At 70.7% G+C, this 57,671-nt stretch carries 48 protein-coding genes (2 of these 48 running past the window's edge); 20 read left to right on the plus strand and 28 right to left on the minus strand.

Features of this window, described 5'->3' with window-relative positions:
• The 4 genes in view from BM041_RS13850 to BM041_RS13865 are tightly spaced (at most 18 nt apart) and all read right to left on the minus strand, a layout consistent with a single transcriptional unit that may run on beyond the window.
• Positions 1-1,376 carry the beginning of a cellulose synthase subunit BcsC-related outer membrane protein gene (locus BM041_RS13850; RefSeq protein ID WP_092960383.1) on the minus strand. Its footprint begins 2,365 nt before the window's first position, so 1,376 of the gene's 3,741 nt are visible here — the first part of the coding sequence; the start codon lies at positions 1,374-1,376; its stop codon lies off the left edge, out of view.
• 4 nt (positions 1,377-1,380) lie between these two features.
• Positions 1,381-6,084: a UDP-forming cellulose synthase catalytic subunit gene (gene bcsA, locus BM041_RS13855; RefSeq protein WP_092960385.1), complete on the minus strand. Its 4,704-nt coding sequence runs from the start codon at positions 6,082-6,084 to the stop codon at positions 1,381-1,383.
• The gene (locus BM041_RS13860; RefSeq protein ID WP_092960387.1) at positions 6,081-6,911 is read right to left on the minus strand and encodes a cellulose synthase operon protein YhjQ/BcsQ; all 831 of its coding nucleotides are present in this window, start codon (positions 6,909-6,911) and stop codon (positions 6,081-6,083) included. The genes bcsA and BM041_RS13860 overlap by 4 nt, the downstream gene beginning before the upstream one ends.
• Positions 6,912-6,929: 18 nt before the next feature.
• Positions 6,930-7,529 (minus strand): hypothetical protein, encoded by a 600-nt coding sequence (locus BM041_RS13865; RefSeq protein ID WP_092960389.1) that lies wholly within the window; start codon positions 7,527-7,529, stop codon positions 6,930-6,932.
• 696 nt (positions 7,530-8,225) lie between these two features.
• Here BM041_RS13865 and BM041_RS13870 point away from each other — a divergent pair.
• Positions 8,226-9,212 (plus strand): FkbM family methyltransferase, encoded by a 987-nt coding sequence (locus BM041_RS13870; RefSeq protein WP_092960391.1) that lies wholly within the window; start codon positions 8,226-8,228, stop codon positions 9,210-9,212.
• Between the two features lie 283 nt (positions 9,213-9,495).
• On the plus strand, positions 9,496-10,509 hold the full coding sequence (locus tag BM041_RS13875; protein ID WP_092960393.1) for a lipid A deacylase LpxR family protein: 1,014 nt from the start codon (positions 9,496-9,498) through the stop codon (positions 10,507-10,509).
• A gap of 25 nt (positions 10,510-10,534) precedes the next feature.
• On the opposite strand, the gene BM041_RS13880 is transcribed toward BM041_RS13875, so the two are convergent.
• The 3 genes from BM041_RS13880 to BM041_RS13890 are packed head-to-tail and all read right to left on the minus strand — an operon-like array spanning position 10,535 to position 13,345.
• The gene (locus BM041_RS13880) at positions 10,535-12,037 is read right to left on the minus strand and encodes a lyase family protein (RefSeq protein ID WP_092960395.1); all 1,503 of its coding nucleotides are present in this window, start codon (positions 12,035-12,037) and stop codon (positions 10,535-10,537) included.
• Between the two features lie 57 nt (positions 12,038-12,094).
• Entirely contained in the window at positions 12,095-12,976 is an 882-nt protein-coding gene (locus BM041_RS13885; protein WP_092960397.1) for a LysR family transcriptional regulator, read from the minus strand.
• A gap of 21 nt (positions 12,977-12,997) precedes the next feature.
• Positions 12,998-13,345: a hypothetical protein gene (locus BM041_RS13890; RefSeq protein ID WP_092960399.1), complete on the minus strand. Its 348-nt coding sequence runs from the start codon at positions 13,343-13,345 to the stop codon at positions 12,998-13,000.
• Positions 13,346-13,516: 171 nt separating this feature from the next.
• Between BM041_RS13890 and BM041_RS13895 the strand changes: the two genes are divergently transcribed.
• The 9 genes from BM041_RS13895 to BM041_RS13935 all read left to right on the plus strand — a co-directional run bounded on the left by BM041_RS13895 (position 13,517) and on the right by BM041_RS13935 (position 23,277).
• Entirely contained in the window at positions 13,517-14,989 is a 1,473-nt protein-coding gene (locus tag BM041_RS13895) for an amidohydrolase family protein (RefSeq protein ID WP_092960401.1), read from the plus strand.
• A gap of 55 nt (positions 14,990-15,044) precedes the next feature.
• Positions 15,045-16,016 (plus strand): lytic murein transglycosylase, encoded by a 972-nt coding sequence (locus tag BM041_RS13900; protein WP_092960403.1) that lies wholly within the window; start codon positions 15,045-15,047, stop codon positions 16,014-16,016.
• 2 nt (positions 16,017-16,018) lie between these two features.
• Entirely contained in the window at positions 16,019-16,924 is a 906-nt protein-coding gene (locus BM041_RS13905; RefSeq protein ID WP_092960405.1) for a septal ring lytic transglycosylase RlpA family protein, read from the plus strand.
• Positions 16,925-16,956: 32 nt separating this feature from the next.
• Positions 16,957-18,171: a D-alanyl-D-alanine carboxypeptidase family protein gene (locus tag BM041_RS13910; protein WP_092960407.1), complete on the plus strand. Its 1,215-nt coding sequence runs from the start codon at positions 16,957-16,959 to the stop codon at positions 18,169-18,171.
• Positions 18,172-18,211: 40 nt separating this feature from the next.
• Positions 18,212-18,838, plus strand: a complete 627-nt coding sequence (tmk, locus tag BM041_RS13915) for a dTMP kinase (RefSeq protein WP_092960409.1) — start codon at positions 18,212-18,214, stop codon at positions 18,836-18,838.
• On the plus strand, positions 18,835-19,902 hold the full coding sequence (locus BM041_RS13920; RefSeq protein WP_245762079.1) for a DNA polymerase III subunit delta': 1,068 nt from the start codon (positions 18,835-18,837) through the stop codon (positions 19,900-19,902). The genes tmk and BM041_RS13920 overlap by 4 nt, the downstream gene beginning before the upstream one ends.
• A 17-nt stretch (positions 19,903-19,919) precedes the next feature.
• Entirely contained in the window at positions 19,920-21,545 is a 1,626-nt protein-coding gene (gene metG, locus BM041_RS13925; protein WP_175533923.1) for a methionine--tRNA ligase, read from the plus strand.
• A gap of 152 nt (positions 21,546-21,697) precedes the next feature.
• Positions 21,698-22,477: a TatD family hydrolase gene (locus BM041_RS13930; protein ID WP_245762080.1), complete on the plus strand. Its 780-nt coding sequence runs from the start codon at positions 21,698-21,700 to the stop codon at positions 22,475-22,477.
• Between the two features lie 2 nt (positions 22,478-22,479).
• Positions 22,480-23,277, plus strand: coding sequence for an MBL fold metallo-hydrolase (locus tag BM041_RS13935; protein ID WP_092960545.1), 798 nt, complete (start codon positions 22,480-22,482; stop codon positions 23,275-23,277).
• A gap of 199 nt (positions 23,278-23,476) precedes the next feature.
• Here BM041_RS13935 and BM041_RS13940 read toward each other — a convergent pair whose 3' ends face one another.
• Positions 23,477-24,493 (minus strand): TAXI family TRAP transporter solute-binding subunit, encoded by a 1,017-nt coding sequence (locus tag BM041_RS13940; RefSeq protein ID WP_092960413.1) that lies wholly within the window; start codon positions 24,491-24,493, stop codon positions 23,477-23,479.
• Positions 24,494-24,674: 181 nt separating this feature from the next.
• Between BM041_RS13940 and mazG the strand changes: the two genes are divergently transcribed.
• Positions 24,675-25,475, plus strand: a complete 801-nt coding sequence (mazG, locus tag BM041_RS13945; protein WP_092960415.1) for a nucleoside triphosphate pyrophosphohydrolase — start codon at positions 24,675-24,677, stop codon at positions 25,473-25,475.
• A gap of 144 nt (positions 25,476-25,619) precedes the next feature.
• Here mazG and BM041_RS13950 read toward each other — a convergent pair whose 3' ends face one another.
• The 14 genes from BM041_RS13950 to dusB form a co-directional block, all read right to left on the minus strand.
• Positions 25,620-26,543 carry a hypothetical protein gene (locus BM041_RS13950; RefSeq protein WP_092960417.1) on the minus strand — a complete coding sequence of 308 codons (924 nt, stop codon included), beginning with the start codon at positions 26,541-26,543 and terminating at the stop codon, positions 25,620-25,622.
• A gap of 183 nt (positions 26,544-26,726) precedes the next feature.
• Entirely contained in the window at positions 26,727-30,563 is a 3,837-nt protein-coding gene (locus BM041_RS13955; protein ID WP_092960419.1) for a calcium-binding protein, read from the minus strand.
• Positions 30,564-30,652: 89 nt separating this feature from the next.
• Positions 30,653-31,597, minus strand: a complete 945-nt coding sequence (locus tag BM041_RS13960; RefSeq protein ID WP_092960421.1) for a pirin family protein — start codon at positions 31,595-31,597, stop codon at positions 30,653-30,655.
• A gap of 57 nt (positions 31,598-31,654) precedes the next feature.
• Positions 31,655-32,188, minus strand: coding sequence for a transcription elongation factor GreB (gene greB / locus BM041_RS13965; protein WP_092960423.1), 534 nt, complete (start codon positions 32,186-32,188; stop codon positions 31,655-31,657).
• A gap of 1 nt (position 32,189) precedes the next feature.
• Positions 32,190-33,026: an inositol monophosphatase family protein gene (locus BM041_RS13970; protein WP_092960425.1), complete on the minus strand. Its 837-nt coding sequence runs from the start codon at positions 33,024-33,026 to the stop codon at positions 32,190-32,192.
• 4 nt (positions 33,027-33,030) lie between these two features.
• Complete coding sequence (gene hflX, locus BM041_RS13975) at positions 33,031-34,281, minus strand: GTPase HflX (RefSeq protein WP_245762090.1); 1,251 nt, start codon at positions 34,279-34,281, stop codon at positions 33,031-33,033.
• 82 nt (positions 34,282-34,363) lie between these two features.
• Positions 34,364-34,699, minus strand: a complete 336-nt coding sequence (gene hfq, locus BM041_RS13980) for an RNA chaperone Hfq (RefSeq protein WP_092960429.1) — start codon at positions 34,697-34,699, stop codon at positions 34,364-34,366.
• A 68-nt stretch (positions 34,700-34,767) separates the two neighbouring features.
• The gene (locus tag BM041_RS13985) at positions 34,768-35,436 is read right to left on the minus strand and encodes an HAD family hydrolase (protein ID WP_092960431.1); all 669 of its coding nucleotides are present in this window, start codon (positions 35,434-35,436) and stop codon (positions 34,768-34,770) included.
• Positions 35,433-36,305, minus strand: coding sequence for a D-amino-acid transaminase (locus BM041_RS13990; RefSeq protein WP_092960433.1), 873 nt, complete (start codon positions 36,303-36,305; stop codon positions 35,433-35,435). The genes BM041_RS13985 and BM041_RS13990 overlap by 4 nt, the downstream gene beginning before the upstream one ends.
• A 66-nt stretch (positions 36,306-36,371) precedes the next feature.
• Entirely contained in the window at positions 36,372-37,784 is a 1,413-nt protein-coding gene (gene ntrX / locus BM041_RS13995; RefSeq protein WP_092960435.1) for a nitrogen assimilation response regulator NtrX, read from the minus strand.
• Positions 37,774-40,032: a sensor histidine kinase NtrY-like gene (locus BM041_RS14000; protein WP_092960437.1), complete on the minus strand. Its 2,259-nt coding sequence runs from the start codon at positions 40,030-40,032 to the stop codon at positions 37,774-37,776. The genes ntrX and BM041_RS14000 overlap by 11 nt, the downstream gene beginning before the upstream one ends.
• Before the next feature lie 335 nt (positions 40,033-40,367).
• On the minus strand, positions 40,368-41,828 hold the full coding sequence (ntrC, locus tag BM041_RS14005; RefSeq protein ID WP_092960439.1) for a nitrogen regulation protein NR(I): 1,461 nt from the start codon (positions 41,826-41,828) through the stop codon (positions 40,368-40,370).
• 30 nt (positions 41,829-41,858) lie between these two features.
• On the minus strand, positions 41,859-42,989 hold the full coding sequence (locus BM041_RS14010; RefSeq protein WP_245762091.1) for a two-component system sensor histidine kinase NtrB: 1,131 nt from the start codon (positions 42,987-42,989) through the stop codon (positions 41,859-41,861).
• A gap of 38 nt (positions 42,990-43,027) precedes the next feature.
• Positions 43,028-44,101: a tRNA dihydrouridine synthase DusB gene (gene dusB / locus BM041_RS14015; RefSeq protein ID WP_408735406.1), complete on the minus strand. Its 1,074-nt coding sequence runs from the start codon at positions 44,099-44,101 to the stop codon at positions 43,028-43,030.
• 147 nt (positions 44,102-44,248) lie between these two features.
• Between dusB and BM041_RS14020 the strand changes: the two genes are divergently transcribed.
• Both BM041_RS14020 and BM041_RS14025 read left to right on the plus strand, forming a co-directional pair.
• Complete coding sequence (locus BM041_RS14020; protein WP_092960443.1) at positions 44,249-45,394, plus strand: bifunctional 2-C-methyl-D-erythritol 4-phosphate cytidylyltransferase/2-C-methyl-D-erythritol 2,4-cyclodiphosphate synthase; 1,146 nt, start codon at positions 44,249-44,251, stop codon at positions 45,392-45,394.
• Between the two features lie 360 nt (positions 45,395-45,754).
• Complete coding sequence (locus tag BM041_RS14025; protein ID WP_092960445.1) at positions 45,755-47,782, plus strand: methyl-accepting chemotaxis protein; 2,028 nt, start codon at positions 45,755-45,757, stop codon at positions 47,780-47,782.
• A 1-nt stretch (position 47,783) separates the two neighbouring features.
• Here the strand turns inward: BM041_RS14025 and BM041_RS14030 are convergent, their stop codons facing one another.
• Positions 47,784-48,950: an acetyl-CoA acetyltransferase gene (locus tag BM041_RS14030; RefSeq protein ID WP_092960447.1), complete on the minus strand. Its 1,167-nt coding sequence runs from the start codon at positions 48,948-48,950 to the stop codon at positions 47,784-47,786.
• 114 nt (positions 48,951-49,064) lie between these two features.
• Here BM041_RS14030 and BM041_RS30595 point away from each other — a divergent pair, with 114 nt between their 5' ends.
• The 3 genes from BM041_RS30595 to BM041_RS14040 are packed head-to-tail and all read left to right on the plus strand — an operon-like array spanning position 49,065 to position 50,962.
• The gene (locus BM041_RS30595) at positions 49,065-49,718 is read left to right on the plus strand and encodes a hypothetical protein (RefSeq protein ID WP_175533924.1); all 654 of its coding nucleotides are present in this window, start codon (positions 49,065-49,067) and stop codon (positions 49,716-49,718) included.
• A 22-nt stretch (positions 49,719-49,740) separates the two neighbouring features.
• On the plus strand, positions 49,741-50,337 hold the full coding sequence (locus tag BM041_RS14035; RefSeq protein WP_092960449.1) for a hypothetical protein: 597 nt from the start codon (positions 49,741-49,743) through the stop codon (positions 50,335-50,337).
• 28 nt (positions 50,338-50,365) lie between these two features.
• Complete coding sequence (locus BM041_RS14040; protein WP_092960451.1) at positions 50,366-50,962, plus strand: hypothetical protein; 597 nt, start codon at positions 50,366-50,368, stop codon at positions 50,960-50,962.
• Positions 50,963-50,973: 11 nt separating this feature from the next.
• On the opposite strand, the gene BM041_RS14045 is transcribed toward BM041_RS14040, so the two are convergent.
• Complete coding sequence (locus BM041_RS14045) at positions 50,974-51,774, minus strand: enoyl-CoA hydratase/isomerase family protein (RefSeq protein WP_139226057.1); 801 nt, start codon at positions 51,772-51,774, stop codon at positions 50,974-50,976.
• Positions 51,771-52,796 carry a succinylglutamate desuccinylase/aspartoacylase family protein gene (locus tag BM041_RS14050; RefSeq protein ID WP_092960455.1) on the minus strand — a complete coding sequence of 342 codons (1,026 nt, stop codon included), beginning with the start codon at positions 52,794-52,796 and terminating at the stop codon, positions 51,771-51,773. Before BM041_RS14050 ends, BM041_RS14045 begins: the two co-directional genes overlap by 4 nt.
• Positions 52,797-52,949: 153 nt before the next feature.
• Between BM041_RS14050 and BM041_RS14055 the strand changes: the two genes are divergently transcribed.
• The 3 genes from BM041_RS14055 to BM041_RS14065 all read left to right on the plus strand — a co-directional run bounded on the left by BM041_RS14055 (position 52,950) and on the right by BM041_RS14065 (position 55,091).
• The gene (locus BM041_RS14055) at positions 52,950-53,396 is read left to right on the plus strand and encodes a BPSL0067 family protein (protein ID WP_092960457.1); all 447 of its coding nucleotides are present in this window, start codon (positions 52,950-52,952) and stop codon (positions 53,394-53,396) included.
• A complete protein-coding gene (locus tag BM041_RS14060) occupies positions 53,377-53,730 on the plus strand; it encodes an STY0301 family protein (protein ID WP_092960459.1) in 354 nt (117 codons plus the stop codon). The genes BM041_RS14055 and BM041_RS14060 overlap by 20 nt, the downstream gene beginning before the upstream one ends.
• A gap of 92 nt (positions 53,731-53,822) precedes the next feature.
• Positions 53,823-55,091, plus strand: a complete 1,269-nt coding sequence (locus tag BM041_RS14065) for a DUF2254 domain-containing protein (RefSeq protein ID WP_139226058.1) — start codon at positions 53,823-53,825, stop codon at positions 55,089-55,091.
• A gap of 278 nt (positions 55,092-55,369) precedes the next feature.
• Here BM041_RS14065 and cysE read toward each other — a convergent pair whose 3' ends face one another.
• The 3 genes in view from cysE to BM041_RS14080 are tightly spaced (at most 11 nt apart) and all read right to left on the minus strand, a layout consistent with a single transcriptional unit that may run on beyond the window.
• Complete coding sequence (gene cysE / locus BM041_RS14070) at positions 55,370-56,029, minus strand: serine O-acetyltransferase (protein ID WP_092960463.1); 660 nt, start codon at positions 56,027-56,029, stop codon at positions 55,370-55,372.
• A 7-nt stretch (positions 56,030-56,036) separates the two neighbouring features.
• The gene (locus tag BM041_RS14075; protein WP_092960465.1) at positions 56,037-57,056 is read right to left on the minus strand and encodes a cysteine synthase A; all 1,020 of its coding nucleotides are present in this window, start codon (positions 57,054-57,056) and stop codon (positions 56,037-56,039) included.
• Positions 57,057-57,067: 11 nt separating this feature from the next.
• A protein-coding gene (locus BM041_RS14080) for a peroxiredoxin (protein ID WP_092960467.1) crosses the window boundary here: on the minus strand, positions 57,068-57,671 show its 3' portion. It continues 26 nt past the right edge of the window; 604 of the gene's 630 nt are visible here — the last part of the coding sequence; the start codon falls outside the window, past its right edge — the gene reads right to left on this strand; the stop codon is at positions 57,068-57,070.

The raw sequence follows: 57,671 nt of genomic DNA on the forward strand, positions 1-57,671 counted from the left end.
GCCCGGAAGCCATCGCCTTCCGGCACCGCGGCGATGCGCGGTTCCCCGGCGGCGCGCGGCTCCGGGGCGCGCCCCTGGGCCCGCAGTGCCTGGGTCAGGCCGGCCTGGGCCGGGGGGAAGCCCGGGCGGCGGGACAGGGCGGCGCGGTAGCGGGCCTCCGCCGCCACCGGATCGCTGCGGCGCATCGCGATGTCGCCCAGCAGGGTCTCGATGTCGGACCGGTCATCCACCTCACGGATCGCGGCGCGACGGGCGGTGGTCTCGGCGGCGTCCAGGTCGTTGCGGCGCAGCAGGGCGCGGGCGGTGGCGAGTTCGTCGCCATAGGCCGCGCCTTCGAAGGCGCGCTGCCATTGCCGGCCGCCCTGCGGGTCATTCGCCATGGCGCGGCCCAGCAGGTCCCGCGCCTCCGCCAAATTGCCTTCCCGCAGCCGGATGATGCCGAGGCCGCCGAGGCTGTCGGCATCATTCGGGTCGCGCGCCAGCAATTCCTGGAAGCGGCGGGTGCTGTCGCCGATAGCACCGGCCTCCAGCCGCTGGAAGGCGAGTTGCCGCCCCGCGGCCTCCGGGTCCGGCGCCGCGGCGGTGCGGGTCGAGGCGCGGAGCGTCTCCACCCGCCGGCGCATCTCGGGATCGTCGGGGTAGCGCTGGAGGAAGGCTTCCGCCGCGGGCAGCATGGCCGGGTCGTTGCCGGAGAAGCCGATGGCCGCCGCCCAGGCCCGACGCGCTTCCCCGCCTACCTCGGGCAGCGCCGCCAGGGCCTGCAATTGCTGGATGCCCTGCAGGCGCGTCGCCGGATCGAAGGTCAGCGCCTGCGCAAGGGCCAGCCGGGCGCGTGCCGTGGCGTTGGGGCGGGCCGCCAGGCGGGACAGCGCCTCGATCCCCTCCTGCCGCGTGGCGGGCGCGCCGGAGAGGGCCTGGGCGTATTCCAGCGCATAGGCATCGGGTGGCGCCTGGTTGCCGAACAGGGCGCGGTAGCGCTGCACGGCGGCGGCGGCGCGGCCTTCGCTTGCCAGGCGGCGCGCTTCCTCCAGCCCCTGGCGGTCCACGCCGCTGGCGCGGATGGCGTCCTGCACCTCCTGCACCTGGGCGCGGTTGCCGCCCTGGCCGAGGCGCGCGAGATAGGCGCTGGCCGCTTCCCGGTTGCCGCGCGCCACCTCGATCCGCGCGGCGACGGCGAGCGCCTGGGGGTTGTTGGGCTCCGCCGCCAGGGCGCGCTCGATCGGCGCCACGGCCAGGTCCACCCGGTCCTGCGCCAGCCAGCGCTCCGCCTGCCGGACGAGGATGGCGATCGCGGGCGAACCGCCACCCGCTTCCTGCGCCGCGGCGGGCAGGGCGAGGGCGGAGGCCAGCAGGGCGAGGCGGAGCGGGGCGCGCATCGTCTCAGTGGTCCTTCGGCGTTCGCGCGCGCAGCCGCATGGCGGACCGGCGACGCAGCATCCAGGCGGAGGGTAGTGCCAGCAGCAGGGCAGCTGCCAGCATCAGCAATCCGACGCGCCAGGGTGATTCATCCAGCAGCAGGTAGGGAACCATCCAGAAGGGCGGTTCACCGACGGTGTAGCTGGCATTGGTTCGGAAGGTCGTAACGCGCACGCCGTTCAGCACCGCCAGGTCGCCCTGCACCTGCCCCGCCGTGGCGGGGTCCCGCAGCGTAGCGACGGCATTGGCCAGCGCCGCCGGCGTCGCGCCCAGCAGCGCCACCACGGAACGCCCACCGCCTTCCGGCGCTTCCGTGCCGACGATCACCGCGAGGGATTCGCCGACCTCCGACAGCGCCGCCGACGCGCGCCGGCGTTCGGCGCCGCCTGGCTGGTCCAGGAACAGCGCGCGGATATCGGCCAGCGCATCCGGCGCGGCGATGCTCACGCGGTCCTGTGCCACCTGCACGGGGCTGTTGCGCAGCAGCGTTGCCGCGGCGGGCTGGCGGCCGAAGGTGCCCATGACGATCAGGTCGCGGTTCCCCTGGCTGGCCGCGCCGGCCGGAAAGGCCACCTGCACCCCCGTGGCCGGCAGGCCGACCTTCACGGCCATGGAGCCGATGAGGTCGAGGAAGGCCCCCGTCTCCACCGTGTTCGGCGCTTCCGGCAGGATCACGGTGGTGGCGGACAGGTCCGCCATCCGGGTGAAGGGAAAGCCGGAGGAGGCGAAGAAGCCCAGCGAGGGCATCCGCGCATAGCGCCAGGCGCGGGAGACATCGACGGTCGAGGTCGGCTCGATCGACGCGCGGATGTCACCCGGGACGCCCACGCAGTCGCCACGGGCGAAGGGGCGCATGTCGAAGCGCAACTGCAACTCGTCCTGCCCGGCCAGCAGGTAGGTCGGCACCATCACGCGCCCGCGCCGCACGGCGGCGTCCGGCAGCACAGTCCCGGTGACGTAGGGCGCCAGGAAATCCGGCAGCCACCACCGATCCCCGCGGGCGAGCGGCAGCGACTTCAGGAAGACGCCGGAGAGCGAGACATCGAGGCGCGATGTCGCGACATCCAGGATCGGCCCGCCCGGCGCCCGGTATTCGATATCGACCGGAATGCCCCGCCCCGCCCAGGTCAGCAGGTCCGGCGCCGTGCGCAGCGGCATGCGGATGGTGCCGGGAGAATAGCCATAGGCCTGCAGGTCGTTGCGATCGATCCGGCTGCCGAATTCCTCCGGCCGGTCCGGCGCCACCCAGCGCGGCGCGTCATAGGGCCGGCGCGGCGCCACGATGGGCGGGCCGGACAGGCGCACCGCCTCTCCCCCGAAGGTGTCCCCGCCGGCGGCGAGCGCGATGGCGGCCTGGGCCAATTCCGTCTCCGACCGCCCGCCGATGACCAGCAGCGTGCCGTAGGGGTCGGTGGGATTGGCGATCAGGGCGAGGGTCGGACCCTCGAACCGCGGCAGGGTCAGGTTCGGGATGGCATCGGGCTGCGCCGCCAGCACCACCGCATTGCCGCTGGGCGGGATGGAGCGGGAGACGGGGAAGCGCGCGCCGCGGTAGTCGGCCTCCACCGCGAAGTAGGACGCGGCGATGGCCGCGGCCCGCAGCGCGGAGGGCCCGGATTCGGAGGCCATCACCACCGGCAGCGTCAGCCCCTGGCGGAGGTTCCGCCGGTCGAACAGCGGCTCCGGCAGCCGGGCCAGGTCCCGCTGCGGCACCAGGCGCTCGATCGTCAGCGTCAGCGTCGAGAGGTCGGAGACGTTGGCGCTGAGTAGGCCGGAGAGCGGGTCGTTGCATTCCGGCGTGTAGCGCGCCGTGAAGCGGAAGTTCAGCCGGTTCAGCTCCGCGAAGGCGAGCGGATCGAGGTCGAACCCCACCGGCCCGAAGGCGCCACGGCCGGGGTCGAGCGGGAGGTTGCCGACGAACTGCTCGTTCAGCGTAACCGAGATCTGCGACAGGGAGGGGATGAGCTGGGCGGAGGACCCGCCCTGCACGACCAGCCGCGCCTGGGTCACCACCTCATCGCGGGAGAAGCCGAACAGAACGCCCTGGAGGTCGGCCGTGCCACGGAACTGCATCGGCCCGGTCAGGCCGAGTTCCCGCAGCGTGAAGCGCACTTCCCGCGTGGCGGAGGACGCGAAGGGCGATGCCGCAGGCGAAGGCGGCACTGCCGCCCGGGCCTGCGGTGGCGCGGCCGCCAGAGGCGGCGGGGCAGGCGCGGGCGCGGGTTCCGCCAGCGGCGCGGCTTCGATCGCGAGGGGCAGCGCACCCAGCGCCGGCGCCAGCGCGGCGGGCGGCGGGCCGGTGCGGACGGCGGGCGGCGGGGCGGGCGTCGGGGCGGGTGGCTGCGCGGCCGGGGGACGGCTGGCGGGGCGCTGGGTCTGGCCCTGGGGCTGGGACTGCGCCGGCGCGTTCTGCGCCAGCGCCGGCCCGGCCAGGCCGAGCGACAGCGCCAGCAGCAGCCCCGCCGCCATGTCCTTCGCCCGGTCCGCCAGGCGACGTGGCCGCACCACATCGGATTTGCGTTCGACCGCGGCGGCCGCCATGGCGGCGGGCGGCAGGCGCTTCGGCGGCTTGCGCATCTGGAAGCGGTAGCGGTGGAACACCGCATCGCGCGTCGCGCCCACCACATCCTTCAGGGCGCGCAGCGGCTTGTCGCGCGGCCAGTGATCCCATTCGATCCAGGCGTCGGGCCGTCCGAAGAAGACGCGAACCAGCGCCATCTCGTCGCGGATATCCGCGACCTCGAACCGCACCACCGCCTCATTGTCCTCCCACCGCAGCAGCGTGGCGGGCACCTCCTGGATTTCGCCGCCGGAGTGGAAGGCGATGCGGCACTTCGCCTCATCCGCCACGCCGAGGGGCCGGTCCAGCACGAGCCGGGCGCCGGACAGCGAAATGTCGGTGGTGACGGCCTGCATGCGCTTGCCATCCTCCAGCACGATCTCGCTCGGGATGTCGGACCGGATGCGCGCGCGCTCTCGCATCTGCTCACGCTCCACCCCCACCGCCACGGCGGCGGAAACCGGCACCAGGCAGAGCGTCGCCCAGAGCGTGTTCAGAGCATAGGCCTGGAACTCCAGCGACCCTATCGGCGCGGTGAAGAGACCGTAGATGCCGATGGAGACGCCGATCAGCAGCAGGCCCAGCAGCACCAGGTTGGGCATGACGGCGGGCACGTCGAGGTAACCGTGCTCCACCATGCCGCCCTTGTCGGTGACGTTGAACTTGCCCTTCAGCGGGTCCCAGAGCGTGGCGATGGTCACGCGCACCAGCGGGCCGGCCAGCGAGGCTTCGTAGATCTCCGACCAGAAGGAATGGCGGTTGGTGCCGTTGAGCCGCGCGGCGGTGCCGAAGGCGTGGATCATGTGGCTGCCGGCATAGGCGAGGATGGCGGTGGGAGAGGCCGCGATGATGTTCTCCCCCAGGAAGAGGAAGCCGAGCGGGGAGGTGAGGAAGACGATGCGCGGCAGGGCAAACAGGAAGCTGAAGCCCGCGGTGAAGTAGCAGAGCCGCTGGGTGATGCTCAGCTCCCGGATCATCGGCGTGTTTTCCTGCCGCAGGATCTGGATCATGCCGCGCGCCCAGCGCATGCGCTGGCCGATATGGATCGACAGCCTTTCGGTCGCGAGGCCGGCCGCCAGCGGCAGGCGGATATAGGCGCTGTGCCAGCCCTTCTTCGCCATCAGCAGCGAACAGTGGCAATCCTCCGTCACCGTCTGGTGCGGCACGCCGCCCACTTCCATCAGCGCGGTGCGGCGGATCAGCGCGCAGCTGCCGCAGAAGAAGGCGGCGTTCCAGAGGTCATTGCCCGGCTGGATGGCGCCGTAGAACAGCAGGCCCTCATTCGGCACGCGCCGGCGGCGGGCCAGGTTCCGTTCGAACGGGTCGGCGGAATAGAAGTAGTGCGGCGTCTGCACGCAGGCGATCCGCTTGTCCCGCACCAGCCAGCCCGCCGTCATCTGCAGGAAGGCGCGCGTGGGCGCGTGGTCGCAATCGAAGATGGCGATATACTCGCCATCGGTGTGCTTCAGGGCGTGGTTGATGTTGCCGGCCTTGGCGCCCTTGTTGTCCGGCCGGATCACGTAGCCGCAGCCCACCTGCTCCGCGAAGTCGCGGAATTCGGGCCGCCTGCCATCATCCAGGATGTAGACGTTCAGCTTGTCCCGCGGCCAGTCGATGTTCATCGCGGCCAGCACCGTCGGCCGCACGATGTCGAGGCTTTCGTTGTAGGAAGGCACATAGACATCGACGGTCGGCCATTCGTTCACATCGGCCGGCAGCGGCACCGGCTTGCGGTCCAGCGGCCAGGTCAGCTGGACGTAGGACAGGAACAGCAGCGCCGCGGCATAGACTTCCGCCAGCAGCAGGCCGACCGACATCAGGCCGCCCAGCACACTCTCGAACTCGATCGTCTGCGTCACGCGCCAGAACAGATAGCGCGACGTGATGGCGACCGAGAGCATCACCAGGAAGACCGTGACGCGGCGGGAGCGGTAGCGGTTCAGGATGATGAAGGCCGCCGCGCCCAGCAGCGTCAGCACCGCCTGCTGTTCGCCGGCCAGCGGCACGGTGATGACGATGAGCAGCGCGACGGCGCCGAGTGCGATCAGCACGCCCCGCAGCAGCCGCCCCGGCAGCGGCAGGGTTCCCTCCGTGGCCGCGCGGATCAACGGCGCAACCCCCAGGCGGTGAGGGCGGAGAAGCTGGGCCGGCCGCGATCCTTCTCCGCCGGCGGCGCGCCGAGGTCGAGCCGCCGGGCCAGGGTTTCCGCCAGCAGGGCGATATCCTCCGACCCCGGGCCGATCGCTTCCACCGGCAGCCGGCGATCCGCCAGGGCTTCCGCCACCGCCGGGTCGCGTGCGATGGCGCTGACGGGGCGATCCCCCATGGCCTGCTGCGCGAATTCAAGCACCGCATCCGACAGCGGTGCGCCCAGATCCACCTGGTTCAGCACCAGCATCGCCTTCAGCGCGGCGCGGGACGCCAGCGTGCCGCGGCCGAGGAAGCGGCCACTGGCGACGGAAGGGATGAGGGAGGCGGAGCCGCTATCGGCCAGCAGCACCACGCAGATGATGTCCGCCAGCGGCAGCACGGCGGACAGCGCGGGGGAAGGCCCCGGCGCGGCATCGACGATGACGACGCGGCCAGGTGCCGCCACCATCTCCCGCACCTGCTGGCCGAGCAGGTCCGGGCGTTCCAGCAGCAGCCTCGTCAGGTCCAGGGATGCCTTCGGCTCCGTATGGCCATGCGGCAGCAGGCCGACGCCGGCGCGGGTCTGGCGCAGCGCATCCTGCCAGCGCAGCCCGTCCGGCAGGCCGGCGAGGAAGCCGCTCTCCTCATGGATCGGCACGCCGAGATGCAGGCGAAGCGCATTCTGCGGATCGAGGTCGAGTGCGATGACTTCGTTCCCCCGAGCGGCGAGCACGGCGGCGACGCTGGCGGCCAGGGTTGTCTTCCCGACACCCCCCTTGGGAGACACGAAGGCGATGAGCGGCATGGACGAATCGGGCTCGCTTCAGGGTCGGCCGGGCGCGGCCGGCGGGGGCATACGGCGATCGGACGGCACGGGCGGGCGTGCGGCGGATGGGGCGATCTCATCCAGCAGGGCGAAGCGCCGGGGCGGGGCATCGCGCCGGGGCGGCGGCGGGACCGGCGGCGAGGCGCGGCGTTCCGCCGCGCCGCGCGGATCCCGCCCGCGGAAGGCGATGATCGGGTCGAAGGAATCGGGTTCCGGCAGGACCACGGGCGGGCGGCCGGACGGGACGCGCGTCGCGGGACGTGCAGCGGCGGCGATGACGGGGGCCTCCGGCGGCGGCAGCACCACCGGCGCGCGGCGGGGCGGCAGGCCAGTGCCGGCGGCCTGTTCCTCGGGCGGTTGCGACAGGCGGATGGGTGGCGATGCCGCCGCGGGAAGCGGCGGGGCAGGGGGCTGCGCGGCGATCGGGGCTGCGGGGGCTTCCACCGGCGCCGCGGCTTCCTCCGCCAGGGTGATGGCGGGCTCCGGCTCCGGCGCCGGCACGCGCTGCACGACGACGATCTCCGGCGCGCCGAAGGCCCGGTAGCTGAAGTGGCGCAGACCGCACGCGGCCGCCAGGCGATCGATGTGGCTATCCATCGCAACCTCCGGGCGGTGGACACCGCTGGAACCCATCCGCTCTCTTTGCCGTGAATCGCCGCAGAGCGTCAAACATCTGATTCGATTACACGCTGCGCGAGAATGTCGCGGACGGGGCTTGCGCTTGTGGCATCCGCCGGGGCCGGCCGCCTGCCGGCGCGACGCCCCGCGGCCGGGCGGCGATGGGCGCGATCCCAGGCCAGGCAAGGGCCGACTCGGCGCCACATCGCCGTCATCGCGGGGCCAGAAGGGGCCGCGGGTGCGACACAGGCGGCACCGCCGCACCTGCCGGGGTACCGCCAGCACCTCCCGACCAGGAATTGTCTTTATTTTTACGAGTAGTATTCATTTTGGAAAAACTCCTGTCTTCCCATCGTCGCATTTTCGCGTCGGACCTCAGAGTTGTGTTGACGTCGTCTCGAATCGATCTACCTTGGGTTGCCGTATCAATGCAAACATGAACGTGCAGGATGCGGTGACTTGAACGATCTCGCGGCGGGCGAGGGACCATCAGGCCAGCATGCATCGCGATATCGTGATGCGTCAAAAAAGATATCAGGTTGTGAAAGCGGGATGATCCGGGAGCCGTGCCGCTGGCGCCACCATCGCCTTACGTCCCCGCGGGCAGGCCGCCCGCATGCCGCATCGCGCCGCACGGGGTGCCCCCGCCGGCCGCGCACCGCAGGAGGAGCCGCCATGAGCACGCTGGACGAACGTACCCTCGCCCTCCGCCAGGACGACCGTGCCATGCCGCCCCGGCGGATGGTGCCGCTCGGCGTCGATGAGGTGATGGTCGAGACCGCCTGGGGCGGATTCGTCGTTGTCCCCGCCTTCAACATCGATGTCGCGATCGGGGTGCTGCGCGACGGCGTGCATGAGCCCTGGACCACCCGCCTGATGCAGAAGCTGCTGCGTCCGGGCGACATTTGCCTGCTGGCCAGCGCGGGCTTCGGATATTTCGCCTGCCTCGCCGGCCGCCGAGTGGGCGCGGCCGGGCGCGTCGTGGCGGTGGAGCCCAATCCGCATCTGCTGCCTTTCCTGCTGAAGTCGCTGCACTGGAACGGCAGCCACGGCCATACGGAGGTCTTCGCCCGGGCATTGTCGGACGAGGCCGGGCGCGACATCGCCTGCCGCTTCGACCCGCAGCGCCTGGCCACCCTGCCGCCGCGCTGCCCAGCCGCGGAAGGCGGGGGGGAACCCGGCCTGCCCCCCGATGGGCGCTGGTCCGCCGCCACCATGGGCCGGCTGGTGGATTCCGAGGGGCGCTGGGGGAAGGGGGCCTGCCTGCCCGTGCCCTTCACCGCCCGTACCAGCACCATCGACCACATCGCCGACCTCCTCGCCCTGCCGCGAATCGACCTGCTGCAACTCGACCTCGGCGGTGCGGAGCCGCTGGCGTTGCGGGGCGCGCAGCGGGTGATCGCGGCCTCGCCCGACCTCCGCCTGCTCACCCGCTGGAGCGCCGCCCATCACGCGCGGCTCGGCGATCGGCGGCGCGCCGCCTTCGAGGAGATGTGGGACTTCCTCACCCGCCTCGGCTACGTCGTCCGCATGCTGGAGCCACTGATCGACCGGAACAGCGACATCCAGCTTTCCGCCCCGCTGACTCATGAGGCGATGACCACCGTCGCGCTGCCGGGCCACTACCTCTGGTCCCGCGGGGATGGCGAACCCTACGCCTGATGGCCGCCATGGCTGTGCCATTGAGGTCACATAACCCTAAGGCGGGTTTAGCCGATTTAGCCGATTAGACGTCTTTAGTGGGGTCTTCGCGCTGCCTTCGGGGGGCGGACACAGGTCGGATGGTGATGGCGGGAACATAGAGCGAACAAGACCGCCTGGCCAGCAGAATCGCGGCCGGCGCGGCTGCCCCGTGATCCCGGGAAGGTGATGGGGCGGGGGGCGCCTTCGCGGCGGGGTTGCGGTATCGGAAGGGTTGCCTCCTCCCTCCGGATCGCCCGCCCCCATGCGCCACCTGCTCCTGCCCCTACTCCTCCTCGCCGGACCGGCGCTGGCGCAGGTCCCGCCGCTCGCGGTGGTGCCCCCACCGGCGCCGGCGCCAGACCCGCGCGGCAGCTTCACCTTTAACTACGAGAACGACACCCTGGCCGGGACCGATCGCTACTACACCAGCGGGGTGCAGTTGGCCTGGCGGTCGCCCTCCACCGAACTGCCGGGACTGCTCCGCTTCCTCGATGGGCAACTGGATGCGCTGATCGGGCCGGGGGAGGTGCGCTGGGGCTTCGGCCTCGGCCACGCCATCTACACGCCGCGCGACACGCTCTCCCGCATCCCGGACCCGACGGACCGTCCCTATGCCGGGCATCTCTATGGCGCGCTGGTGCTGCAGCGGGACGAGGGCTTCGCGCTGTCCACGCTGGAATTGCAGGCCGGCGTGGTCGGTCCCTCCGCGCTCGGCGAATTCGTGCAGAACAACGTCCACGACCTGATCCGCGACTATTCCGCCAATGGCTGGTCCCGCCAGCTGAAGGACGAGCCCGCGCTGAACATGGTGTTCGAGCGCACCATGCGGACGCCGGCGCTGCGCGTCGGCGGCATCGAGATCGACCTGCTGCCCTCCGCGACCTTCGCGCTCGGCACCGTCAGCACCTATGCGGGTGCCGGCGCGACACTGCGGATCGGCAATGGGCTGGAAGCCGATTACGGCGCGCCGCGCATCCGCCCCGCGCTGGTCGGTTCCGCCTTCTTCCAGCCGCGGCAGGAATTCGGCTGGTACGGTTTCGTCGGCGGGCAGGGGCGGGCGGTGCTGCGGGACGTGTTCCTGGATGGCAACACCTGGCGGAATGACGGGCCTTCCGTGGACAAGCGACCCTTCGTCGGCGACCTCTCCGCCGGCTTCGTCGTGCATTGGCGCGGCTTCCGGCTTGCCTACAGCCAGGTGATGCGGACGGAGGAATTCTACGGCCAGCGCGGCGGCGCGCAGTCCTTCGGGTCGCTGGCGCTGACGGCGCGGTTCTGACCGCGCCGCCTGTCAGTCGGGCGGTTCAGTTCGCCCGCGCCAGGATGGGGGCGAAATCGGCCTCCAGCGTCGCCAGCGCCGCGTCGATCCGCCCGCGCTGCGCCGTGGCCCATTCGCCATGGCCGGCGAGCCTGCCCCGGGCGCTGGCCAGCATCCGCGTCATCTCCGCGGGCTGGGGGCCGCCCGGTGTCGCGCGCGCGCGGATGATGGCGGCGGGGTCGAGCGCCGCGCGGAAGGCCTGTTCCGTCATCGGCAGGTCGGCCTCCGGCAGCCCCATCTCATGCAGCATGTGCCGGTAGAGGCGCTGCGCCTCGGCATAGGGGAAGTCGCTCGGGCGGATGTCGCGGGACTTGGCGAAGTCCACGACCTCGCTCGCGAAGTGGTGGCCGACGCGGAAGGGCAGCCGGTGTTCCCGCATCAGCACATCGGCGATTTCCTGGGAGGCGGTCCAATCGAGGTCCAGCTCCTCCAGCGCCCGGGCGGGATTGAGCACGAGGGCGCGCAGCACGCGGTTCCACTGTTCCAGCATCCGCGTCGTGGCGGCGGTCAGCGCGACATTGTCGGCGGTGCTCTTCGCGTCGTTCATCCCGGGCGGGATGTTGTGGGCGGTGATGGTGCGGCCGGTGGCCAGCGTGACCACCATGCTGGCCTGGCGGCGCACATCGTTCAGCAGGCCGGGGTTCCGCTTCTGCGGCATGGCGGAGGAGACATAGGTGTTGCCATCGCCCTCGGCCAGCAGCAGCCAGGGGCGGGGCTGGGCGTATTGCGTCATCACATCGGCGATGTAGGCGCCGGCATGGATGGCGATGGCGGTGCTGACGGCGCCGAGTTCCACCGGCATTTCCGCCGCCAGGATCTGCGCGGCGTCATAGGCATTCTCGATGGTGGCGGGGAAGCCGAGGTAGCGCGCCATGCGGTCCCGGTTCAGCGGCCAGCTCGTGCCGTTCAGCACGGTGGTGCCCATGGGGGAGAGGTCGAGCCGCGCATAGGCTTCGCGCAGCCGCTGCATGTCCCGTTCCAGACCCGCGACATGGCCCAGCAGGTAGTGGCCGTAGCTGTTGGGCTGGGCGGCGACGCCGTTGGTGTAGTTGGGCACGATGGTGTCGCGGTGGCGCTCCGCGATGTCGAGCATCGTCGCCGTCACTTGGCGGAGCGCGGCCGCGACGCGCAGCAGCTCCTCCCGCATCATGGCGGAGCGGACGGTGGTCAGCATGTCCTGGGAGGAGCGGCCGGCATGGATCAGCGTCGCCTCCACCCCCGCGGCCTCGATCAGCAGAGGCTCGAAGGTGATGACCAGGTTGGGGCGGCGGCCGCCGGGCTGGTCCCCGGCGCGCAGTACCGTGTCGATGCCGCGGGCGATGCGCGGCGCGATGGCGGGGTCGAGCAGCCCTTCCTGGCTGTTGATGATGACGCTGGCCTTGTTGATCTGGCCGAGCCAGTAGAATTCATCCCGCCGCGGCGCCGGCTGGGCCAGGGCTTCGGTGGCCATGGCCCCCGCGATGATCGCTGCCGTCATGAATTGCCTCATCCCCGCTGATCCTCCCCGCCTTATCGTGACGCATCCGGCGCGCCGGGCGGGCATCCGTCAAGACGCGCCCATCAGCGCGTGGCGCTGCCGCTGGAACAGTGCGGCGACGGCATCGGCGACGGCGCGGATGGCGGGGACGTCGGCCAGGTCCTCATGCATCAGCAGGTAGGCGTCCTCATCCGTCTCCGGCGGGAAGGAGGCCACGCGCACCAGCGCGCCGGTCGCATCCGCCGGCGCGCAGGGCAGCACCGCCATGCCGAGGCCGGCCAGGCAGGCGCGGAGCCGGATCGGCGTGTCATCCAGCACCGCGACCGGCGGACGGTCCCCGACCACCGCGTGCAGCGCGGCCACGGTGCGGGATTGCGCGGGCGGGCGCGCCAGGCCGATGAAGGGCAGGGCGGTGACGTCCGGCGTTGCGCCTTCCGGCAGCAGGGACCGGGCGGCGTAGAGGGCGACGCGGACGCGGGCCAGGCGGCGCATCACCAGGCGCCCGCCCTCCGGCGGGTCCCGCATCCGGATGGCGATTTCCGCTTCGCGACGGGCCAGCGACAGGATGGCACGGGATGGCAGCAGGGAGATGACGATGCCGGGCGTCGCCGCGGCCAGCGCCGCCATGTGGTCCACCAGCACCAGGCCCATGGAGGCCGTGGCGGTGATGCGCACCACCTCCGTCTCCCGCGCCGCGGCCGCGCGGCGGATGGCATCGGCGCCGCCGCCCATCTGGGCGAGGGCCGCCATGATGCGGTCGCCGCGGCGGGTCAGGCGCAGGCCCTCCGGCCGGCGTTCCAGCAGGGGCTCGCCGACCCAGGCTTCGAAGGCTTCGACCCGGCGGCTGGCCGTGGCGGTGGACAGGCCGAGCTTCAGCGCGGCCTTGCGCCAGGAACCGGCCTCCACGACGGCGGCGAAGACCTTGGCATCGTCCCAGGAGAAGTCGCGCATGGCGGTGGTCGGGGCCCTGGTTCAGCGGTCGAGCGATCGCAGCGCCGCTTCCAGCACCCAGCGGGATGGCCAGCGTGGCGGGGGCGGGGCGCGGTCCGCATCCGGCAATTGCCAGGGGGAAGCGTAGACCGGGCGGCGGAGCGACCGGAAGATGGAAGCCAGGCCCGGCGCCGCGTCCAGCAGCGCCGCGTCGCAGGCGGCGGCCAGGCGCCGTGCCACGGGGGCGGCGGGGCCGCCTTCCGCCAGCGCCGCCTCCAGCGCCGCGGCATCCAGGGGCAGGTGCCCGGCGCGGCGGATCACCGCGGCATCGCGGCGCCACAGCGCCTCATCCGCTGCCGAGAGCAGCACCAGCATCCCGGGCTGTGTCATCGCCTGATCTCCTGTCCTCGGGCGGCAGGATGGCGGGGCGGGGCGGGCGGGCGCGACGGCCAAGGCTGCAACGCCGTGTTACGCCCTTGACCATGCAATCGGTTGCTTGGTAACAGGACGTCGCCGGCGCCGCGACGCGGAACGGCGGGAAGAGACGGGCCCTAAAAAACAATGAACGACAGTTCCGACGCCAACGGCCTCGGTCGCCGCGCGGTCTTCGCAGCGGCGGCCGGGGCCGCAACTCTTTCGGGGCTTCCGGCCGCGCCCCGCGCGCAGCATGCTGCCGATCCGGCCCGGCCCATTCTGGTTCGCGGCGCGCATGTGCTGTCCATGGACAGCCAGGTCGGCGACATGCCGCTCGGTGACATCCTGATCGAGCGTGGCGCCATCCGCGCCGTGGCGCCGAATATCGAGGCGCCGGCCGGGGCGACCATCATCGATGGCGCCGGGCGCATCGCCATGCCGGGCATGGTGAACGGCCATATCCACCTGGCGCAGACGATGCAGCGTGGCCTGTCCACGGAGCATTCCTTCGTCGGCTATTTCCAGACCATCGTGCTGCGCCATTCCAACCGGATGACTCCGGCCGATGTGAAGCTGGCCGACCATGCGGGGGCGCTGGAACAGATCGCCGCGGGCGTCACCGCCGTGATGGACTGGTCGCGGGAGACGATGAGCCCGGCCCACGCCGATGCGGCGATCGAGGGTCTGGACGCCGCCGGCATCCGCGCCGTGCTGGCCTATACCGCGCCGCCCATCCCGCAAGGCGCCGACGCCGCCGCGATCCATGGCCGCATGGTGGACCATGCGAAGGCGCTGAAGGCGGGCAGGCTCGCGGCCTCCGACGGGTTGATCCAGCTCTGGACCTGCCTCCAGGGGCCGGATTTCACGCCGCTGGAGCCGGCGCTGGTCGATATGCGCCGGCTGGCGGAGATCGGCGTGCCGATCGCGATCCACACCGGCGCCAGCATCTACGCCAACCGCAAGCCGCGCCTGCTGGCGCAGCTCGATGCCGCGGGGCTGCTGAACGATCGCCTCCAGATCGTGCACGCGAACAACCACGAGGATGACGAGTACAAGCTTGCCGCCGACAAGGGCGTGATGCTGGCCTCGACGCCGGAGGTCGAGCTGCGGATGGGCCATGGGCATCCCTCGATGTTCAAGGCGCTCGCGGCGGGGATGCGGGTCTCGGTCGGGACGGACATCCCCTCCATGGTCGGCGGCGGGCTGCTGCCGCAGCTGCGGGTGGCGATGGCGGTGGAACTGCACCGGCTGAACCTGCTGGCCATCGCGGCGACGCGGACGGTGGCGCAGACGCCGCCGGTGACGGCGCGGCAGATGCTGGAATTCGCCACCATCGGCGGCGCGCGGGGCCTGGGGCTGGATCGCGTCACGGGCAGCATCACGCCGGGCAAGCGGGCCGACATCATCCTGGTGCGGGCCGACCAGCCGCTGACGGCGCCGGTGAGCGATCCCGCGGGCCTCGTGCTGCTGCAGGCGAGTGCGGGGGATATCGAGACGGTCATCGTCGATGGCCGCATCCGCAAGCAGGGCGGGCGCCTCGCGGATGCCGATGCCCCGGCGGTGTTCCGGCGGTTGCAGGACCGGGCGGAGGAGATGGCGGCCGCCGCTTCGCGCGGGTGACGCCATCGCAGCCGTGCGTTGCCCCGACAGGCCCGGCTGTGGCAATCAGCGGTCCATGAGTCCGACACGGCGAGTCACCCTTTCCGCGGCCGCGGCCGCCCTGCTGATGCCCGGCGCCGCAGCCGCGGCCACGCAGAGCTTCGACGCCTTCCTGGAAGGCGTCAGGGCGGAGGCGCGGCGGCAGGGCGTCTCCGCCGCCACCGTGTCCCGCGCGCTGACGGGCATCCGCGCCAATGACCGGGTGCTGGAGCTGGACCGGCGGCAGCCGGAATTCACCCAGACCTGGGAACAGTACCGCGATGCGCGCCTGTCCCAGACCCGCATCGATGCGGGCCGGCGGGCCTTCGCCGACAACCGCGCGACGCTGGAAGCGGTGCAGGGGCGGTTCAAGGTCTCCCCCCGCGTTGTTGTCGCGATCTGGGGGCTGGAGACGAATTACGGCGGCTTCACCGGCAATTTCAGCGTGGTGGAAAGCCTGGCGACGCTGGCCTGGGATGGAAGGCGCTCCGCCTATTTCCGCAATGAATTGCTGGCCGCGCTGAAGATCCTGGATGCCGGGCATGTCGCGCCCGACCGCATGAAGGGCAGCTGGGCCGGCGCCATGGGCCACCCGCAATTCATGCCGAGCAATTTCGAGCGCCTGGCCGTCGACATGGATGGCGATGGGCGGCGGGACATCTGGGACAACCGGGCGGATGCGCTGGGGTCCATCGGCAACTACCTCGCCCGTTCCGGCTGGCGGGAGGAGGAGCTGTGGGGGCGGGAGGTGGTGCTGCCCGCGGGCTTCAACCCGGATGACGCGCGGCGCGACAATACGAAGCCGCTGCGGGAATGGGTGCGGATGGGGGTGCGGCGCCCGGATGGATCGGCGCTGCCGGCACTCGACATGGAAGCGGCGATCATCCTGCCGGGGGGCGCGGGCGGGCAGGCCTTCGCCGTCTACCACAACTTCAACGTCATCCGGCGGTACAACCCCTCCAACTTCTACGCCCTCGCGGTGGGCCTGCTGTCGGACCGAGTGGCCTAGGCATGAAGCGCCTGGCCCTGTTGGCGTTGCTCGTCCTGGCGGGCTGCGCGCGGACGCCGCCGCCGCCCATCGCGCAGCCGCGCTATGTGGTGGGGGAGCCCTACCAGATGGGTGGCGTCTGGTCCTACCCGCGCGAGGACTTTCAGCTATCCCAGACCGGCCTCGCCGCGGTGATCGCGGATCAGCGGAGCGGGCGGCGGACCGCCAATGGGGAGATCCATGACCCCACCGCGCTGGTCGCGGCGCATCGCACCTTGCAGATGCCGGCGGTGGTGACGGTGACGAACCTGGAGAACGGCCTGCAATTGCAGGTGCGGGTGAATGATCGTGGCCCCGTCAACCCCGGGCGGGTGATCGACCTTTCCCGCCGCGCGGCGGAACTGCTGGGCATCCGCCCCGGCGGCACCGTGCAGGTGCGGGTCGAGGTGGTGGGGGAGCAGAGCCGGGGCATCTCCGCCGCCCTGCCGAATACCGAGACCCCGGCGCTGCAGATCGCCCCCGCGCCCGTCGCCGCGGTGGAGCGGGAGGAGCTGGCCCCGCCGCCCGGCGCCGCCCAGGCCGCGCGGGTGCGGGAGGCGCGGCGCCTGCCGGGCGATGGGCGCGCGGGCGTCGCGGAACAGGCGGCCGTCAGCGCGGCGCCGGAAAGACTGCCCGAACGCCTGGCGCGCGTCGCGGCCATGCCGGGGCGGCTCTATGTGGAGGGGGCCACCTTCTCCCGCCGCGACATGGCGGAACGGCAGGCGGCGCGGCTCGCGGGGCTGCGGCCGGTGGTGGAGGCGCAGGGACCGCGGGGGCGGCAGACCTTCCGCGTGCGGCTCGGCCCCTTCAACTCGGTGCCGGAAGCCGACAGGGCGCTTGAGGGAAGCCTGCGTGCAGGGGTATCGGAGGCCCGGATCCTCGTGGACTGATACCGCGAGTCGCATAGGAAAGACGCGCCGCCATGCGCCGCCGAGACATCATGGGGGCCGCCGCCGGCCTCGCCACCGGGCTGCAGGCCGTGGACGCCCTGGCGCAGCAGCGCCCCGCGCCGCAGCCGGCACGCCCGCCGCGCCAGCCCCCGCCGCCGCCCTCCACCCCCGCCAGCACGCCGCTGGGGCCGGTGGACACGCTGGCGCGCCACGCGCTGATCATCGACTTCGATACGGGCGCGGTGCTGCTGGAGAAGGCGGCTGACGATCGCATGCCGCCATCGTCCATGTCGAAGCTGATGACGATGTACGTCGTCTTCGACCTGCTGAAGCAGGGGCGGCTCCGGCTCGACCAGCAATTGCCGGTCAGCGAGCGTGCCTGGCGCATGGGCGGGTCCAAGATGTTCGTCCAGGTCGGCACGACGGTGCCGGTGGAAAGCCTGGCGCGCGGCGTCATCGTGCAGTCCGGCAACGATGCCTGCATCGTGCTGGCGGAAGGCATCAGCGGGTCGGAGACCCAGTTCGCGGAGCTGATGAACGAGACGGCGCGGCGCATCGGCCTGCGGTCCAGCAATTTCCGCAACTCGACGGGCTGGCCCGACCCGGAACACCGCATGACGAGCCGGGACCTGGCCACCCTGGCGCGGCGCATCATCACCGACTTCCCGGAATACTACCGCTTCTATAACGAACGCAGCTTCCGCTGGAACGACATCACGCAGGAGAACCGGAACCCCGCGCTCGGCCGCGTGCCCGGGGCGGATGGGTTGAAGACCGGGCATACGGAGGAAGCGGGCTACGGCCTCACCGCCTCCGCCATGCGGGGCAATCGCCGGCTGATCCTGGTGGTGAACGGGCTGGGGTCCATGCGCCAGCGGGCGGAGGAGAGCGAGCGGCTCTTCGAATGGGCGTTCCGGGAGTTCGAGAACGTCGTCGTCTTCCGCGCCGCCGATACGGTGGAGGAAGTGCCGGTCTACCTCGGTGAGCGTCCGACCGTGCCGCTGGTGGCCGGGCGCGACCTGGTGCTGACGCTGCCGCGGCAATGGCGCCGCAACCTCCAGGTCCGGGTGCGCTTCGATGCGCCCGTGCCCGCGCCGGTGACGAAGGGGCAGGGGATCGGCACGCTGCTGATCAGCGGGCAGGGGGTGCCGGAGATGACGGTGCCGCTGATCGCCGGGGCGGATGTGGAGAGGCTCGGCCTGTTTCCGCGCATCCCGGCGGTGATCGGGCGCTGGTTCGGCAGCTAGGGCCTTGAGACTTCGCGCGTAAGGGGCGACACCCCCCGGCATGATCACGCGCGGTCGATTCATCACCTTCGAGGGCGGCGAGGGCGGGGGGAAATCCACCCAGGCCCGCCGCCTGGCCGCCCATCTCTGCGCCCGCGGCCTGCCCGTGCTGGTGACGCGGGAGCCCGGCGGCGCGCCGGGGGCGGAGGCGATCCGCCAGGTGCTGCTGGGCGGGCAGGGGCTCGATCCCGTGGCGGAGGCGATGCTGCTCTTCGCCGGGCGGCGGGAACATGCGGTGCAGACGATCCGGCCGGCGCTGGAAGCGGGGATGTGGGTGATCTGCGACCGCTTCGCGGACAGCACGCTGGCGTATCAGGTGCATGGCCTCGGCATGGCGCGCGCCACCTTCGACACGCTGGCGGGCCTGGCGCTGGAGGGGCTGCGGCCGGACCTGACGCTGATCCTCGACGTGCCGGAAGCCATCGGGATGAAGCGCGCCATGGCGCGTGGCGTGGCGGCGGATCGCTACGAAAGGCTGGACGCCGCCTTCCACGGGCGCGTGCGCGACGGTTTTCTCGCCCTGGCGCGGGCCGAGCCGGATCGCTGCGCGGTGGTGGATGCGACCGTTGCGGTCGATGAGGTGACGGCGGCGGTGGCGGCGGTGGTCGCAGAGCGGCTTTCCGCATGAGTCGCGCGCCGCGCACCACGAAGGCCGCGGAGATGGAGGAGGATGAGGACCTTCCCGTCCGCTCCAACCCCGATCTGTTCGGGCATGACGCCGCGGCCGCCACGCTGGAGAAGGCCGCGCGGTCCGGCCGCCTGCCCCATGCCTGGATGGCGGCGGGCCCGCCCGGGATCGGCAAGGCGACGCTCGGCTACCGTTTCGCGCGCTGGCTGATGGCGGGCATGGCGGAGAAGCCGGCCGCCGAGGGCGCCCCGCCGCTTCACCTGGCGCCGGAGCACCCGACCTTCCGCCGCATCGCCGCCGGCGCCCATGCGGATCTGCGCGCGCTGCGCCCCAATACCGGCGATACCGGCGTGAAGAAGGTGATCCGCGTGGATGATGCCCGCGCGGCCATCCGCTTCATGGCGATGACTCCGGCGGAGGGCGGCTGGCGCTTCGTGCTGGTGGATGGGGCGGAACTGCTGCAACCCCAGGCCGCCAACGCGCTGCTGAAGACGCTGGAGGAACCGCCGCCGCGCGCGGTGCTGATGCTGACGACGGCGGCGCCGGACCGGCTGCTGCCGACCATCCTCAGCCGCGTCCGGCGGCTCGACCTCTCGCCGCTGGCGGAAGTGCCGATGGACACGCTGCTGCGCCGCCTGCTGCCGGAGCTGAACCCGACCGAACGGGGCGCGCTGGCGCGCATCGCGCAGGGCTCGCCGGGCCGCGCGCTGATGCTGGCGGAAGGCGAGGGGCTGGCCATCCAGGCCATGGTGGATGAGGTGCTGAACGGCCTGGCGCAGGGCGATCGCCGCCGGTGGCACGCGCTGGCGGAAGGCGTCGCGGCGAAGCGGGATGGCAGCAGCTTCGCGACCTTCATGGCGCTGCTGCGCCAGGCGATCTCGACGGCGGTCCGCAGCGCCGCGCGGGGCCAGGCGCCGCCGCCCTGGCTCGCCTTGCGTCCGCTTGCCGAGTGGTCGACCCTGTGGGATAGCCTCGGCCGGCTCGCGGCCGAGACGGATGGGCTCAGCCTGGATCGCAAGCAGGCGGTTCTGACGGCGTTGGGCTGGCTCTCGCCGCGACGCTGATATCCGGAAGAAATACCGTGACCTCAACCAGCTACATCACGACCCCCATCTATTACGTCAACGACAAGCCGCATATCGGGCACGCCTATTCGACGCTGGCGGCCGATGTGCTGGCGCGCTGGCGCCGGATGCAGGGGAAGGACGTGTTCTTCCTGACCGGCACCGACGAGCATGGCCAGAAGGTGGAAAAGGCGGCCGCCGATGCGGGGATGGACCCGCAGGCCTTCACCGACCAGGTCAGCGGCACCTTCCGCGCCCTGGCGCAGGACATGGGCTATTCCATCACCGACTTCATCCGCACGACCGAGCCGCGCCACAAGCGCGCCTGCCAGGTGCTGTGGGAGAAGCTGGCCGCGAATGGCGAGATCTATCTGGGCCATTACGAGGGCTGGTACGCCGTGCGGGACGAGGCCTTCTACGGCCCGGACGAGCTGACGGAGCGCGACGGCGTGAAATACGCGCCCTCCGGCGCGCCGGTGGAATGGGTGAGGGAGCCTTCGTACTTCTTCCGCCTCTCCGCCTGGCAGGACCGCCTGCTGGCCTTCTACGAGGCCAATCCCGACTTCATCCTGCCGTCCAGCCGCCGCAACGAAGTCATTGCCTTCGTGAAGTCGGGGCTCGGCGACCTCTCCATCTCCCGCACCTCCTTCACCTGGGGGGTGAAGGTGCCGGGGGACGAGGCGCATGTGATGTATGTCTGGCTCGACGCGCTGACGAACTACATCACGGCCGCGGGCTACCCCGATGATCCCGAAGCATTCGCGAAGTGGTGGCCGGCGGAGCTGCACATCGTCGGCAAGGACATCCTGCGCTTCCACGCCATCTACTGGCCGGCCTTCCTGATGGCGGCGGGGATCGCGCCGCCGAAGCGCGTCTTCGCCCATGGCTGGTGGACGGTCGAGGGGCAGAAGATCAGCAAGAGCCTCGGCAATGCCATCGACCCGCGCGGGCTGGTGGAGGAATTCGGCCTCGACGCCGTGCGCTACTTCCTGCTGCGCGAAGTGCCCTTCGGCCAGGATGGCGATTTCTCCCGCGCCGCGCTGGTGAACCGGCTGAATGGCGAACTCGCCAATGCGCTGGGGAATCTGGCCAACCGGACGCTGTCGCTGATCCAGCGGAATTGCGGCGGCAAGCTACCCGCGCCAGTGCTGTTCGCCGAACCCAAGCCAGATCAAGGCGTCTCCGGTCTTGCTGCCACATGGTGGCAGGATGACTGGGAGTTTCTGAGCGAGGGCGGACATGGCGATGTGCCCGCAAACGGCCATCTGCCGGCGTCCGAGGCATGGCTGGTCAAACAGGTGGCCGCACTTCTCGACGAGCAGAAATTTGACGCCGCGCTGTCACTGATCTTCGCGACCATTCGAGAAGCCAACGGCTACATCACGCGTCAACAACCCTGGAAACTGAAGAAGGACGGCTTCGACGACCGAGCGGAGCAGGTGCTGCGGCGCCTACATGATGTTTTGCGCACGGTTGCGACTATCCTCCAGCCCTTCATGCCCGACACGATGGCGAAGCTGCTGGCGCAGCTCGGCGTGCCGGAGGCGGCGAGGGGGCTGGAACACCTGGCGGAACCCCTGCCCGCCGGCCTGGCCCTGCCGCCGCCCGAGCCGCTGTTCAAGAAGGTCGAGGCCGCAGCATGAGGCGGCCCCTGCCACTTTGCATGGGCCGAGGCCGCGACGGGTGGCCAACGACGTTGCTTCGCAACGTCGTTGGGGTACCGGAATGCGGCCCGCGCCTCGTGGCGCGAGGCCAAGCCTGCGGAGCGGGCGCCCGGCGTCTGAGGATCTGAAACGTGTACCTGATCGACAGCCATTGCCACCTCGACCACTTCCAGGGCGAGGAGCAGGACCTTGTCGTCGCCCGCGCCCGCGCGGCCGGCGTTGCGGAGATGGTGACCATCGGCACGCGGCTCGGCGCCCAGGCGCAGGCGGTGCGGGACATCGCCACGCGCCATGCCGATGTCTGGGGCACGGTCGGCATCCATCCCCACAATGCCGGCGAGCGCCCCGTCCCGTCCGTCGAGGAATTGCTGCGGGAGGCCGACCACCCGCGCATCATCGGGCTCGGTGAATCGGGCCTCGACTATTTCTATGACAAGTCGCCGCGGCCGGTGCAGCAGGAAGGCTTCCGGGCGCATATCGCGGCGGCCAGGGCCTCCGGCCTGCCGCTGGTCATCCATGCGCGGGACGCCGATGCCGACATCGCCGCGATCCTGGTGGAGGAGCATGGGGCAGGGGCCTTCCCCTTCCTGCTGCACTGCTTCTCCTCCGGCGCGGATCTGATGCGGACGGCGCTGGGGCTTGGCGGCTATATCTCCTTCAGCGGGATGCTGACCTTCCCGAAATCCGACGCCATCCGCGACATGGCGGCGGAAGTGCCGGCGGAGCGGCTGCTGGTGGAGACGGACAGCCCCTACCTCGCCCCCGTGCCGCTGCGGGGCAAGCGCTGCGAGCCCGCCTATGTGGCCCATACCGCTGCCAGGCTGGCGGAGGTGCGGGGGCTGACGCTCACGGCCCTCGCGGACCTCACCACGGCGAATTTCCGCCGGCTGTTTCCGCGGGCCGCGGCGTAGTGCTGCGCGTCACGCTGCTGGGCTGTGGTGGCTCCGGCGGCGTGCCGCTGCTGGGCGGGCCGGATGGGCGTGGCGATTGGGGGGTCTGCGATCCCGCGAACCCGCTGAACCGGCGCGGCCGGACCTCGGCACTGGTGGAAGGCCCGGACGGCCAGCGGCTGCTGATCGATGCCGGGCCGGATCTGCGCCAACAGCTGCTCGCGGCGGGCCAGGCCCGGCTGGATGCGGTGGTGTTCACCCATTCCCATGCCGACCATGTGCTGGGCATCGATGAGTTGCGGATCGTCAACCGCGTCACCGGCAGCGCGATCGACACCTTCGGCAGCTACTCCACGCTGTCCATGCTGAAGGTGCGGTTCGACTACGCCTTCCGCCCGCCGACGCCGCCCGGTTTCTACCGCCCGGCCCTGACCCCCAAGGCGATCGCGCCGGGGGAGGTGGTGACGATGGGCGGCCTGCCCGTGCGCGTCTTCCGCCAGGACCACCGGGTGATGGAGACGCTGGGCTTCCGGATCGGCGGCTTCGCCTATTCGACCGATGTGGTGGCCCTGCCGGAGGAGAGCCTGGCGGCGCTGGAGGGCCTCGACACCTGGGTGGTCGGCTGCTTCCAGCGCAAGCCGCATCCGGTTCATGCGAATGTGGACAAGGTGATCGAGTGGGTTCACCGCCTGAAGCCGCGGCGCACCGTGCTGACGCATATGGGCACGGACATGGACCATGCGGCGCTGGCCGCATCGCTGCCGTCCGGTATCGAGCCCGGTCATGACGGCCTGACGCTGGACGTTCCGTTCCGCGGCTGAGTTCACGACCTGTTCGAGCACGCCCGGGCCTGTCCTGGCCCGGCTTTCCCCACATCCACCGGCTTGTCCCCAGGCTGTTTTCTTTCCATAATATATCTTATGCGGCAATCGGATCTGTGGATATCGGCTGGGGAAAACGGGCGCCCGGCCTGCCGCCTGGACCGTTGCGGCGCCGGCTGCCCGGCGCCGCCCCCTTCCCTCAATTGCCCATGCGCGATTGCACGGCGCGCTTCGCCGCATCCGCCGCATTCGCCATCTCCTCCGCCGCCTGGGCGCTGAGGCGTCGCGCGCCGGAGATCAGGCGCGCCACGCGATCCTCCTGCGGCAGCAGCCGGGCTGCCGGCACGGCGCGGACGCGCTCGATCAGTTCCCGCTGGTCATCGGCCGTGCCGCCCTTGCCGAAGCGCGCCACGGCCTCCGGCGTGCCGCCGAAGACGGCGACCGGCGTGCAGGCCGTCGTCAGCTCCCGCGGCCGGGCGAAGATGCCGCCGCCACCCAGGGTGAAGGTCCGGACCTCATAGACAGACTGCTCGGCCACCCGGCTGCGCAGGATCTCCCGGCTCACCACCGGGATGATGCGGAGGTTCTTTTCCGCCATCAGGCGGATATTGGCGTTCTGCGGGTCGGCGAACTGCACGAAGAAGCCGACGGCGCCGTCACTGGCTGTGGCGACAGCGTTGATGACGGCGGTGGCATCGGCCAGATGCCTGATGTTGCCGGGGGCAACCCGGCCCAGCCCTTCCGGATCGCCCTGCATCAGGAAGGCGAAGCTGGCCGCGGCGCCCGATCCCTGGGCCGGCAGGATGAAGGGAATGCGCCGCGCGAGGGCCAGGACCTCTCCGTAATTGCTCAGGGATTCGTTGCGCGTGACCATCCAGAGCCCCTCGCAGGCGACGTCCTGGCGGATCACCACGAGGTTGGCGAATTCTGCCGGCCGGCGGCTCGCCTCCAGCGCGAAGACATCGAGTTGCGCGAAACCGATCATCGGCGGGGTCGCCAGGCTGCGCTCGATGTTTTCCACCGTGCCGCGGCTCGGCGTGCAGGCGTAGCCGGTGAAGTAGGCCTGCTGCAGGGCGGCGGCGACCGGAGGGCAGAAGAGGCTGTGGTAGGCGCCCTGAGGGCCGCCCGTATTGATGGCGCGCAGGCTCTGGGCGGGTGCGGCGCCGGGCGCCAGCAGCGGCGTGGCGGCCAGGATGGCGGCAAGCAGGCGACGCATGGCGTTATCCTCCGGTTTCGATGCGGGGACGCTAGGGGATCGCGCTCGTCGCGGGAATCGGCCCGAAGCCGCCGGGAAACACGGCGAAACACGGGACACGGCGGCTTGCCGAAGCGCTGGCGCTGGGCGACAGCAGGCAGGGCCCCCTGCCCTTCGCCCCTGCCTTCGGAGCATCCTCGCCATGGCCGATGCCGCTGCTTCCCTGGTCCGCCTGCTGGACATCATGGCGCGGCTGCGCGCGCCGGATGGCTGCCCCTGGGACCGGGTGCAGGATTTCGCGACCATCGCGCCCTACACGATCGAGGAAGCCTATGAGGTCGCGGACGCCATCGCCCGCGGCCCCGATTTTCCCCAACTGATGGACGAACTCGGCGACCTGCTGTTCCAGGTGGTCTATCACGCCCAGATGGCGGCCGAGGCCGGGCAGTTCGGCTTCGCGGAGGTCGCCCAGGCGATCGCGGACAAGATGATCCGCCGCCACCCCCACGTCTTCGGCGAGGCCGCTTCCCGGGATGTCGCTGCCCAGAACAGCGCCTGGGAGGTCCAGAAGGCCGCGGAGCGCGCGGCGCGGGCCGAAACCGGGACGCTGGCCGGGGTGCCGACCACCCTGCCCGCCCTCACCCGCGGCCTGAAGCTGGCCCGCCGCGCCGCCCGCGTCGGCTTCGACTGGCCCGATCCCGGCGCGGTGCTGGACAAGCTGGAGGAGGAGGCGGCGGAGCTGCGCGCCGAGCTGCCGGCCATGGACAAGGCGCGCCAGGCGGATGAGGTCGGCGACCTGTTCTTCGTACTGGTGAACCTGGCGCGGAAGCTCGACCTGGACCCCGAGACCTGCCTGCGGGACGCCAACGCCAAGTTCGAACGCCGCTTCAACGCGGTGGAACAGGCCCTGGCGGCGGAGGGCAAGGCGCCCGCGGATGCCGGGCTGGAGGCGATGGAAGCGGCCTGGCAGGCGGTGAAGGCGCGGGAGCGCGGCCAGGGCTGAGGCGCAGCTTGTAAAGCCGATTTACAACAGCGAACCGGCTCATCCTGTCATGTAGTAGCGCTGCGCCATACTCATGTAGCGCTACGTCGAAGGGGCGGTCCCGATGGAGGGAACCTCTGGCACAGACGGTGAACAGGCGCCGTTTCAGGCCCGGCCCCGGGCCAGCCCCGCCTGGTGCGACCCCGCCGCGCCCAGCGCTGCCAGGGCCACGGCCTCCGGCGCCCGGGCCGTGGCGATGTAGGCTTCCAGCAGCGCCTCCATCGGGCGTTCCACCTGCCCGGCCAGCATCGCGGCGACGGTGGCGCGGATGGCCGGGCGATCGTCCCTCGCCAGCAGCGCCGTCGCATCCCGCAGCAGGGTCGCCTGGGGCAGCCGCCCCAGCATCGTGCCGGGATGGGAGAGCAGGTGCCGCGCGACCGCGAGCGGGTCGAGGTCGCTGGCGGTCTGCATCACCATGGCGAAATCCGCGGCCAAGGTGGGGGAGATTGCGCCCAGGCCCGTCATCAGACCGCGGCGCATCGGGTCATCCGCCTCGACCTGGCCGCGATCCCGCACCAGCAGGCCGGCGGCAAGCGCCAGGCGCTTGCGCACCACCGGGCCGCGGGCGGCCAGCAGCAGGACCGCCCGCTCGCTTTCCGCCAGCGGCGCGACGATCCGGGCGAATTCGGCGTCGCATTCCGTGCGCAGCGTCATCTCCCGCTGCAGGGACGGATCCCAGGCCAGGGCTGCGGCCTCCTCCCTCACCTGCCGGAGCGCGGCGCGCAGCGCGGCATCCGGCAGGGCGGCATCGGCGGGTGTCGCCGGGGCTGCCCGTTGTGGCCCGGCCCCGGGCACGGCTGTAGCGGCCGGCTTCGGCTGCCTGGCGGCGAGGCGCGCCGCCTTGCGGGCCTTCAGGATGTCCTGGAACAGGACCAGGTGCCACCAGAGCCCGGCCATGGGCAGCATGGAGGCCAGGGCCAGTTGCACGGGCAGCGGCCACATCTCCAGCGCCGCGATGGCGATGAACCAGGCCCCGGTCGCCGCGGCGACGGCGAACCAGTAGGCGGTGATGCGGGCTGCGAGGGGCATGGCCAATCCGATCCGGAGCGTTTTGTTCCGTTCGAATAGTATTAATTTTTATGCGTTACTCAAGAGCTAATCTGTGGATAAGTGCGTTATCCACAGATTGAAGTCGAGCCTTGGCGCCTGGGTGCGGGCGATAGATACCCTCAGTCGTGCGGCGCTGGTCGTGATGCCCGCGCCGATTGTGGCCTAGACGCCGAAATCGTAGCGGAGGTTCGCTGCCGTGAAGTCCAGGTTCGTCGCGAGGGTGGCAAGGAGCTGTTCGTCACCGCCCCCCGCGCTGCTGCTCGCCGTCAGCCGTCCGCTGCTGGCGTCGTAGGCGACGGTGTAGGGCAGCCCCTCGGCAAAGTTCAGGGCGATGACATCCTCCTCCACGTCGAAGTCGACTATCTGGTTGTCGCCGCCAGGAACGCCGAAGACGAAGATATCGGCCCCTTCCCCGCCGGCATACCGGCCGACGGCGCCGACCGCGATCGTGTCGTTGCCGGCCCCGCCATCGACCGCGACGTCGCCCTCGTCCCCGGTCGCTCCGGCGGCGATGAAGTCGTTGCCGCCTTCGCCCAGCAGCGTATCCCCGCCAAGGCTGCCGAAGATCGTATCCGCGCCGTCGCCGCCAAGGACACTGTCGGCGCCGGCAAGCGCATGGATGAGGTCGTCGCCGGCGCCGCCCAGCAGGTCGTCCTCTCCGTCGCTCCCGGTGATCGTATCGGCCCCCCTGCCGCCATCGATCAGGCCGCCATCATCCTCGTCGACGTCCTCGGGATCGCCGAGGTCGAGCAGGTCGTCGCCCGAGCCGCCGACCAGGGTATCCTCCCCCCACCCGCCAATGATCGTGTCGTTGCCCGACCCGCCCTCGGCGCTGTCATCGCCGTCAAATGCCTCGATCGTATCCGCGCTGCCGCCGCCCCGCAGGGTATCGTCGCCGTCGCTGCCGTAGATGGTATCGGTCCCCTCGCCACCATCGACGAGGCCGCCATCCTCATCCTCCTCGTCGAAGTCGGGATTGAGGTCGAGCAGGTCCCGCCCGGCACCGCCGATGATGGTATCCGCGCCGTCACCGCCATAGACGGAATCGTTGCCCGACCCGGTTTCGATGCGGTCGTCGTCGTCGAACCCCTTGATCCGGTCGTTGCCGTCGCCGCCGAGCAGGGTATCGGCACCGTCGCTGCCATAGAGCGTGTCCGCATCGGCACCGCCATCGGCGTAGCCGCCATCCTCGTCGAACAGATCGCCGCTGGGGTTCAGGTCGATCCGATCCCGCCCGGCGCCGCCCAGGATGGTGTCCGCACCGTAGCTGCCGGTGACGCTGTCGTTGCCGGATCCGCCATCAACGTGGTCGTCGCCATACAGCGCCCGGATACGATCATCGCCGTCGCCGCCGAGCAGGGTATCGGCGCCGTCGCTGCCATAGATCGTGTCCGCATCGGCCCCGCCATCGACATGGCCGCCATCCTCGTCCTCGACGTCGTCATCCTCGTTGAGGTCGAGCAGGTCCCGCCCGGCACCGCCCAGGATGGTATCCGCGCCCGCGCCGCCGAAGACGCTGTCATTGCCGGCGCCGCCATCGATGCTGTCGTCGTCGTCAAGCGCGCCGATGTCGTCATCGCCGTCGCCGCCGAGCAGGGTATCGGCGCCGTCGCTGCCATAGATCGTGTCCGCATCGGCCCCGCCATCGGCATGGCCGCCATCCTCATCCTCCTCGTCGGAGGACGGATTCAGGTCGACCAGGTCCCGGCCGGCACCGCCGGCCAGGCTATCGGCCCCCGCGCCGCCATACAGGACGTCATTCTCCGCGCCGCCATCCAGGCTGTCATCGCCTTCCTCGCCCAGCAGGCGGTCACGCCCCGCGCCGCCCGCCAGCGTATCGTCGCCCGCGCCGCCCAGGACGAGGTCCCGGCCTTCGCCGCCATCGATATCATCGTCATCGGCCTGGCCAAGAAGGGTGTCGTTCCCCCCTCCACCCGCCATCATGTCATCCCCGGCGCCACCCAGCATGCGGTCATCGCCATGTTCGCCGCTGGTGACCGCGATCAGGGCGGCGATGATGTCCGGCAGCGCCGCCGCCAGCATCCCGAGCATCGTGGAGAGGTCATCGAGGCTCAGATCATCGAGGTCGATATCGCCCAGGTCGATGTCGCCCAGGTCGATGTCATCGGGGTTGAGATCGAGGCCATCCACCGCCACCAGCAGGAAATCGAGCAGCGCGGCCGGAGTCACGCCGAAGGGGGCGAGGCCGACGGTGATCGCATCCAGCACCGCCACATCGGCCGCGAGGCCGATCACCGTGCCAGCCAGCTGCTCCGTGATGGCGTCCGCCATGTCGATGACCACCGATTCGTCCAGGTCACCGACCATCAGGTCGTCGCCCGCGCCCCCGTTCAGCGTGTCATCCCCGCCATTGCCGGACAGGGTGTCGTCATCCGCTTCGCCCACGACGGAATCGTCGCCCGCGCCACCGGCAAGCTGATCCATCCCCACGCTGCCGCGGACAGTGTCCGCCCCGCCGCCGGCCAGGACCAGATCGTCCCCGGCGCCGCCATTCAGGAGGTCGTCGCCATCGTCCTCCGGATCGGGGAGGGTATCGTCCAGTACGCTCTGCACCAGGTTGGAGATGCTGAAATCGCCGAGCAGCAGGTCGGCGTCACCGTCCCCGGACAGGGTATCGTCGCCGCCCTCGCCCACGATCACATCGCTGCCGGCACCCCCGTCGACGCTGTCCCCATCCTCCCCGGCCAGGATGAGGTCGCCGCCCGAGCCGCCCAACGCCGTGTCGTCGCCATCGGCGGCCAGGATGACGTCGCTGCCCGTCCCGCCATCCAGCAGGTCATCGCCCCCCAGTTCATCCGAATCGAAGTCGAGCAGTTCACCGAGCAGCGGGTCGATCGCCGGTCCCAGGAGGTCGCCGAGGATGATGTCGCCATCCGACCCGCCGCGCAGCGTATCGCCGCCGCCGAGGCCGACCAGCACATCGGTGCCCGATCCGCCATCGACATCGTCATCCCCGTCGATGGCGCCGAGGGCGTCGGCGATGATGATGTCGACCCCGCTGCCGCCCATCAGCGTATCGGCGCCGCCGCCCGCGAAGATGACATCGTCCCCGCCCCCGCCATCGATCAGCCCGCCGGCATCGGGATCCGCCGCCTCCTCAACCGGCGGCGCCAGGGTGTCGCCAAGGGCGTCGCGGATGACGGCGAGCAACACAGGGCTGCCCAGGAGGACGTCGTTGCCGGCGCCGCCGAACAGGGTATCCGCGCCGTCGCCGGCCGCCAGCATGTCGTCCCCGCCCTCGCCATCCAGCACATCGTCCCCGTCACCGGTGACGATGACGTCGTCGCCGCTGCCGCCGAACATGGAATTGTTGCCGCCGGTGCTCGACAGCGTGTCGGCGCCGGCACCGCCATAGACGGCGTCATCGCCCGCATCGCTGGTCACCCGATCGTCGCCGCTGCCGGCCAGGATGAGGTCGTCGCCACCCCCGGTCGCGATGCGGTCATCGCCGGAGCCGCCCTCCACGTCGTTGTCGCCGGACCCGGTGGTGATCGTGTCGTCGCCGCTGCCGCCGAGGAGCGTATTGTTGCCGGCATTGCCTTCGATCACGTCGTCGCCGGCGTCGCCCTCCAGGCTGTCATCGCCGCCGCCGCCGGTGATCGTATCCCCGCCCTCGCTGCCATACAGCGTATCGGGGCCATCGCCGCCGAACAGGCTGTCATCGCCTTCCCCGCCATCGACCAGCAGGCCGCCCGCCAGGCCCGTCCCGATCAGGGTATCGGCGCCGCCCCCGAACTGGAACGCCTCGATGCTCGTGAAGCTGTCCCCGGCCGCCTCTCCGGCGGAAGTTGGGCCCGCCAGGTCCAGAAGCACCGGAAAACTGGTGAACTGGACGAGGTCCCGGCCCTCTCCGCCCCGGAACACATCCGCCCCGCCGCGGCCGATGAGCGTGTCATCGCCCTGGAGGCCCTCCAGCGTATCGGCGTAGCGGGTCCCGACGAGCGTATCGCCGAGGGTCGTTCCGGTGCGCAGGGCCATTGGGACGTTACCACATGGTTAATTTCGCCCAACGACAAGTGTTTTCCTGCACCGAGTCAACCCCCAGGTGCGGGCGGCCGCGGCGCTGCTCAATCACGCGGCGTATTCGTCCCGGCCTGGACAGCGCGCTTCTCCGGCAGGGGTATCCATTCGGTCTCGCCGGGCACCGGGGCGGCGAAGCGGTCCCGCGCCCAGTCCTGCTTGGCCTGCTCGATCCGGTCGCGCGATGAACTGACGAAGTTCCAGTAGAGGAAGCGCGGCCCGTCCATGGTCGCGCCCCCCAGCAGCAGCAGCCTTGCGCCCCGGGGACCGGCCCGGAGCGACATGCGGTCGCCGGGCCGGAAGACCAGCATGCGGCCGGAGTCGAAGACCTGGCCGGCGACCTCCACCGTGCCCGCCATGACATAGGCGGCGCGTTCCTCATGGTGATCCGGCATGGGCATGGCGGCGCCCGGCGCCAGCGCTGCATCGGCGTAGAACAGGTCGGACAGCACCTGCACAGGCGCGTTCATCCCCCAGCCAGTGCCGGCGATCAGGCGGAGCCGGGTGCCCGCATCCTCCGCCACCGGCAGGCTGGCCACGCCGTGGTGGCGGAAGGCCGGCGCCGTCTCCTCATGCGCCTTGGGCAGCGCGACCCAGGACTGGATGCCGGCCAGCTTGTGCGGGCCTGCGCGACGGGCAGCGGCGGTGCGTTCGGAATGGACGATCCCCTGCCCAGCCGTCATCCAGTTCACGTCGCCGGGCGCGATGGACATCTCGGTCCCCAGGCTGTCGCGGTGCTGGATCTCGCCCTCGAACAGGTAGGTGACGGTGGAAAGCCCGATATGCGGGTGCGGGCGGACATCGATGCCGGTGCCGGTCAGGAACTCGCCCGGGCCCATCTGGTCGAAGAAGATGAAGGGCCCGACCATCTGGCGTTCCTTCGCGGGCAGGGCGCGCCGGACCTCGAAGCCGCCGATGTCATGTGTGCGGGGGAGCAGCACCGTCTCCAGCCCCGGGGGCAGCGGGTCGGTCGGGTCGGTGGTCACGGACATGGCGTTCTCTCCTGCGCTTCGGTGCACAGGATGGCGATGCCGGCGGGCGGGCGCGAATCACGCCGGCGGATAAGCGATATCCACCACCTCGATCTCCTCCGCCCCCGCGGGGGTGCGGAGCTTGCGGGTATCGCCCACCTTCGCCCCCAGCAGCGCTCGCGCCACCGGCGCGACCCAGGAGATGCGGCCCTGGCTGCTCTCGGCCTCATCCACGCCGACGATGGTGATCGTCACCTCCGCATCGTCGGAGGCGCGGGCATAGGTGACGGTGGCGCCGAAGAAGACCTGGTCCCGCCGCGCCTGCGCCGCGGGATCCACCACCTGCACCTTCTCCAGCCGCTTGCGGAGGAAGCGGACGCGGCTGTCGATCTGCCGCAGGCGGCGCTTGCCGTACTGGTAGTCCGCATTCTCCGACCGGTCGCCGAGGCCCGCGGCCCAGGAGACGACCTCCACCACCTTGGGCCGCTCCTCCTCCAACAATTTCCGCAGTTCCTCCCGCAGCGCGGCCGCGCCGGCGGGGGTCATGTAGAAGGGGGTGCCGGGGGGAAGACCGGGCGGGCCTTCCTCGTCCTCGTCGTCGTCCTCGGCCAAGTCAGTCCTCGCCGAAGAGCGCCGCGCGGGCTGCTTCCCAGGAGGCGCGGTCCGGCGCGCAGATCAGGCCGCCGGTGACGTGGTGGCTGGCCTCATAGGCGCTGCCATCGAAGCGGGCGGCATGCCCGCCGGCCTCCCGGTGGATCAGCCAGCCCGGCGCGTGGTCCCAGGGCATCAGCTTGTTGTAGACCAGCAGATGGGCGTGGCCGCCCGCGGCCAGGCGGTATTCATGCGCGGCGCAGCGGTAGTTCAGCGTGCCCGCCAGGCGCGGCAGGCGGGACACCACGCGCGTCTTCATCTCCCCAGGCATGAAGCCCCAGGACACGGCGCCGACCATGCGGTTCACCGGCGCGGGCGCCGCGACGGACAGCGCGCCGATCCGCGTCCCCGCCCCATCCTCCACCCAGGCGCCCTCCCCCCGCACAGCCAGGCAGGTATCATCGCCGAGCGGATCATGGATCCAGCCCGCCACGACCTCCCCCTTCACGAAGGCTGCGGCCATGCAGCCGAACAGCGGCACGCCGGCGGCGAAATTGGCGGTGCCGTCGACGGGATCGACCACGAAGGCCAGTTCCGCGTCCCGCAGGCGCGTCAGCAGGGAGGCATCGGCCGCCGTCCCTTCCTCGCCCACCACCACGCAGCCCGGGAACATGCGGGAAAGCCCGACCTCGATCACCCGCTCCGCGGCCTCATCGGCCTCCGTCACCAAATCGAGGGGCCCCGACTTGGTGCGGACGGCGTCGGGGGCCAGCTTGCGGAAGCGGGGCATGATCTCCGCGCGGGAGGCATCGCGCAGCAGCGCGGCGACGGCACTGGCGGCCCTGGCATCGAAGCGCATCGTCTCATCCCCCCCGCTGGTCGAAACGCGCGCGATCGGCTGGGGAGAGGCGGACGCGGAGGCGGATCGTCTCCTCCCCATCCCGCCGCTCCAGCACCTCCCCATGCGCGTGCAGCCAGGCGAGGCTGGCGCCATCGGCGGGGTCGATCGAGTACTCCACCACCTCCAGCCCCGCGGCCATGCGGGCGTCCAGCGCGGCGCGAAGCTGTTCGAGGCCATCGCCCGTCAGGGCGGAAACGGCGATGGCGCCGGGGATTTCCGGCAGGGAGTCCACGCCCCCCATCAGGTCCGCCTTGTTCAATACCTCCACCACGCGGTCGGGCCAGGCCTCGTCCATGGTGGGGTGGTCGCCTTCCGCCATCTCCGTCAGCACGGCCAGCACATCGGCGCGCTGGGCGGCGGTTTCGGGATGCGCGGCGTCGCGGACATGCAGGATGATGTCGGCGGCGGCCACCTCCTCCAGCGTCGCGCGGAAGGCCTCCACGAGTTGCGTCGGCAGGTCGGAGATGAAGCCGACGGTGTCGGAGAGGATGACGGTCCGGCCGGAGGGCAGCCTGATGGCGCGCATCGTGGGGTCGAGCGTCGCGAAAAGCTGGTCCTGCGCATAGACGCCGGCGCCGGTCAGGGCGTTGAACAGGGTGGACTTGCCGGCATTGGTGTAGCCGACCAGCGCGATCACGGGGTAGGGCACGCGGGACCGGGCGCTGCGGTGCAGGCCGCGGGTGCGGCGCACCTGTTCCAGTTCCTTCTTGAGCCGCACGATGCGTTCATCGATCAGCCGGCGGTCGATCTCGATCTGGCTTTCGCCGGGACCGCCGAGGAAGCCGAAGCCGCCGCGCTGGCGTTCCAGGTGGGTCCAGGACCGCACCAGGCGCGTGCGCTGGTAGGACAGGTGCGCAAGCTCGACCTGCAGCGCGCCTTCCTTGGTGGCGGCGCGGTCGCCGAAGATCTCCAGGATCAGGCCCGTGCGGTCGATGACCTTAGCCCCCCAGGCGCGTTCCAGGTTGCGCTGCTGCACCGGGGACAGGGCGGCATCGACGATGACGACGCTGACGCCATGCCGTTCACACGCTTCCTTGACCGTCGCGACCTGGCCTTCGCCGAGCAGGGTGGAGGGCCGGATGGCGCGCAGCGGCTGGATGGCGGTGTGGACGATGGTCAGCCCGATGGAGGCGGCCAGGCCCACGGCCTCCGCCAGCTTCGCGTCGGTGGCACGGCTGGTATCGCCGCGGCCGAACCGTTCGAAGGGGAGAATGACGGCGGCCCGGGTCGGGCCGCCATGCGTGTCGACGCCACCGGGGGCGCCTTGCGCCGCCCCCGGGGCGGGGCCGATCGGCCTAGTCCCGCGGTCCGACAGGATTCACCTCTCGTCCCAGGGTCAGGCGGCCTTCACGGGCCGGCGCCGCCGCGCCTTCCGGCGCAGCCGCGCCGGCGCCCGCCGCCGTGGCATCGAACAGCATGATCGGCGCGCCCGGCATCACGGTGGAGATGGCGTGCTTGTAGACCAGCTGCGTGTGTCCATCCCGACGGAGCAGGACGGAAAAGTTGTCGAACCAGGTGATGATTCCCTGCAGCTTGACGCCGTTCACCAGGAAGATCGTCACTGGAGTCTTCGATTTGCGAACGTGGTTCAGGAACACGTCCTGCACGTTCTGGGACTTCTCGGCGGCCACGGAGGGTCGGTCCTTCTTGTTGTTGGCCTGGGCAGCACGAGGCCACCGGCAGAGCCTGGGGAGGAGCCCTAGTTTCCCCCAGCGGCAGGCCCGCTGGCAAGACAACGAAGGGCCTCGGCCAGCGCATGGCCGTCATCGAATTGCCTGTCGGGCGAGGCTGCGGTGACACCGCCGTCATGTCCCGCCCGGCCCAGCAATACCGCTGTGCATCCTGCCGCGCGCGCTGCCTGCATGTCGAGCACCGTGTCGCCGATGTACCAGACCGCCGGCCCGGCCTGCACGCCGCAGGCGGCCAGCGCCAGCAGAAGCGGCGCGGCGGAAGGCTTGTCCGCCTCCGCATCCCCCGCGCCGATGAGTGCCGCGAAATGCGGCGCCCAGCCGAGATGGGCAGCTTCCGTGCGCAGCAGGGGCCCCTGCTTGTTCGAAACCACCGCCTGGGGGCCGAGCGCGGCCGCGGCCAGCACGGCCTCCGCCGCGCCGGGCATGGGGGTCAGCACATCCAGGTGGCAGGCGCGCACCCCCGTGTAGAAGATGTCACGCGCCCGTTCCCACTCCGCCCCGAACATGCCGGGGAAGGTATCGCGCAGCGATCCGCGCACGCGCGCCAGGACCGTTTCGCGATCCCATTCCGGCATCCCGAAGGCCCGGAAGGTGACGTTCAGCCCGTGCTCGATGGCCGCCCAGCCATCGACCAGGGTGTTGTCCCAGTCCCAGAGGATCGCCTTGGGCGGAATCACGCGGCGTTCTTCACATCGCCCTTCACATGGCGGGCGAAGATGTCGAACAGCCGCCGCACCACGGGGCCTACCTTGCCATCGCCCACCGGCGCGCCATCGATCTTCGTGATCGGCTTCACGAAGGAGGTGGCGGAGGTGATGAAGGCCTCCCTCGCCCGCTTCACATCGTCCAGGGAGAATTCGCGCTGGTCATAGGGCAGGCCGAGCAGGTCCAGTTCCTTCATCAGCGCCGCGCGGGTGCAGCCCGGCAGGATGACGTGGTCGAGGTGCCTGGTGCGGATGGCGCCGTGCTCGTCCACGATCCAGAAGGTGGTGGCCGCGCCTTCCGTCACCATGCCTGTGGCTTCGTCGAACAGGATGGCCTCGATCGCGCCGACCTCCCTCGCCTTCTGGCGGGCCAGGCAGTTGGGCAGCAGGTTGACCGACTTGATGTCCCGCCGCGCCCAGCGCAGATCCGGCAGCGTGATGGCGCTGGCCTGCCACTTGTCGATGTCCGTCGGATAGGGCGCGATGCGGCGGATGGTGACGACCAGCGCCGGCGGCACGGGCTTCGACGGGAAGGCATGGTCGCGGCGCGAGACGCCGCGCGTGACCTGCATGTAGAGCAGCCCGTCGCTCACGCGGTTCCGCTGCGCCACTTCCCGCAGCACCATGGACAGCGCGCCGCGCGACATCGGCATGGGCAGCGCGATTTCCCGCAAGGACCGCTCCAGCCGCGCGAGGTGCAAATCCTCATCGATGTAGCGGCCTTCGTGCAGGTGAACGACTTCGTAGATGCCGTCCCCGAACTGGTAGCCGCGATCCTCGATGTTCACCGAGGCCTCGGATTGCGGGAGGTAGCGGCCGTTGACGTAGGCGATCTTGGACATGCGGGCGGTGGCCTTCGGGGTGGCGTTCGGGGCGGGTCGATCAGGGTGCGGCTTGCGCCGTGCTTTTCAGGGTGCGGCTTGCGCCGCGGGCGCGCGATCCTCGGCGTGGACACCAAGGAACTTCAGCTTCCGGTGCAGCGCGCTGCGTTCCATGCCGACAAAGGATGCGGTGCGGCTGATGTTGCCGCCGAAGCGCAGCAGCTGGGCTTCGAGGTACTGGCGCTCGAACAGCTCCCGCGCCTCACGCAGCGGCAGGGTCATGATCTCGCTGGACCGGTCCAGCTTGAGCACGGCGGGGGCGGCGGCGCCGACCTGGGGGGGCAGCATGTCCGGGCGGATCGGGTCCCGCGCCTCCCCCGGCGCCATGATGAGCAGCCAGTCGATGAGGTTGCGGAGTTCCCGGACATTGCCCGGCCATTCATAGGCCTGCATCGCCGCCAGCGCGTCCTCGCTCAGTTCGCGGGGCGCCATGCCGGAGGTCTCCCCGGACCGCGCCATGAAGTGCCGCGCCAGGGCCGGGATGTCCTCCCGCCGCTCCCGCAGCGGCGGGATCTTCAGGGGCACGACAGCCAGGCGGTAATACAAATCTTCCCGGAACCGCCCCGCGCCGATCTCGGCCTGGAGATCGCGGTTGGTAGTGGCGATGACCCGCACATCGACGGTCACGCGCTGCGCGCCGCCCATGCGCACGAAACCCTGTTCCTGCAGGGCGCGGACGATCTTCCCCTGGGTTTCCAGCGGCATGTCCGCGACCTCATCCAGCAGCAGCGTGCCGCCATGGGCGCGTTCCAGCACGCCGGCCCGGCGCGGCTGGGCGGAGGGATCGGTCCCGGCCTCGACCCCGAACAACTCCTCCTCGAACCGCGCGGGTGCCAGGGTGGCGCAGTTCAGCGCGACGAAGGGGCCATCGCTGCGGCGGGACCGGGCGTGCAGCATCCGCGCGGCGACTTCCTTGCCGGCGCCGGCGGGGCCCGTGATCAGCACGCGCGATCCCGTCGGCGCCACGCGTTCCAGCGCCGTCCGCAACTGCGTGACGGGGGCGGAGATGCCGACGAGTTCCGTCTCGCCCCCCGCGCGCAGGCGAAGCTCGCTGTTCTCCCGCTGCAGCCGCGCGGCTTCCAGGGCGCGGGAGACCACCAGCAGCAGGCGGTCGGATTTGAAGGGCTTCTCGATGAAGTCGTAGGCGCCGTGCTGGATGGCCTGGACGGCGGTCTCGATCGTGCCGTGGCCGCTGATCATGATGCAGGGGACGCGCGGTTCCTCCCCATGCAGGGCGGCGAGGATGCCAAGCCCGTCGAGGCGCGAATTCTGCAGCCAGATGTCGAGAATGACGAGGCTAGGCCGCCGCGTGCGGAAGGCGGCGATGGCCTGGTCGGAATTGGCGGCCTGGCGGGTCTCGTAGCCCTCGTCGGAGAGGATGCCTTCGATCAGGGCGCGGATGTCGGGCTCGTCGTCGACGATCAGGATCTCATGCGCCATGATCTGTTCGCCCCATCGCCGCGCCCATGCCAGGCCGTTCCCCTTGCGCCATGCCGGCCGTCGCCACGTCCTTGCCCGCCAGGGGCAGGATCAGCAGGGCCCGGGCGCCGGCGCCGTCCGGCCGGTCCTCCAGGCCAAGGCGGCCGCCATGGTCCTCCATGATCTTCTTGACGATGGCAAGGCCGAGGCCCGTGCCTTTCGCCTTATGGGTCACGTAGGGCTCGGTCAACCGTGCACGCTCCTCGCCATCGGGCAGGCCGATCCCGTTGTCGTCAACGACGACGCCGATACCATCCTCGAACGAGTCGAGCCTTATCGCGATGGCGCCACGTTCCCCTTCCGCGCGGGGGGCGGAGGCGACGGCATCGGCGGCGTTCTGCAACAGGTTCGTCAGCGCCTGGCCGATCAGGCGGCGGTCCATGGGCAGGCGGGGCAGGCCGTCCGGGATGGCGGTGGTGTAGTCGATCTCGGGGTGGGCGGCCTTCTGCAGGACCAGGGCCTCCCTCACCACCTGGCCGAGATCCTCCGGCCGGATCACCGGCTGGGGCATGCGGGCGAAGGCGGAGAATTCATCCACCATCCGGCCGATGTCACCGACCTGGCGGACGATCGTGTCCGTCAGGCTGCGGAAGGTCTCGGGGTCCGAGTGGATCTCCTTGAGATACTTGCGCTTCAGCCGCTCCGCCGAAAGCTGGATGGGGGTCAGCGGGTTCTTGATCTCATGCGCGATGCGCCGCGCCACATCGGCCCAGGCGGCCTTGCGCTGGGCGGATTGCAGTTCGGTGATGTCGTCGAAGGTGAGCACATAGCCGGTGACGCGCCCGGCCTGGGTTTCCGCGCCGATGCGGGCGATCAGGCTGCGGCGGCGCGCGGGCGGGCCGATGGGCAGTTCCGCCGTGCGCGGGCGGTCCGGGTTGGCGCGCGCTTCCTGCACCAACTCGGCGAATTCGGGCGCCACGCGGGCCATGGGCAGGCCGATCCCGGCATCGAGGTCGACGCCCAGCAATTCGCTGGCGCTGCGGTTGGGCAGGTTGATCCTGCCCTCCGCATCCAGCCCCACCACCCCGGCCGAGACGCCGGAGAGCACGGTTTCCGTGAAGCGGCGGCGTTCGTCGATCTGGCGATAGGCCTCCATCAACTCCCCGCGCTGGGCGGAGAGCTGGCTGGTCATGCGGTTGAAGGCGCGGCTGAGGCTGGCGAGTTCGTCATCCGCCGTCCCCTCCTCCACGCGCGTGGCCAGGTCGCCCGCGCGCACGCGTTCGGCGGCGTTGATGAGGCGCGAGATCGGCCGCGCCATCTGGTTGGCGAAGACAAGCCCGACCAGCACCGCCGCCAGCAGCACCAGCAGCGCGGCGCAGGCGAAGATGAGGGCGAAGGTGATCTGCAGGCTGCCGCGGTTGCGGTCGAGTTGGTCATAGTCCTGGAAAGCGAGTTCCGTCCGCCGCATGTGTTCCAGCACGCCCGCATCCAGCGGCCTTCCGATCAGCAGCAGCAGGCCGGGCTGGACATCCAGGCTGGCCAGCGCGCGGACCCGGGCATCGCTTTCCGCCGGCACCACCGCGACCTCCCCCTGGCGCACCGTCTCCATCGCCCAGGCGGGCGGAGGTTCAATGACGGAGCCCGGGCTGAAGCCGGCGGCGGCGATGACGCGGCCCAGCGTCGGTTCGAAGATCACCGCCTCCGTCAGGCCGCGGATGCTGGCTTGCGTCGCCAGCAGGCGTTCGAAGGCGGGCTGGTTGTCCGGCAGGAACACGACGGCCGCGCGGTTGAGGTCCGCCGCCATGGCCAGCGCATCCACCCGGATCTCGTCCCGATGCTGGTCGAGCCAGGCGCGGGAGGCGACGAGCGAGGCTTCGAGGGTGGAGCGCACGCGGTCGCTGAACCAGGCCTGGATGCCGAGGTTGAAGAAGATGGCGGCGAAGGCGGCGACGATCAGCGCCGGCACCACGGCGACGCCGCCGAACAGCATCACGAGCCGCACATGCAGCCTGGCCCCCGCGCTGCCGCGCCGCCGTTCAGCCCAGACCCGCACCAGGCGGGTGGCGAGGGAGGCCGCCAGCATCAGCAGCACGCCGGCATTGGCCAGCACGACGAAGACGATCTGCCCCGGGCGGGTCGGCCCGAAGGGCGATCCCCCGGCGAGCAGGACGAAGGTGGCAAGGCCCAGCAGCACGGCCGTGATGGCCAGGCCGAGCGTCATCGCCCGGCCGAAGAAGAAGTCACCGATGCTGCGCCAGCGCGTTGCCATCCTGCCTGCCTGTCCGCTGCGCCTGGGGTAGCCCGCGCTGTGGCATTTTAGCAACTGTGACCGTGGAGGCCATGCGCCCGGCCATGAAATCGGCGGTGGGGCCGAGGCCGCCGGTTTGTCTGGAAGTCGTTGGCGGATTTTAGGACATTTAGCCGATTTAGTGCTTTTAGTGCGTTTTCACGGGGGTCATGGTCCCGGCCCCGACCGGAATCGGGGCGGTGATGGGCGAACATAACCGGAACATGGCGCCCGCTGCCAGCGGTTTCGCGCGGGCGGGCCCCGTTTCCGCCCGATGCCCGAGTCGCCGGGCGAACCCGCCCGGCTTGACGACGCCCTCAGGGCAGGCCGCGCACCACCGGCAGGTCCAGCTCCCGCAGTTTCTTCCGCAGCGTGTTCCGGTTCAGCCCGAGCATCGCCGCGGCCTTGATCTGGTTGCCGCGCGTGGCGCTCAGCGCCAGCTTCAGCAGCGGCCGCTCCACCTCCGCCAGCACGCGGTCATACAGGTCCCTGATCGGCATGCCGTCCTTGTGCGCGGACATGAAGCCGGCGAGGTGCCTTTCCACCGCCTGTTCCAGCGTCTCCGGCGCGCGGGGGCCTTCCTCGGCCGGGGCGGCGGCTTCCGCGAGTTCGGAGCCGACGGCATCGGCGCCGATCGTCTCCTGCGGGTAGAGCGCCGCCATGCGGCGCATTAGGTTTTCCAACTCGCGGGCGTTGCCCGGCCAGGAATGCTGCTTGAGGCGGTCCATCGCCCCCTGGTCCAGCTGCTTCTGCGGCAGCCCGGCGGCGCGGGCGCGCTCCAGGAAGTGGCGCGCCAGCAGGGGAATATCCTCCAGCCTTTCGCGCAGCGGCGGCAGGCGGATGGGGACGACGTTCAGGCGGTAGAACAGATCCTCCCGGAACATGCCGCCGCGGATGGCCTGGCGGAGGTCCCGGTGCGTGGCGGCGACGATGCGGACATTGGCCTTGATGGGCTGGCGGCCGCCGACGGTGGTGAACTCGCCCTCCTGCAGCACGCGCAGCAGGCGGGTCTGCGCCTCCGGCGGCATGTCGCCGATCTCGTCCAGGAACAGCGTACCGCCGGCGGCCTGTTCGAACCGGCCGACGCCGCGGTTCAGCGCACCGGTGAAGGCGCCGCGTTCATGGCCGAACAGCTCGGATTCGATGAGTTCGCGGGGGATCGCGGCCATGTTGATGGCGACGAAGGGGCCGCCGCGGCGGCGGCCGTAATCGTGCAGGGCGCGGGCGACCAGTTCCTTGCCGGTGCCCGACTCGCCCGTGATCATCACGGTCAGGTCGGTGGTCGTGAGGCGCGCGACCGTCCGGTAGATCTCCTGCATCGCGGCGCTGCGGCCGACGAGGGGAAGACGCTCCTCCGGCTCCTCCGCCTCCGTCGCTTCCGCGGTGCTCGGGGCGGAGAGTGCCCGGCCGACAACTGCCAGAAGTTCCTTCAGATCGAAGGGCTTGGGCAGGTAGTCGAAGGCGCCGCGCTGGGTCGCCTTCAGCGCGGTGGAGAAGGTGGATTGCGCCGACATCACCACCACGCGGAGGTCGGGGCGGATGCGGCGGATGCGCGGCACCAAATCCAGCCCGTTCTCATCCGGCATGATGACGTCGGTGATGACGAGGTCCCCTTCCCCATCCTCCACCCAGCGCCAGAGCGTGGCGGCGGAGGAGGTGGCGCGGACATGGTAGCCGGACCGGGTCAGCGCCTGGGACAGCACCGTGCGGATCGCCCGGTCGTCATCGGCCACGAGGATGGTGCGCGTGGTTGCCGAAACGGTCGCGGCCTCAGTCATGGAAGGCTCCCATCAGGCTCTGCGGAAACATCAGGATTTCCGCCCTGCGGCCTGGGCCGCGGCCTGCCGGGAAGCCGGTGGCGGCGCGGGCAGGGACAGGCGGAAGGAGGTGCGGCCGGGGCGGCTGTCGCATTCGATCAGCGATCCCTGGTCCGCGACGAGCTTGGCGACGAGGGCGAGGCCGAGCCCCTGCCCGCCCCGCTTGGTCGTCACGAAGGGTTCGAACAGCGTGGCGCGGATGGCTTCCGGGATGCCCGGGCCATTGTCCCGCACGATGACCTGCAGCGGCAGGTGGACCCGTTCCAGGCTGCCCGGCACGGCGATGCGGACACCATGGTGGTAGGCGGTCGCCAGCAGGATCTCACCTTCACGCGGATCAACGGCTTCCGCGGCGTTCTTCACCAGATTCAGCAGGATCTGGACCAGCAGATCCCGGTTGCCCCAGACCGGCGGCAGGGAGGGATCGTATTCCTGGTGGATCTTGAGATGCGCCGCGAAGCCCGAGAGCGCGATGCGCCGGACATGGTCCAGCACCTCATGGATGTTGACCGGCGCCTGTTCGACCGGGCGTTCGGAGAACATGTCCATCCGCTCGACCAGGTTGCGGATGCGGTCCACCTCATCCTGGATCAGCAGGCAGAGTTCGCGGTCACCCTCGCTGGCCCCGTGTTCGAGGAGCTGTGCGGCGCCGCGGATGCCGGAAAGCGGGTTCTTCACCTCATGCGCCAGCATGGCGGCCATGGCGGAGGCGCCGCGGGCTGCGCCACGGAAATTCAGTTGCCGATCAAGCATCTGCGCGGTGGAGCCGTCCTGGAAGGTGAGGACGATGCCGCTCGCGATTTCCGGGAAGGGCGCGGCCTGGGCGGCGACGCCGAAGCGGCGGAGCCGCGGGCTTTCCAGGACCAGATCGTGGTCGGAGACGGGACTGTCATGCGCCCGCACCTGCGCCAGCACGCCGAACAGCCGGTTGTCATGCGGCAGCATGTCCCGCAGCGACTGGGCGCGGAGCGAGGCGGCGGAAAGCTGGAAGAACAACTCCGCGGCCGGGTTGGCGAAGACGAAGCGATCCTCCGCATCCAGCACCACGGCGGCGATGGGAAGCGCGCCGAGGATGGCGGTGGCTTCCGGGGCCAGGCCCTCCGCCGGGGCAGTGCCGGACAGGCGAAGGGCGCGGGCGGCGCGGGACAAGGCCGTACCCCTCACGCGGCCATCCGTTCGTCATCGGGGGCGGTGGGGCGGGCGGGCTGCACGCCACGCTCGATCAGCGGTTCGTAGAAGCGCTGCATCAGGGTCAGCACCGCTTCCACCGTATCGGTGCGGTTGACCTCCGACCGGAACTCAGCAGAGCCCGGCAAGCCCTTGGAATACCAGGAGACATGCTTGCGGGCCAGGCGCATGCCGGGGTCCCTGCCGTGATGGGCGAGCATCGCCTCGTAATGCACGAGCAGCGTTGCGTATTGCTCGGCCAGGGACGGGTCCGGCGGCAGGATGCCGGTGGCGAGGTAATCCGCCACCTGCTTCGGCAGCCAGGGGCAGCCATAGCAGCCGCGGCCGATCATCACGCCATCGGCGCTGGACTGGCGTAGCGCTTCCGCCGCGTGCTCGGGCGTCAGGATGTCGCCATTGACGATGACGGGGATGGAGACGGCGGCCTTCACCCGGGCCACGAAGGCCCAGTCGGCGGTGCCGTTGTAGAACATCTGCCGGGTGCGGCCATGCACCGTCACCAGGCGGATCCCGCAGTCCTGCGCGATCTGGGCGAGTTTCGGCGCATTGAGGGAATTGTGGTCCCAGCCCATGCGCATCTTGAGCGTGACGGGCACCGGGACCGCCTTCACCACGGCTTCCAGGATGCGGGCGGCGCCGATCTCATCCTTCATCAGCGCCGATCCGGCGGATTGGCCGAGGGCCACCTTCTTCACCGGGCAGCCGAAATTGATGTCCACGATCGCGGCGCCATGGCCGACGACGAGCTTCGCGGCTTCCGCCATCACCGCGGGGTCGCAGCCCGCAAGCTGGACGGAGGACGGGCCGCCGAAGCCATCGACCTCCACCATCTTCAGGGTGGTCCGGTTCTCCCGCACCATGGCGTTGGAGGCGATCATCTCACTGACCACCAGCCCGGTGCCCTGGGCGCGGGCCAGGCGGCGGAAGGGCAGGTCCGTGACGCCGGACATGGGCGCCAGGACGACCGGCACGTCGATCACCACACCGCCCAGGTCGATCGGGCGCAGCATGGGACCGGTCCAGGAGCCGGATGGGGAGGTGTTCATGCTCATGATTTGGGCAAGGTATCGGGAGATTGACCCTGGGGCAATGCGGTTGGCGGGCTCTGGCGGGTTACTGCTGAAAAATCCAGCAGTGACGCGGGGTTGGGGGCGTGTCTGGGCGCGGCGCCCGGGCTGGGCTAGGGTCCCGCCATGCGATGCGTGGCGCTGCTGATGGCAGCGGGCAGCGGCAGCCGCTTCGGCGCGCCGCAACCCAAGCAATACTCGATCCTGGCCGGACGACCGGTCATCCGCCATGCGGCGGAGGCGCTGCTGCGGGAGGGGGGTGTCGACGCCCTGCTGCCGGTCTGCGCGCCCGAGATGATGCCGGTGGTCCTGGCGGCGCTGGAGGGGCTGCCCTGCCTGGTGCCGGTGGCCGGCGGCGCGACCCGCCAGGCCAGCGTGCGGGCGGGGCTGGAGGCGCTGGCGGGCGCCCCTCCCCGGGTCGTGCTGGTGCATGACGCGGCGCGGCCGGTGGTGCCGCGCGGGACCGTCGCGGCGCTGATGGCGGCGCTGGAGGACCACCCCGGCGCCATCCCCGCCCAGCCCGTGAGCGACACGCTGAAGCGGGGCGATGGCGGGCTGATCCTGGAGACGGTGCCGCGCGCCGGGCTGTTCCGCGCCCAGACGCCGCAGGCCTTCCGGTACGACGCGCTGCTGGCGGCGCATCGGGGCGCCCTGGCGGAGGCGACGGATGATGCGCAGTTGCTGGAAGCCGCCGGGCAGGCGGTGGCGCTGGTGCCGGGCCACGAGTCGAATGTGAAGATCACCTGGCCGGAAGACCTGGCCCGGATGGAGGCGATGATGAGCGTGCCCATGATTCCCCGTATCGGCACCGGCTTCGATGTGCACCGGATCGTCGAAGGCCGGCCGATGGTGCTGTGCGGCGTGGTGGTGCCGGGGCCGCTCGGGCTGGACGGACATTCGGATGCGGATGTCGGCATCCACGCGCTGTGCGACGCCATCTATGGCGCGCTGGCGGAGGGGGATATCGGGCGGTGGTTCCCGCCCTCCGACAACCAGTACAAGGATGCCGACAGCGCGCGCTTCCTGGTGCATGCCGCCGGGCGGATCGCGCTTCGGGGCGGCGTGCTGGCCAATGCCGATGTGACGCTGATCTGCGAGCGGCCGAAGATCACCCCCCACGCGACGGCGATGCGGGAGAGGCTGGCGGGCCTGCTGGGCGTGCCGGTGGACCGCGTCTCCGTGAAGGCGACGACGACGGAACGGCTGGGCTTCGCCGGGCGTGGCGAGGGGATCGCGGCGCAGGCGGCGGTGTCGGTACTCGTGCCGGGGTAGCGATCACTGCCGCGCGATCGGGCTGGGTCCAGCCTTCTTCGCGGATTGGGTCGCGCTTTGGTTCGCATTTTGGGAATCGAGCCGGCACCGCTGAAAAGCTGTGCAGGTGGCCTTTTCCTCCTCGGGCGGGTCCTGGCGGCGCCGACTGGCCCAGCGGCAGCCCCGGAAGCCGGGCAAAAAAAATGGGCCAGTCCTTTCGGACCGGCCCAAGGCAAGGTTGAGGAAGGCTAAGCTGCCAGGGCGGACAAGGCCGCCGCATGACAGCAGGGTGTAGAGCAACTGGCGTGCCAGCCGGTCTTGCGCACGCCCTGTTAAGCGCCACCCTGCTACATCAGTCCGGCTACAACGGAGGATCCGTCCGTGCGCCGATTGACCCTGACCGGCCTGCTCTATCTCCTCGCCGCCGTCTCGCTGCTTGGCGTGGCGATCACCGCCCTGCCGCTCGGCGCCCGCGTCGTCGCCACCTGGCAGGATACCGAGGCGCTGACGCGGCTTGAGCCGCTGAGCGCGGCCAGCAGCCGGCTGCTGGCGAACATCCCGGTCGAGGCGACCGCCGTGCTGCCGGTCCTCGGCAACGGGAGCGCGGAGGCGCTGGCCGCCCATGCGCGCGCCGCGCGAGAGACCGATGACGCGATGGCGGCGCTGCGGGAACAGGCGGGGGCGGTCGAGGCCATCTCCCCGCCGGCGCGGGAGGCGCTGGACGCGATCCTCGCGCTGGCACCGCGGCTCACGGCCTTCCGCGCGGCCGTGGTGGCGCGGACCGCCGCGCCGGCCGATTCCGCGGCCGTCTTCGTGCCCCTGTCGGAAAGCGTCCTGTCCTTCGCCGGGAAGATGGCCATCGCGACCACCGATGCGGAGCTGACGCGCATCGGCCTGGCCATCCATGCGCTGATGCACCTCCAGAACGCGGTGAACATGGAACGCGGCGGTGGGCTGCGTATGCTGGGCAGCGCCACGCCGCCACCGCCCGCCCTGGCGCAGCTCCAGCGCGGCCAGGTGTTGCAGGACGTCTACCGGGAGAGGCTGCGCAGCCTCGGCTCCCCCACCCTGAACCGCCGGATGGCGGAGATCGACGCATCGCCCGTGCAGGCGGAGCTGCGGGCGCGACGGGCGGCGCTGCAGGCCGGCCACGGCGCCACCATGGCGCCGCCGGCCTGGCTGGAACCCTTCGCCGCGCAATCCGCCCTGCTGGCGGAGGCGATGGTCGCCGCGCGCGCGGAGATGAGCGCGGCGGTGGAGGCACGGCGCGATGCGGCCCGCCGGCAGGCGATGCTGCTGGTCGGTGGCGGCGGCGTCATCCTCGCCATCCTGCTGCTGATGACACATCGCATCCTGCGCATCGTCTCCGGCATCGTGGACGACATGGCGGAGAGCCTGCGGTCACTGGGCGAGGGTCGCTTCGACGTGGCCATCGCCGGGACGGAGCGGCGCGACGCGCTCGGCCTCATCGCCCGGTCGGCCACGCAAATGCGGGACAGCCTGGCGGAGGCGCGGCGGCTGCAGGAAGCGCAGAAGACGGAGGCCCTGGCGCGTGAGGAGCGCGCGACGCGGGTCGCCGACCATGTCCGCGGCTTCCAGGAGACGATCGGCACGCTGGTCCGCACCGTCTCCGAGGCCTCCACCACGCTGGCGGAGACGGCGCGCGGGATGAACATCGGCGCCAAGCGGCTGGATGGGCAGAGCGACCAGGTCGCGCAGAGCGCCGGCAGCGCCGACGCCAATGTGCAGTCTGTGGCGGCGGCGACGGAGGAGCTTACCGCCTCGGTCCAGGAGATCAGCCGCCAGCTGTCCCGGTCCACCCAGGTGACGACCCAGGCGGTGGAGGAGACGCGGCGGAGCGAGGGGCTGGTGGGATCCCTGGCCGATACGGCGCAGCGGATCGGCGACGTGCTGGGGCTGATCTCCTCCATCGCCGGGCAGACCAACCTGCTGGCGCTGAACGCGACGATCGAGGCCGCGCGCGCCGGCGATGCGGGCAAGGGCTTCGCCGTGGTGGCGAGCGAGGTGAAGGCGCTGGCCGGGCAGACCGCCAAGGCGACGGAGGAGATCGGCGCGCAGATCACCCAGATCCAGGGCGCGACGCAGGAGGTGGTGGAAGCCTTCCGCAGCGTCTCTGCCGTGATCGAGGAGGTGAACGGCATCGCCGCGGCCATCGCCGCGGCGGTGGAGGAGCAGGGCGCGGCCACGCAGGAGATCGCCCGCAGCATCCAGCAGGCCGCGTCTTCCACGCGCGACGTGTCGGGCACCATCCTGCAGGTGCGGGAAAGCGCGGCCGGCAGTGGCGAGGCGGCGAGCCGGGTGCTGGGGGCCGCGGAAGTCCTCGCCAACCAGGCGACCACGCTGTCGCGCGAGGTGGGGACCTTCGTGGACCGGGTGAAGGCAGCCTGAGCTAGCCGAGCCGCTCCAGGATGGAACAGTAGTTCGCGACCGCGGCGCCGCCCATGTTGAAGACCCCTGCCCGGTCCGCCTTGGGCAGTTGCATATCGCCGGCCTGGCCGGTGAGCTGCATGGCGGCCAGGACGTGCATCGAGACGCCGGTCGCGCCGATCGGGTGGCCCTTGGACTTCAACCCGCCGGAGGGGTTCACGGGCAGGCGGCCATCCTTGGTCGTCCAGCCCTCCAGCGCCGCCCGCGCGCCCTGCCCTTCCGGCGCCAGGCCCATCGCCTCGTATTCGATGAGCTCCGCGACGGTGAAGCAGTCATGCGTCTCGACCAGGTTGAGGTCGGCGAGCGTCAGGTTGGCGTCGGCCAGGGCGCGGGACCAGGCGGCGCGGGCGCCCTCGAAGCGGATTATGTCGCGGGATGCGATGGGCATCATGTCGGTCGCGTGCACGGCGGCGCGGAAGCGGACCGCTTTCGCCATGCTGCGGGCCGTTTCCTCGTCGGTCAGGATCAGGGCGGCGGCGCCGTCGCTGACCAGGCTGCAATCCGTGCGCTTGAGGGGGGGTGCGACGAAGGGGTTCTTTTCCGACTCTGCGCGGCAGAAGGCGAAGCCGAGATCCTTGCGCATCTGGGCATAGGGGTTGGCGACGCCGTTCCGGTGGTTCTTGGCGGCGATGGCGGCCAGCGCGTCGGACTGGTCACCGTGGCGCTGGAAATAGGCTTCCGCGATGCGGCCGAAGACGCCGGCGAAGCCCGCGGGGATGTCGCCCTCCGTCCGGCGGTGGGAGGCGCTGAGGAGGATGTCGCCGACCTGCGCGCCGGGCGTCGCGGTCATCTTCTCCGCCCCCACCACCAGGGCAAAGCGGCCGCGCTTCGCCGCGAGGAAATCCATGGCGCCATGGATGGCGGCGGTGCCGGTGGCGCAGGCGTTCTCGTAGCGGGTGGTGGGCTTGAAGCGGAGTTCGGGGATGGTCTGGAGCAGGAGGGAGGCGAAGAAATCCTGCTTGGTGAAGCCGCCATTGAAGACGCCGACGAAAGCGCCGTCCACGTCATCGGCCTCGATCCCCGCATCCTCGATCGCGGCGCGGGCGACGCGGCCGAAGAGGCTTTCGATGTCGGGGTCTTCGAGCTTGCCGAAGGGGGTGTGGGCCCAGCCGACGATGCAGGCGGTCATGGCGGTGTCTCCTCTACTGGGGCCAGCGTAGCGTGAACGAAAGATAGCGCCGAGTGAGGAATATATTGATAATAACGCGAACATAGGACAATGGTCTCATTGAAGGAGGCCGCGATGACCATTCGAATGCCAATCACTGAGGGAGCGCTGCGCCGGGCAATGCGGGATGAGCGCTACTGGCGGCCCTGGCATCCTGAGCGAACTGCCTTTTCGAACTGGGTAACGGGTGGTTTCCAGGCGCTGGGGAAGGGTGAGCCTGACGGCTCCGGCCTGGTCTTCGTGGACAGCTACACCCGCAAGGTCAACGGCAAGGCCGTGCAGGTCGAAGCGCATTACCGGCGCGCCCCGCCGGGATCCGATGGCGACGGCAAGGCCGATGCGGGGAGAGCTCCAAAAGGCGAGGACGCCCATGGCGGAGCGCAGGATGATGTCGCTACCCCGGTTATGGGAAGGGGCACCCGCAGAAATCAGCCAACACCCCCGCCCACGCCGCAAAGACCGCGCGATGCCGATCCGGGACCACCGATGGAGCGTATTCCTCGACAAAGTGGCAAGGAGAATGCCGATAGAATACCCAGCTGGGCGGAGCGTGCTCCAAGGGGGCAGAACGAGACACCGCATCAGTATGCGGACAGGATCATGAGGGATCGCTGGGGGGATGGGTGGCGTGAGAACGAAGATCGCAGGGCAGAGCATCGAAAGCTCGTGAAATGGGGCTCGCGGGCTTTCCGCATGCCGCGAATTCCAGGCGGCCGTGGCCGTGAATAAGATGCAGACAGAGGGCACATCCATGATCATCCAGACCCTGTGGCATTTCGATGGATTTGCGCTTGGGGACGTCCTTAATGCCGAGGACCACCATGGCAAGCTGATCGGCGCCTACAAGGACGAGGCGGAGGCGGCGTCCGCGGTGGCGAGGGTTCAGCATCAGCCAGGCTTCCGCGACCATCCCGACGGGTTCCGCCTGTTTCCCTTCGATGTCGATCGCACCTATTGGGCCGATGGCTTCCTGCAAGGCAGCGGTGCCGCTGACGAGGCGATCGCGGACGATGGTTCAGGCATTTTTGGCAATGATTCGGCGCTGCTCGATTTTGCCGGGGACACCGACCGCGACATGGAAGACGAAGAAGCGTTTCTTGCAGCCAAGCCGCAGCCCGACCGTCCCGACCAGCTCTGGGACCTCTCACATTACAAGATCAGCCGCGAAAACGATCAGTCGTTTGAGGATATGGGCTACAAGCTGATTGGCTTCTACACGACCCGGCGCCTAGCGGAGGAGGCCATCGCGATGCTTCGCGGCAAACCTGGCTTCCGCGATCACCCCGAAGGATTCCGCCTCACCTGGATCACGATAGGAAACGTGCGCTGGCAGGATGGCTTTGCCTGATCATCAAGCCGACGGCGGGTCGGCGCCTATGATCATCCAGACCCTCTGGCATTTCTACGGATTCGTCCCGGGCGACGTGCTGAATGCTGAGACGCACCATGCAAAATTCATCGGGGCATACCGCCGCGATGATGAGGCGGCGGCGGCTATCGGGCGCGTCGCCGGCCAACCGGGATTTCGGGACTTTCCCGATGGGTTCCGCTTGTTCCCGTTCGAGGTGGATCGGACCTATTGGTCGGACGGTTTTCTACCCAACCCGGGCGGCGACGATCTCGCCGTGGCCGGCGATGGGTCCGGGATCTTCGGAACAGACGAAGCTTTGGCGGAGAATTTCGGCGATACGTCCCGCAATCTGGAGCGGGAGGAGGAGTTCATCGCAGCCAAACCGAAGCCGGACCGGCCGGATGAGCTCTGGGAGCTATCACACTACAAGATCTCACGCGAGAACGGCCAAGCCTTCGAGGATATGGGCTACAAGCTCATCGGCTTCTATTCCACGCGCGCGCAGTTGGATGCGGCGATCCGCCGCATGGCCCGCAAGCCAGGCTTCCAGGACCATCCGCAGGGCTTCCGAATCAGGTGGACCAGCCTTGGCGCCATCCACTGGGAGGAAGGTTTTGCCTGACGGGACGCCGACTATGCCCCCGGCGCCCAGGACGGCTTGCGCCGTTCTTTGAAGCTCGCGATCCCCTCCTTCGCCTCGGGGTCCGCGCTACGGCGGGCGAAGGCCTGGGCGCCGGCCTCGGCATAGGCCTCCGTCGCGACGGGGCCGAGGGCGGCGAGGAGGGCCTTGGTCTCTGCCAGGGCGCCGGGGGCGCCTTCAAGGATGTCGGCGATCACGCGGGCGAGTTCCGCCTCAAGCGCTTCGACGTCGGGGAGGATTTGGTGGACGAGGCCGGTGCGGGCGGCTTCCGCGGCGTCCAGCACATGGCCTTGCAGGCAGATGCGCGTGGCCTCGCTGCGGCCCATGCGGCGGACCAGCCAGGGAAGGATCTGGGCGGGCACCAGGCCGCGGCGGACCTCGGGGGCGGAGAAGCGGGCGTCCGCCGAGGCCAGCGCGATGTCGGCGGCCGTGACCAGGCCGAGGCCGCCGGCGAAGGCGGAGCCCTGGATGGCGGCGATGACGACCTGCGGCAGTTCGGAGATGGCGGCGAAGCGCTGGCCGGTGGCGCGGTTGCGGGCCTGCTGGCGGGCGAGTTTCACCGCCGGGTCCTCCGGCGCGCCGACCTCCGTCAGGTCGAGCCCGGCGCAGAAATGGCCACCGGCGCCGGAGAGGACGACGACGCGGATGGTGGGATCGGCGCGGAGTTCGGCGAGGAGTTCATCGAGGCGCGCGACCAGCGCCTCGCTCATCGCGTTGCGACGGTGGGGGCGGTTGAGGGTGATGCGCATCACAGGCCCGTCGCGGGTGGCGAGGACGGGGTTCTCGTCAGTCACAGGTCAGTCTCCGTACCGAGGTGGAAAAGGCAGTCGCCGCGCGCCGTCATGCCCGGCCAGCGTTTTACCAGGACGATGCCGTCGATGGCGAAATGGACCGGCGTGGGGGCGCGCCAGGGGGTTTCGGTGTGGTGGATGAGGCCGGCGGGCTGGTCCTTCGTGACCCTGTCACCGGGCTCGGCGAGGGGCTGGAAGATGCCGGGGTCAGGCGCGAAGACGTAGTAGTCGGGGCCGCCGAGGTCGAGGATGCGCGTCGGTGGGCGCGGCGGGCCGGCATCCCAGTCGAGGTCGCACACCCCGAGGTGCCGGAGCGCGCCGGCGACGCCGCGTTCCGCGACCCGGATCGCCTCCGCCCCCGCATGGCCGCCGCCGCCCAGTTCGGTGCCGAGATGCAGCACCCCCGCTCGATACGCCGTGTCCGACAGGGTGCGGCCGCCATTGGTGCCGGGCTGGACGATGTAGGAGAGCGGCGCGCCGAAGGCCTTCAGGAGTGCCAACGCCTGCGCGAACCGCGCCGGGTCGTCGCCGCGGCGGATGAGGGCCGAGGGCGCGTACATCAGGGACGAGCCGCCGGAATGAAGGTCCAGCACCGCATCGCAGCGGGGCAGCAGGTCTTCCGTGATGTGGAAGGCGATCTGCTGGGTGATGGTGCCGAGGGGATCGCCGGGGAAGAGGCGGTTGAGGTTGCCGCCATCGATCGGGCTCGTGCGCAGCCCCGCGCGGGCGGCGGGGAAGTTGGCGGCGGGGAGGATGATGAGGCGGCCGGTGACGTGCTGCGGCACCACCTCCCGCATCACCCGGCCGGCGACGACCTGGCCTTCGTGTTCATCGCCATGATTGCCGGCGACGATCATGACCGTCGGGCCGGGCCCGCCGACGATCACGCCGATCGGGATCGGGATGAAGCCGTAGGCGCTGGCATGGGTGGAATGCGGCAGCCGGAGGAAGCCGTGGCGCTTGCCGGGAGCGTCGAGATCGATCTCGCAGAAGAGCGTGCTGCCCAGGGTACTGCGCGTGGCCATCCGGTCTTCCCTATCATGCCGGCAGGGTCGGGCGGGCGGGCGATGGGGTCAAGCCGGGGGCATGGGCCTGGACAGACCGGGGCAAAAACGATTCCATCAGCCCGTCCGGTCCCTGCCCCTCCCCGTGCGGATCCATCCCAGGAGTGGTCATCCATGCCGTTCATCGCCACCGGCTACACGAAGAACGTGAACGCCCCTGTCGGGAAGTGGGTCTGCACGCGGACCTCGGCCCTCAAGCCCTATGACGCGGTGCCGCCGCTGGCGAAGCGGAGCGGGCCGGATTTCTGCGGGCAATGCGTGTCCTTCGTGACGCGCGCCTGCTCCACCCTGCCGGTCAGCACGGCGCAGTGGAAGAAGGGCGCGCTGGTGAAGGAGGCGACGGAGATCGCCGACGGAACCGTGATCGCGACCTTCAACGCGCAGGGGCGCTACGAAGGGCACGCCGCCATCTTCGTGAAGAAGGACACCCAGGGCATCCATGTCTATGACCAGTGGGTCACCGGGACGAACCCCAAGGCGATCGGCCCGCGCCTCATCCGCTGGACCGGGACCGGCGTGTCCAACCGCGGGGATGGCTTCCATGTCGTGGAGCCGCTGTAGGCGCCTGGCCGCCGCGCTGCCGCTGGCGGTGTCGCTTGCCGCGCCGGCGGCGGCGCAGGCGCCCTCCGCCTGCCCGGCCCGGGCGGGCGATCCGGTGCAGGCCATCGACGTCTTCGATGGGCCGCCCGCCGACCTGGCCTATCTGATGCCGGATGGAAGGCGGGCGGGGGCGAGCGTCTTCACCCTCGGCCCGATCTATGCCGAGGGCCGCACCGTCACCATCCGCTGCAAGTACCGCAGCGGGGCGGCCACGGATGTGGAACTCGCCGCGCGGGTCGAGGCCTGCACGGCGCGGCAGGAGCCTTCCGGCAACGTGGCGGTGGCCTGCCGCTAGCGCCTTCCGCCCGAAGCCGGCCCCCGCCGCCGCGGTGAACCGGCGCCGTGCCGGGCCGTTGCCGCCGCTGGGTAGCGCGGGGAAGCGGCACGGTGACAGCGGCGCGGTTGCGGCAATGGTGGGCGGATCTCCGTGCCGCCTTCTGGCTTCGCCCCGCGGTGATGACCGCTTCCACCATCCTGCTGGCGGAGGCGCTGGTGCGGCTGGAGGGCGCGGTCACCCTGCCCGACGCGGTGGATGACCTCGTCTATGGCGGCGCCGCGGCGGGGGCGCGGGACGTGCCGGGTGTGCTGGCGAGTGCGACCATCGGGGTGGCGGGGACCACTTTCTCGATCACCGTGGCGGCGCTGACGCTGGCGTCGAACCCGATGGGGCCGCGCCTGTTGCGGAGCTTCACCAGCGATGCCGGCAACCAGTATGCGCTGGGCGCGCTGGTCGCGACCTTCGCCTTTTCGCTGGTCGCGCCGCGGTCGGTGCATGAGGGGGTTGGCGGCGCCTTCGTGCCGCAGCTCGCGGTCTCCGTCGGGTTGCTGATGGGGTTCGGCTGCATCGGCGTGCTGATCTGGTTCCTGCACCATGTCGCGGCCTCCATCAGCGTGGACCGGGTGGTGGCGCTGGTGGCGGCGGAGCTTGACCAGGCGCTGGACAAGGCGTGCGGGGATGGGACGGACCCTGGGGCGGCGGCCGGGCCCGCGCCCGATGCCGCGACGCTGCGGGCGCCGGGCGGCGGCTACCTGCGGGTGCTGGACAATGCGTCGCTGGCGGATTGGGCGGCCCGGTGTGGGGCGGTGCTGCACCTCGACCTGCGGGCGGGCGGGTTCGTCCTGCCGGGCAGCGTCGTGGGGCGGGTCAGCCCGCCAGGGATGCGGGAGGAGGCGCAGGCGGCGCTGGCGGAGGCGATGGTGCTCGGCCAGTCCCGCAGCGTGGAGCAGGATCTGGAACACGCCGTGCGGCAATTGGTGGAGATCGCGTTGCGGGCGCTGTCACCGGGGATCAACGACCCCTTCACCGCCATCGGCGTGCTGGACCGGCTGGGCGCGACGCTGGCGGGGCGGGCGCTGCCGGATGGCGTCTTCAGGCGTGGGGGCGAGGTCCGCCTGGTACGGCCGGCAACAGATTACGAGGGCCTGGCCGACGCCATGTTCCACATGCTGCGCCAGGGTGCCGCCGGACAGCCCGCGGTGATGATCCGGACGCTGGAGGTGCTGGCCGGGGTCGCGGCGGTGGAGCCCGATCCGGCACGACGGGCGGTGCCGGCGCGCCACGCCCGGCAGGCGGCCACGGCGGCGTTGCGGGGCACGCGGGATGCCGCTGCGCGGCGGGCGATCCGGGATCGCCATGCGGCCATGCTGCGGGGCTGACGCGGGCAAGCCTTGCGGCGACCCCTTCGCACGGCCAGGCCGTATGGGCGTGTCCACCAGCCGCACTGCGTGATGTTCCTTGCGCGCCGAATCTGCGCGAGCCAAGCGCGACCTGAGTCGGTCAGCGAGCGCTGATCGCTCATTTGGCACTCGCCGTCATCACGATAGCTGCGCCGACAGCATCCTTCCTGAAATGCTGGCGGTCCAGGGTCCCCTTGGACCCTGGCGAGGGGGTGCCAAGGGGGGACGGCAAGGAGCAGTGCTCCCCCTTCGGGCCACTACACCCCCTCCCGCTGCGCGTTCCTCAATGCGCCGAGTTCCGCCCGCAGCAGCGCGATCTCCGCCCGCATGGCCGCGAGCTGTTCGCCAACCGGATCCTCATCCGCCGTGCCGAGGCCGTAGCCGATGGAGGGGTCCTGGCAGGGCTGGCCGCGGGGTGGGCGGGCGGGGATGCCGACGACGGTGCAGCCGGGCGCGACGGCGGAGACGACCACGGCATTGGCGCCCACGCGCGCGCCGCGGCCGACCAGGATGGGGCCCAGCACCTGGGCGCCGGCGCCGATCGTCACCTTGTCCTCGATCGTGGGATGGCGCTTGCCGGGCTGGCCGGACAGGCCGCCGAGGGTGACGGAGTGGTAGATCAGCACGTCATTGCCGATCTCCGCCGTCTCCCCGATCACGACGCCCATGCCGTGGTCGATGAAGAGCCGCCGGCCGATGGTGGCGCCGGGGTGGATCTCGATGCCCGTCAGGAAGCGGGCGATGTGGGAGGAAAGGCGCGCGACACCGCGCAGCCCGGCGCGCCACAGCGCATGGGACAGGCGGTGCCACAGCACGGCGTGCAGGCCGGCATAGCAGAGCATCGCCTCCAGCCACCCGGGCTTGGCAGGGTCGCGTTCGCGGATGGTGCGGGCGAGTTCGACGATTTCCAGCGCCATGGCGCGCTCACTCCAGCCAGGACGGCACGGGCAGGCCGCGTTCCCGCAGGAATTCCGGATTGAAGAGCTTCGACTGGTAGCGCGCGGCGCCGTCGCAGAGGATCGTCACCACGGTGTGTCCGGGGCCGAGGTCGCGGGCCACCTTGATGGCGGCGGCGACATTCAGGCCGGCGCTGCCGCCCACGGAAATGCCTTCATGCATCTGCAGGTCGAAGACTTCCGTCAGTGCCTCCGCATCGCTGACATTCACGGCGTCATCGATAAAGGCGCGCGCGGCGGCGAGGTTGCCGGGGGCGCGGGCGGCCTGGCCGATGCCTTCCGTGATCGAATTGCCCTCCGCCTTGAAGGTGCCGGTGCGGACCCAGGAGGCGAGCGCGCTGCCATCGGGATCGGCCAGCGTGATCCGCACCTTGGGGTCTCGGGACTTCAGCGCGCGGGCGATGCCGGCCAGCGTGCCGCCGGTGCCGCAGGCGCAGGTGAAGGCATCGATGCGGCCATCGGTCTGGTCCCAGATCTCGGGGCCGGTGGTGGCGTCGTGCACGGCGGCGTTGGCCAGGTTGTCGAACTGGTTGGCCCAGACGGCGCCCATCTCCTCCGCCAGGCGCTTCGAGACATGGACATAGTTGCCGGGATCGCTGAAGGGCTTGGGCGCGACCAGGCGAAGGTCGGCGCCGATCATGCGGAGGTAGTCCAGCTTTTCCCGCGACTGGGTTTCCGGCACCACGATGACGCTGCGCCAGCCCATGGCGTTGGCGGCCAGCGCGATGCCGATGCCGGTATTGCCGGCGGTGCCCTCCACGATCGTGCCGGGCTGGCCGGGGACGAGCTGGCCGCGCGCGACCGCGTCCTTCAGGATGCCGAGCGCCGCGCGATCCTTCACGCTGCCGCCGGGGTTCATGAATTCCGCCTTGCCCAGGATCTCGCACCCCGTGGCGGCGGAGGCGCGGCGGAGCCGGATCAGGGGGGTGTTGCCGACCGCCCCCCAGAAGCCATCAGCCACGCCGGATAGCTGTGCGCCCCCGTCCATCGTCCCCTCCCCTACTTCACATCGACCCAACGCAGATAGGGGCGATCCGTCTTCCAGCCCTGCGGGAAAAGGCTCTTCGCCTGTTCGTCGCTGATCGAGGGCGGGATGATGGCCTTGCCGCCGGGGCGCCAGTTCACGGGCGTCGCCACCTTGGCGCGGTCCGTCAGCTGGAGGCTGTCGATCACGCGGATGATCTCGTCGAAGTTCCGGCCCGTGCTGGGCGGGTACACCATGAACAGGCGCACCTTCTTGTTCGGGTCGATGACGAAGACGGTGCGGACGGTGATGGAGGGATCGGCCTCCGGGTGCACCATGCCGTAGAGGGCGGCGACATGCTTGTCCGGGTCCGCGATCATCGGGAAGTTGACGGCGGTGCCCTGCGTATCCGCGATATCGGCGTCCCAGCCGGCATGGCGATCGAGCGTATCGACGGACAGGCCGATGACCTTCACGCCGCGGGCGTCGAATTCGGGCTTGAGGCGCGCGGTCTCACCCAGTTCCGTCGTGCAGACGGGGGTGAAGTCCTTGGGGTGGCTGAACAGGACGCCCCAGGAGGAGCCGAGCCATTCATGGAAGTGGATCGTGCCCTGGGTGGTCTCCGCGGTGAAATCCGGG

Origin of the sequence: Falsiroseomonas stagni DSM 19981 (assembly GCF_900114315.1) — a bacterium.
GTDB lineage: Bacteria > Pseudomonadota > Alphaproteobacteria > Acetobacterales > Acetobacteraceae > Falsiroseomonas > Falsiroseomonas stagni.

Excerpts from the sequence above, each read along its gene's own strand:
- BM041_RS13875 (WP_092960393.1), top strand. The coding sequence starts at position 9,496 with ATGCGCCACCTGCTCCTGCCCCTACTCCTCCTCGCCGGACCGGCGCTG.
- mazG (WP_092960415.1), top strand. The coding sequence starts at position 24,675 with ATGGCCGATGCCGCTGCTTCCCTGGTCCGCCTGCTGGACATCATGGCG.
- BM041_RS13890 (WP_092960399.1), bottom strand. The coding sequence starts at position 13,345 with ATGACACAGCCCGGGATGCTGGTGCTGCTCTCGGCAGCGGATGAGGCG.
- dusB (WP_408735406.1), bottom strand. The coding sequence starts at position 44,101 with ATGAACACCTCCCCATCCGGCTCCTGGACCGGTCCCATGCTGCGCCCG.
- BM041_RS13865 (WP_092960389.1), bottom strand. The coding sequence starts at position 7,529 with ATGGATAGCCACATCGATCGCCTGGCGGCCGCGTGCGGTCTGCGCCAC.
- BM041_RS13940 (WP_092960413.1), bottom strand. The coding sequence starts at position 24,493 with ATGCGTCGCCTGCTTGCCGCCATCCTGGCCGCCACGCCGCTGCTGGCG.
- BM041_RS14035 (WP_092960449.1), top strand. The coding sequence starts at position 49,741 with ATGATCATCCAGACCCTGTGGCATTTCGATGGATTTGCGCTTGGGGAC.
- BM041_RS13950 (WP_092960417.1), bottom strand. The coding sequence starts at position 26,543 with ATGCCCCTCGCAGCCCGCATCACCGCCTACTGGTTCGCCGTCGCCGCG.
- BM041_RS13870 (WP_092960391.1), top strand. The coding sequence starts at position 8,226 with ATGAGCACGCTGGACGAACGTACCCTCGCCCTCCGCCAGGACGACCGT.
- ntrX (WP_092960435.1), bottom strand. The coding sequence starts at position 37,784 with ATGGCGCATGAGATCCTGATCGTCGACGACGAGCCCGACATCCGCGCC.
- cysE (WP_092960463.1), bottom strand. The coding sequence starts at position 56,029 with ATGGCGCTGGAAATCGTCGAACTCGCCCGCACCATCCGCGAACGCGAC.
- BM041_RS14000 (WP_092960437.1), bottom strand. The coding sequence starts at position 40,032 with ATGGCAACGCGCTGGCGCAGCATCGGTGACTTCTTCTTCGGCCGGGCG.
- BM041_RS14060 (WP_092960459.1), top strand. The coding sequence starts at position 53,377 with ATGTCGTGGAGCCGCTGTAGGCGCCTGGCCGCCGCGCTGCCGCTGGCG.
- BM041_RS13905 (WP_092960405.1), top strand. The coding sequence starts at position 16,019 with ATGAAGCGCCTGGCCCTGTTGGCGTTGCTCGTCCTGGCGGGCTGCGCG.
- BM041_RS14040 (WP_092960451.1), top strand. The coding sequence starts at position 50,366 with ATGATCATCCAGACCCTCTGGCATTTCTACGGATTCGTCCCGGGCGAC.
- BM041_RS13895 (WP_092960401.1), top strand. The coding sequence starts at position 13,517 with ATGAACGACAGTTCCGACGCCAACGGCCTCGGTCGCCGCGCGGTCTTC.
- BM041_RS14050 (WP_092960455.1), bottom strand. The coding sequence starts at position 52,796 with ATGGCCACGCGCAGTACCCTGGGCAGCACGCTCTTCTGCGAGATCGAT.
- BM041_RS13955 (WP_092960419.1), bottom strand. The coding sequence starts at position 30,563 with ATGGCCCTGCGCACCGGAACGACCCTCGGCGATACGCTCGTCGGGACC.
- ntrC (WP_092960439.1), bottom strand. The coding sequence starts at position 41,828 with ATGACTGAGGCCGCGACCGTTTCGGCAACCACGCGCACCATCCTCGTG.
- BM041_RS14020 (WP_092960443.1), top strand. The coding sequence starts at position 44,249 with ATGCGATGCGTGGCGCTGCTGATGGCAGCGGGCAGCGGCAGCCGCTTC.
- BM041_RS13880 (WP_092960395.1), bottom strand. The coding sequence starts at position 12,037 with ATGAGGCAATTCATGACGGCAGCGATCATCGCGGGGGCCATGGCCACC.
- BM041_RS13970 (WP_092960425.1), bottom strand. The coding sequence starts at position 33,026 with ATGCGCTTCGATGCCAGGGCCGCCAGTGCCGTCGCCGCGCTGCTGCGC.
- BM041_RS13885 (WP_092960397.1), bottom strand. The coding sequence starts at position 12,976 with ATGCGCGACTTCTCCTGGGACGATGCCAAGGTCTTCGCCGCCGTCGTG.
- BM041_RS13990 (WP_092960433.1), bottom strand. The coding sequence starts at position 36,305 with ATGTCCAAGATCGCCTACGTCAACGGCCGCTACCTCCCGCAATCCGAG.
- tmk (WP_092960409.1), top strand. The coding sequence starts at position 18,212 with ATGATCACGCGCGGTCGATTCATCACCTTCGAGGGCGGCGAGGGCGGG.
- BM041_RS13910 (WP_092960407.1), top strand. The coding sequence starts at position 16,957 with ATGCGCCGCCGAGACATCATGGGGGCCGCCGCCGGCCTCGCCACCGGG.
- BM041_RS13900 (WP_092960403.1), top strand. The coding sequence starts at position 15,045 with ATGAGTCCGACACGGCGAGTCACCCTTTCCGCGGCCGCGGCCGCCCTG.
- BM041_RS14030 (WP_092960447.1), bottom strand. The coding sequence starts at position 48,950 with ATGACCGCCTGCATCGTCGGCTGGGCCCACACCCCCTTCGGCAAGCTC.
- BM041_RS13960 (WP_092960421.1), bottom strand. The coding sequence starts at position 31,597 with ATGTCCGTGACCACCGACCCGACCGACCCGCTGCCCCCGGGGCTGGAG.
- BM041_RS13860 (WP_092960387.1), bottom strand. The coding sequence starts at position 6,911 with ATGCCGCTCATCGCCTTCGTGTCTCCCAAGGGGGGTGTCGGGAAGACA.
- BM041_RS30595 (WP_175533924.1), top strand. The coding sequence starts at position 49,065 with ATGACCATTCGAATGCCAATCACTGAGGGAGCGCTGCGCCGGGCAATG.
- BM041_RS14075 (WP_092960465.1), bottom strand. The coding sequence starts at position 57,056 with ATGGACGGGGGCGCACAGCTATCCGGCGTGGCTGATGGCTTCTGGGGG.
- BM041_RS13920 (WP_245762079.1), top strand. The coding sequence starts at position 18,835 with ATGAGTCGCGCGCCGCGCACCACGAAGGCCGCGGAGATGGAGGAGGAT.
- BM041_RS14055 (WP_092960457.1), top strand. The coding sequence starts at position 52,950 with ATGCCGTTCATCGCCACCGGCTACACGAAGAACGTGAACGCCCCTGTC.